This window comes from Kitasatospora sp. NPDC048545, assembly GCF_040651155.1.
Taxonomy (GTDB): domain Bacteria; phylum Actinomycetota; class Actinomycetes; order Streptomycetales; family Streptomycetaceae; genus Kitasatospora.
On the sequence record NZ_JBEZIQ010000008.1, the window covers coordinates 172194 to 214261 of the forward strand.

At 73.4% G+C, this 42068-nt stretch carries 29 protein-coding genes and 2 pseudogenes (1 of these 31 only partly in view); 26 read left to right on the forward strand and 5 right to left on the reverse strand.

What is annotated here, in order from left to right:
* A protein-coding gene (locus AB0D10_RS10890) for an IclR family transcriptional regulator (protein WP_360254147.1) crosses the window boundary here: on the reverse strand, window positions 1–183 show its 5' end (the start). It extends 585 nt beyond the left edge of the window; only the first 183 of its 768 coding nucleotides appear in the window; the start codon lies at window positions 181–183; its stop codon lies beyond the left edge, outside the window.
* Window positions 184–525: 342 nt separating this feature from the next.
* Here AB0D10_RS10890 and AB0D10_RS10895 point away from each other — a divergent pair, with 342 nt between their 5' ends.
* The 4 genes from AB0D10_RS10895 (at window position 526) to AB0D10_RS10910 (ending at window position 5091) form a co-directional block, all read left to right on the forward strand.
* Entirely contained in the window at window positions 526–1707 is a 1182-nt protein-coding gene (locus tag AB0D10_RS10895) for a cysteine desulfurase family protein (RefSeq protein ID WP_360254149.1), read from the forward strand.
* Window positions 1708–1757: 50 nt separating this feature from the next.
* Window positions 1758–2894 (forward strand): tRNA 2-thiouridine(34) synthase MnmA, encoded by a 1137-nt coding sequence (gene mnmA / locus AB0D10_RS10900; RefSeq protein ID WP_360254151.1) that lies wholly within the window; start codon window positions 1758–1760, stop codon window positions 2892–2894.
* Window positions 2895–3015: 121 nt separating this feature from the next.
* Window positions 3016–4188: an alpha/beta hydrolase gene (locus tag AB0D10_RS10905; RefSeq protein WP_360254153.1), complete on the forward strand. Its 1173-nt coding sequence runs from the start codon at window positions 3016–3018 to the stop codon at window positions 4186–4188.
* A gap of 345 nt (window positions 4189–4533) precedes the next feature.
* Window positions 4534–5091 carry a Uma2 family endonuclease gene (locus AB0D10_RS10910; protein ID WP_360254155.1) on the forward strand — a complete coding sequence of 186 codons (558 nt, stop codon included), beginning with the start codon at window positions 4534–4536 and terminating at the stop codon, window positions 5089–5091.
* Window positions 5092–5107: 16 nt separating this feature from the next.
* On the opposite strand, the gene AB0D10_RS10915 is transcribed toward AB0D10_RS10910, so the two are convergent.
* Window positions 5108–5620, reverse strand: a complete 513-nt coding sequence (locus AB0D10_RS10915) for a hypothetical protein (protein ID WP_360254157.1) — start codon at window positions 5618–5620, stop codon at window positions 5108–5110.
* Window positions 5617–6579, reverse strand: a complete 963-nt coding sequence (locus AB0D10_RS10920; protein ID WP_360254159.1) for a class I SAM-dependent methyltransferase — start codon at window positions 6577–6579, stop codon at window positions 5617–5619. Before AB0D10_RS10920 ends, AB0D10_RS10915 begins: the two co-directional genes overlap by 4 nt.
* Before the next feature lie 58 nt (window positions 6580–6637).
* Between AB0D10_RS10920 and AB0D10_RS10925 the strand changes: the two genes are divergently transcribed.
* From AB0D10_RS10925 to AB0D10_RS11010, 18 genes and pseudogenes are all read left to right on the forward strand, one after another.
* Window positions 6638–7162 carry a TIGR00730 family Rossman fold protein gene (locus AB0D10_RS10925; RefSeq protein WP_360254161.1) on the forward strand — a complete coding sequence of 175 codons (525 nt, stop codon included), beginning with the start codon at window positions 6638–6640 and terminating at the stop codon, window positions 7160–7162.
* A gap of 13 nt (window positions 7163–7175) precedes the next feature.
* Window positions 7176–7865, forward strand: a complete 690-nt coding sequence (locus AB0D10_RS10930) for an SDR family oxidoreductase (RefSeq protein ID WP_360254163.1) — start codon at window positions 7176–7178, stop codon at window positions 7863–7865.
* Between the two features lie 61 nt (window positions 7866–7926).
* Window positions 7927–8937, forward strand: a complete 1011-nt coding sequence (locus AB0D10_RS10935) for a methionine synthase (RefSeq protein WP_360254165.1) — start codon at window positions 7927–7929, stop codon at window positions 8935–8937.
* Window positions 8873–11245, forward strand: coding sequence for an NAD-dependent DNA ligase LigA (gene ligA / locus AB0D10_RS10940; protein WP_360254167.1), 2373 nt, complete (start codon window positions 8873–8875; stop codon window positions 11243–11245). Before AB0D10_RS10935 ends, ligA begins: the two co-directional genes overlap by 65 nt.
* Window positions 11246–11630: 385 nt before the next feature.
* Window positions 11631–13118, forward strand: a pseudogene (locus AB0D10_RS10945) (bifunctional diguanylate cyclase/phosphodiesterase); the annotation flags it as partial.
* Between the two features lie 443 nt (window positions 13119–13561).
* Window positions 13562–13858 (forward strand): Asp-tRNA(Asn)/Glu-tRNA(Gln) amidotransferase subunit GatC, encoded by a 297-nt coding sequence (gene gatC, locus AB0D10_RS10950; RefSeq protein WP_360254169.1) that lies wholly within the window; start codon window positions 13562–13564, stop codon window positions 13856–13858.
* A 5-nt stretch (window positions 13859–13863) separates the two neighbouring features.
* Window positions 13864–15372 (forward strand): Asp-tRNA(Asn)/Glu-tRNA(Gln) amidotransferase subunit GatA, encoded by a 1509-nt coding sequence (gatA, locus tag AB0D10_RS10955; RefSeq protein ID WP_360254171.1) that lies wholly within the window; start codon window positions 13864–13866, stop codon window positions 15370–15372.
* A complete protein-coding gene (locus AB0D10_RS10960; RefSeq protein ID WP_360254173.1) occupies window positions 15369–15626 on the forward strand; it encodes a hypothetical protein in 258 nt (85 codons plus the stop codon). Before gatA ends, AB0D10_RS10960 begins: the two co-directional genes overlap by 4 nt.
* 77 nt (window positions 15627–15703) lie before the next feature.
* Window positions 15704–17215: an Asp-tRNA(Asn)/Glu-tRNA(Gln) amidotransferase subunit GatB gene (gatB, locus tag AB0D10_RS10965; RefSeq protein WP_360254175.1), complete on the forward strand. Its 1512-nt coding sequence runs from the start codon at window positions 15704–15706 to the stop codon at window positions 17213–17215.
* Window positions 17216–17476: 261 nt separating this feature from the next.
* Window positions 17477–17635, forward strand: a complete 159-nt coding sequence (locus tag AB0D10_RS10970) for a hypothetical protein (RefSeq protein WP_360254177.1) — start codon at window positions 17477–17479, stop codon at window positions 17633–17635.
* A gap of 134 nt (window positions 17636–17769) precedes the next feature.
* Window positions 17770–20817 carry an AAA family ATPase gene (locus tag AB0D10_RS10975; RefSeq protein ID WP_360254179.1) on the forward strand — a complete coding sequence of 1016 codons (3048 nt, stop codon included), beginning with the start codon at window positions 17770–17772 and terminating at the stop codon, window positions 20815–20817.
* A 451-nt stretch (window positions 20818–21268) separates the two neighbouring features.
* Window positions 21269–24229, forward strand: coding sequence for an EAL domain-containing protein (locus tag AB0D10_RS10980; protein ID WP_360254215.1), 2961 nt, complete (start codon window positions 21269–21271; stop codon window positions 24227–24229).
* A 328-nt stretch (window positions 24230–24557) separates the two neighbouring features.
* Window positions 24558–26411 (forward strand): acetolactate synthase large subunit, encoded by a 1854-nt coding sequence (locus AB0D10_RS10985; protein ID WP_360254181.1) that lies wholly within the window; start codon window positions 24558–24560, stop codon window positions 26409–26411.
* 29 nt (window positions 26412–26440) lie between these two features.
* Entirely contained in the window at window positions 26441–26965 is a 525-nt protein-coding gene (gene ilvN / locus AB0D10_RS10990) for an acetolactate synthase small subunit (RefSeq protein ID WP_030057405.1), read from the forward strand.
* A 119-nt stretch (window positions 26966–27084) separates the two neighbouring features.
* Complete coding sequence (gene ilvC / locus AB0D10_RS10995; protein ID WP_360254183.1) at window positions 27085–28083, forward strand: ketol-acid reductoisomerase; 999 nt, start codon at window positions 27085–27087, stop codon at window positions 28081–28083.
* A 242-nt stretch (window positions 28084–28325) separates the two neighbouring features.
* Window positions 28326–29912: a phosphoglycerate dehydrogenase gene (serA, locus tag AB0D10_RS11000; RefSeq protein WP_360254217.1), complete on the forward strand. Its 1587-nt coding sequence runs from the start codon at window positions 28326–28328 to the stop codon at window positions 29910–29912.
* Window positions 29913–30259: 347 nt separating this feature from the next.
* Entirely contained in the window at window positions 30260–30421 is a 162-nt protein-coding gene (locus AB0D10_RS11005) for a hypothetical protein (RefSeq protein ID WP_360254185.1), read from the forward strand.
* A 261-nt stretch (window positions 30422–30682) separates the two neighbouring features.
* Window positions 30683–34057: a S8 family serine peptidase gene (locus tag AB0D10_RS11010; protein WP_360254187.1), complete on the forward strand. Its 3375-nt coding sequence runs from the start codon at window positions 30683–30685 to the stop codon at window positions 34055–34057.
* A gap of 58 nt (window positions 34058–34115) precedes the next feature.
* On the opposite strand, the gene AB0D10_RS11015 is transcribed toward AB0D10_RS11010, so the two are convergent.
* The gene (locus tag AB0D10_RS11015; RefSeq protein WP_360254189.1) at window positions 34116–36680 is read right to left on the reverse strand and encodes a YfhO family protein; all 2565 of its coding nucleotides are present in this window, start codon (window positions 36678–36680) and stop codon (window positions 34116–34118) included.
* A 170-nt stretch (window positions 36681–36850) separates the two neighbouring features.
* Here AB0D10_RS11015 and AB0D10_RS11020 point away from each other — a divergent pair, with 170 nt between their 5' ends.
* The 4 genes from AB0D10_RS11020 (at window position 36851) to cimA (ending at window position 41902) form a co-directional block, all read left to right on the forward strand.
* The gene (locus AB0D10_RS11020) at window positions 36851–37414 is read left to right on the forward strand and encodes a Uma2 family endonuclease (RefSeq protein ID WP_360254191.1); all 564 of its coding nucleotides are present in this window, start codon (window positions 36851–36853) and stop codon (window positions 37412–37414) included.
* Between the two features lie 67 nt (window positions 37415–37481).
* Window positions 37482–38519 carry a 3-isopropylmalate dehydrogenase gene (locus AB0D10_RS11025; RefSeq protein WP_360254193.1) on the forward strand — a complete coding sequence of 346 codons (1038 nt, stop codon included), beginning with the start codon at window positions 37482–37484 and terminating at the stop codon, window positions 38517–38519.
* Window positions 38520–38795: 276 nt separating this feature from the next.
* A complete protein-coding gene (locus AB0D10_RS11030) occupies window positions 38796–39908 on the forward strand; it encodes a branched-chain amino acid aminotransferase (protein ID WP_360254195.1) in 1113 nt (370 codons plus the stop codon).
* Window positions 39909–40297: 389 nt separating this feature from the next.
* Entirely contained in the window at window positions 40298–41902 is a 1605-nt protein-coding gene (gene cimA, locus AB0D10_RS11035; RefSeq protein ID WP_360254197.1) for a citramalate synthase, read from the forward strand.
* A 67-nt stretch (window positions 41903–41969) separates the two neighbouring features.
* Here the strand turns inward: cimA and AB0D10_RS11040 are convergent.
* Window positions 41970–42068: pseudogene (locus AB0D10_RS11040) on the reverse strand (ATP-binding protein); the annotation flags it as partial.

Genomic DNA, 42068 nt, shown 5'->3' on the forward strand with positions numbered 1-42068 from the left:
GCCGCCGAGGCGGTAGCGCAGGTCGGGCTGGCGGCGGGCGAAGCCGTGCTCCTCCAGGGTGCGCAGCAGCCGCAACGCGGTGGACTTGTGCACCCCGAGGCTGCCGGCGGCCTGCTCCAGCGAGAGCGGCGCGTCACCGAGCGCGCCGAGCAGGGTCAGCGCGCGGTCGACCGACTGCGACATGGCGCCCCCGTTGATCCGGCTGAGAAGTGGCGCCAGGCTAACCGCTGGGGGGCGTAGTGGTACAAACCGGCGACGGACGCGACTGTCCGGAATTGGTGCAGACCAGTGCGCGGGGCGGGCCCGACGCGGCCGGGCGGGAGACGTTCGTCAAGCCCTCGGAAGGCGTTCGGAAGGCTCTCAGAAGGCGTTCGGAGGGCTTTCGGAAGCGCCGTCAGGCCCGGCCCGCGTCCGCGTCCGGGCGCGGCTCGGGCGGGTGGTCGGCGCCGGTCCGACCACGCGATGGCCGGATCGATACGCAGGGCTGGAAGGCCGCGCGGCGCAGCCCTCTACAATCGGATGGTTATGCCATACCTGGACCATGCGGCGACCACGCCGATGCTGCCCGAGGCGATCGCCGCGATGACGGCGCACCTGGGGGTGGTCGGCAACGCCTCGTCCCTGCACGCGGCCGGCCGCCGGGCCCGCCGGGTGGTCGAGGAGTCCCGCGAGTCGCTGGCCGAATCGCTGGGCGCCCGCCCGAGCGAGATCGTGCTCACCGGCGGCGGCACCGAGTCCGACAACCTCGCGGTCAAGGGCCTCTACTGGGCCCGCCGGGACGCCGACCCGGCCCGCACCCGGGTGCTGTGCAGCCCCGTCGAGCACCATGCGGTGCTCGATGCGGTGCACTGGCTCTCCGAACACGAGGGCGCCTCGGTCGAGTACCTGCCGGTGGACGAGCACGGCCGGGTGCACCCGGAGGCGCTGCGCGAGTCGATCGAGCGCGCCCCCGCGTCGGTCGCGCTGGTCACCGTCATGTGGGCCAACAACGAGGTCGGCACCATCCAGCCGGTGCGCGAACTCGCCGCCGTGGCCGCCGAGTACGGCATCCCGATGCACGCCGACGCGGTGCAGGCGCTCGGTCAGGTCCCGGTCTCCTTCGCCGAGTCCGGGCTCACCGCGCTCACCGTCACCGGTCACAAGATCGGCGGCCCGTTCGGCATCGGCGCCCTGCTGCTGTCCCGCGGCGCCGCGCCGGTCCCGCTGCTGCACGGCGGCGGGCAGGAACGCGACGTCCGCTCCGGGACCCTGGACGCCCCCGGCGCCGCCGGCTTCGCGGCCGCCGCGGCCTGGGCCGTGAAGCACCGCGAGGAGCACGCGGTGACCCTCGGCGCGCTGCGCGACGACCTGGTGGCGGCCGTCCTGGCCGCCGTCCCGGACGCCGTGCTCAACGGCGACCCCGCCGCCGAGGGCCGGCTGCCGGCCAACGCGCACTTCTCCTTCCCCGGCTGCGAGGGCGACGCGCTGCTGATGCTGCTCGACGCGGCCGGCATCGAGTGCTCGACGGGTTCGGCGTGCACCGCCGGCGTGCCGCAGCCCAGCCACGTCCTGCTCGCCATGGGCGTCGACCCGCTGCTGGCCCGTGCCTCGCTGCGGTTCTCGCTCGGCCACACCTCGGCGCCGGAGGACGTCACGGCGCTCGCGCAGGCCATCGGCCCGGTGGTCCAGCGGGCGCGCAACGCCGGGCTGGCGTCGGTGCGGCGGTAGGCAGTTCCGGGGACGGGCACGTTCGGCGGCCACGTACTCTTGTAGTCACCATGACTGACTTCCCGGGTGCCCCGACCACTCCGTCCACCGGCCGACTGCGCGTGCTCGCGGCGATGTCCGGCGGAGTCGACTCCGCCGTCGCCGCCGCCCGGGCCGTCGAAGCCGGGCACGAGGTGACCGGCGTCCACCTGGCGCTGTCCGCCAACCCGCAGTCCTTCCGGACCGGCGCCCGCGGCTGCTGCACCATCGAGGACTCCCGGGACGCCTGGCGGGCCGCCGACGTCATCGGCATCCCGTTCTACGTCTGGGACCTCGCCGAGCGCTTCCGCGAGGACGTCATCGACGACTTCGTCGCCGAGTACGCGGCCGGCCGCACCCCCAACCCCTGCCTGCGCTGCAACGAGAAGATCAAGTTCGCCGCGCTGCTGGACAAGGCGGTCGCCCTCGGCTTCGACGCCGTCTGCACCGGCCACTACGCCCGGATCGTCGACCTGCCGGACGGCTCGCGCGAACTGCACCGGGCCGTCGACGGCGCCAAGGACCAGTCCTACGTGCTCGGCGTCCTCGACGCCGACCAGCTCGCCCACTCGCTCTTCCCGCTCGGCGACACCACCAAGGACGTCATCCGTGAGGAGGCCGAGCGCCGCGGCCTGGCCGTGGCGAAGAAGCCTGACAGCCACGACATCTGCTTCATCGCCGACGGCGACACCCAGGGCTTCCTGGCCAAGCACCTCGGCACCGCCACCGGCGACATCCTCGACACCGACGGCACCAAGCTCGGCGAGCACGACGGCGCGTACGGCTTCACCATCGGCCAGCGCAAGGGCCTGCGGATCGGCCGCCCGGCGGCCGACGGCAAGCCGCGGTACGTGCTCGACATCTCCCCGGTGGACAACACCGTGACGGTCGGCCCCGTCGAGGGCCTGGACGTCACCGCGCTCACCGCCATCCGCCCCCGCTGGTGCGGCACCGAGCCCCTGGCCGACGGCCGCTACACCGCCCAGCTGCGCGCCCACGGCGAGGAGGTGCCGGTGAGCGCTTCGGTGGTCGACGGCGAGCTGCACGTCCGCCTCGACACCCCGGTGCGCGGCATCGCCCCCGGCCAGGCGGTCGTGCTGTACGACGGCACCCGCGTCGTCGGCTCCGCGACCATCGCCACGACCGAGCGGTCGGCCGTCAGCGCCTGAAACGAACCCGGCGGCGTCATCCACGAGGATGACGCCGCCGAGTCCTCCGGATGACCACGGCCGGAGAATGCATCAATCGGGCTGATCCGGGGGCCCGGGCCACGAACCTAGTCTCACGGCCATGAACCGATCTCGCCGTATCGCGGCCGTCGCGGCCCTCGTTCTCGCCCTGCCCCTCCCGATCGCCGGGGCCGCGATGGCCTCGCCGTCGCCCGCCGCCGTGGCTGTCGCCGTGACCCCTGCGGCCTTCCACGGCGAGCTGCCCCGCCCGACCGGGCCGTACGCGGTCGGCGAGGAGGTGCTGCACCTGACCGACCAGGACCGCACCGACCCCTGGGTGCCCACAGCCGGGCCGCGGCAGCTGGCGGTGTCGATGTTCTACCCGGCCCGGCACGACACCGGCGTCCCCGCGCCGTACATGACCCTCGGCGAGGCACAGGGCTTCGTGGCGACGCGGGTCCCGCCGGGCACCGGACTCCGGCCGCAGGACGTCGCGGCCACCACGACCTACGCCTACAGCGGGGCCCGGGCCGCCGGCGGGAAGTTCCCGCTGGTCGTCCTCTCGCCCGGCTTCGAGAACCCCCGCGCCACCCTGACCGGCCTGGCCACCGACCTGGCCGGCCACGGCTACGTCGTGGCCCTGGTCGGCCACCCCTACGAGGACTCGGGGGAGACGCTCGCCGACGGCACCACCCCGGGCTGCACGCTGTGCGAGAGCGGCGCCCCGGACGCCCTCCCCGACAGCAGGGCGAAGGACGTGTCGTTCGTCCTGGACCGGCTGACCGGGCACGACCCCGCCTGGCGGCTGTCCCACCTCATCGACCGCGACCGCATCGGCATGGCCGGACACTCCATCGGTGGTGCCTCGACATTGAACGCGATGGCCGGGGACCGGCGGATCCGGGCCGGGGTCAACATGGACGGAACGTTCTTCCCGCCCGTCCCGGCCGACACCCTGCAGGGCCGCTCCTTCCTCCTGCTCGGCAAGCAGAGCAACCACGCGGTCGGCGGCGAAGACCCCACCTGGGGAGAGACCTGGGCCGGATGGAAGGGCTACAAGCCCTGGCTGGCCGTCGCGGGCACCACGCACGCGAGCTTCACCGACGTCCCGATCCTCGCCGCCGAGATCGGCCTGCCCATGCCGCCGGACATGACCACCTCGCCGGAGCGCGGCATGCAGCTCACCCGGGAGTACGTCGGGGCCTTCTTCGACCGCACCCTGAAGGGCGTCCACCAGCCCCTCCTCGACGGCCCGTCGCCGGCGAACCCGGAGGTGCTCTTCCAGCACCCGTGAGCGGTGGCCGTCCCGTTCCTCGGGGCCCGGCCGTCCGGTGCGGACGGCCGGGCCGCTCCGGTGCCACCTCGGGTCGTCGGCGAAGGCGACGACGCCCGACTCCGTACCCGCCGGCGAGGGAGATCGCCCGCTGGGTCGGCTCCGGCAGCGCGGCCGTCCTGCGCGAACAGTTCGTCCGCCGCCGGGGAGTCCCGCCCCGCTTGTGCCGCCGGGCCTTCACCCGCGTACCGAATCCTTCCGGCACAACGGAGTTGGGGGCGGCGTGAAATGCACTCCGCCCCTGAGCACCTACGCTGAGGAGCAGTGGCCGACGATGTCCGATGCGCACCCTCCGGAGAGGACGGCATGACCTTCTACGAGCAGCACCGCGACTTCATCGAGGAACTGGAGCGGATCGCCCCGGAGGGTGTCCGGATCGAATGGTCCGGAGACACGTTGATCATGCAGGCGTCTCCTTCCAACATTCATCAGCTCAACGTGGCCCAGGTGCGCAGGCAGTTCGAGCGGCATGCGCCCGACGGCTACCTCCCCACCGAGCGGAGCGAGATCGTCAGCCCGGACGTTTCGAAGGGGCGCGAGCCCGACCTGACGTACCTGCCGGTGGAGGTCCTCTCCGAGCCCGGCAACAAGGCCCCCGCCGCCGAAGCCCTGATCGCCGTCGAGATCGTCTCACCGTCCAATCCGGGCAACGACTGGATGGACAAGCTGCACGACTACGCCGCGATGCGCATCCCGCTCTACCTGATCGTGGACCCGCGCCAGCAGACGGTGACGCTGTTCTCGGAGCCGAACCGCGACCGCTACCACACCCGCAGTGACCGGAAGTTCGGCGATGCGATCGGCATTCCGGAGCCCTTCGGCTTCACCCTGAGCCTGTCGGAGCTCCTTCCGTACAAGGACTGACCTCCGGTGGCGGGCTCTACTGCACCTCGCCGTACCAGCGGCGGTGCACGACGGGCTCGACGCACAGGACCGCCGCACCCGCGGTCGCGCCGACCAGCAGGGCCGCAACGCCACCACCGTTGAGGACCGCGCCGCAGCACGCCGCGACGACGGCGAGGGGCCGCAGCAGGGTCAGCGGGCCGAGGCCGATGACCATCGCCAGGGTGCCGGCGCGGAACGGCAGGGTGAAGTAGGCGGCCAGCGACAGCAGTACCGCCGCCGCGTAGACGGCCAGGGGGAGCAGGTAGCCGAAGCCTCCGGCGGTCAGGGCCCCGAAGGTCCGTGCCCGGTCGGCGGCCGTCACCAGCACCAGGCCCGCCACCACGGCCGGAGCCGTCAACAAGGCGGCCCCGACGGCGAATCCCCGCCCGGCGGCCCGGAGGTTGCCCCGGTGCTTGCGGATGCGGGCGTCGCGGCCGGCGTAGGCGCGGAAGCCGCTGAAGGCCGCGTCGACCAGGCCCAGCAGCAGGAGCGACACGGCGGGTGTCATCGGGCGGCCCCGACCAGGTGCTCGGGCCCGACCAGCCGTCGGGCGCGGCGTCCGAGCGCCTGCCGCAGTGGTGCCTCCAGCTCCGGCCGCACCCCGATCACCGGCCGCAGGGTGGTGCAGAACGGGTTGGACAGCCCGCGCGGCTCGTACACCAGAGCCCGCATGCCGGGCACCGCCGCCGCCCGCAGCAGCACCTCGTCGGGGTGGGCCCGTTGTGCGGAGACCACGCCGTCGTGGCGGCCGAGCGGGTGGCGCATCCGGGCGCGGTGGAAGACCCAGGCGCCGATGGGCGCCAGGCCGGTGGCGGCGATGTCGAAGTGGCAGAAGGCGAGGGCGGGCGACGCGGCCTGTGCCCGGAAGAACTCTCCGAGGGCGTCCGCGCCGAAGTGGTGGAGCACTCCGGTGGAGACGTAGACCGTGGCGGCTTCCGGCAGTTCGAAGGCGTTGCCGTGGACGAAGCGGCAGTCGAGTCCCTCCGCCCGGGCGAGCCGGTCCGCTTCGCCGACGAGTGCGGCGTTGAGGTCCACGCCGACGAGTTCGACGTCGGGGCCGAGGGCGCCGGTCGCGGCGAGCCAGCGGACCAGGTAGCCGAGGCCGCAGCCGATGTCGACCAGGCGGTACGGCCCGGGCCGCCCGCCGTCCGCCGCCCGGATCGCGGTGAACAGCGGGCCGAGCAGGTGGACGAGGCGGTCGCCGATGCGCAGTTCCTCGCTGAGCCGCTGGAGTTCGGTGTGCACGCTGACGAGCAGCCGGTCGACGGCGACGGGGTCGAGTGCGCCGTCCCGGTCGGCGGGCAGTCCGGCGACGATCCGGGCCGCCCGTTCGTCCCCGCCCTCCCGCAGCTGCCGGACGACGTCCTCGCGCAGGACCGGGAGCCGCCGGCCGTCACGCGGGTCCACGGCCGTGATCAGGTCCGATATTTCGAGTTGGCGCACGCGCAGCACCTTAGGGGTCGCCACCGGCCGGGCGTAATGCCGGTGAGCGGGGGAGAGGCGGCGTGATAGACCAGTGAGCACTATGAACATCACTGTCTTCTGCTCCGCGTACTCGCTCGACGACCGCTACTCCGCCCCGGCCGCGGAGTTCGCCCGGCTCCTCGGGGAGGGCGGGCACACCCTGGTGTGGGGCGGCTCGAACGCCGGGCTGATGGGCCTGCTCGCCGACGAGGTGAAGGCGGCGGGCGGCACGCTGGTCGGGATCATGGTCGAGATGCTGAAGCACAAGGGGTACGTCGGCGCCGACGAGCTGGTCATGACCCGTGACCTCGCGGAGCGCAAGGCCGAGCTGGTGGGCCGGGCGGACGCGATCGTCGTCCTGGTGGGCGGGCTCGGGACGATGGACGAGGTCACCGAGGTGCTGGAGCTCAAGAAGCACGGGATGTTCGAGAAGCCGGTGGTCGTCCTGGACACCGAGGGCTTCTACGCGGGCCTGCGGACCCAGCTGGAGCGGATGGACGCCGAGGGCTTCCTGCCCCGGCCGCTGTCGGAGCTGATGACCTTCGCCGACACGCCCGCCGAGGTGTTTGCGCAGCTCAAGGCCTGAGAGGATCGGACCCATGGCTGCACATCTGATCACCGGTGCCGGTTCGGGCATCGGCGCCGTCCTGGCGGGCAGGCTCGCCGAGCGCGGGGACGACCTCTGGCTGCTGGCCCGCGACGCGCGCCGGGCCGCGGAGCTGCGGGAGCGCTTCCCCGGAGCGAACACCCTGGTCGGCGACCTCGGCGACCCGGCGAAGCTGTCCTGGGCCTTCGGGCACCAGGCGCTGCCCGTCGAGCTGGACTCGCTGCTGCACGTCGCGGGGGTGGTCGAGCTGGGTACGGTGGGCGAGCTGCCGGTGAAGGCGTGGCAGGAGACGCTGAACGTCAACCTGGTCGCCCCCGCCGAGCTGACCCGCCTGCTGCTGCCGTCCCTGCGCCTGGCCAAGGGCCACGTCGTCTTCGTGAACTCCGGTGCCGGCCTGAACGCCCACGCCGAGTGGTCGGCGTACGCGGCGAGCAAGCACGGCCTGAAGGCGCTCGCCGACTCGCTGCGCCAGGAGGAGCACGCGGGCGGCGTCCGGGTCACCTCGGTCTACCCGGGCCGCACCGCCACGGCGATGCAGGCCAAGGTGCACCAGCAGGAGGGCAAGGAGTACGAGGCCGGCCGCTGGATCGAGCCCGAGTCCGTCGCCCGGGCCGTCCTGGCCGCCCTGGACGCCTCCCGGGACGCGGAGATCACCGACATCAGCGTCCGCCCGGGCCGCTGAGACCGGGCGCTGAGACCGGGCGCGGAACCGGGCACCGGCGCCGCGCACTAGGCTCGGACGGGTGAGCACCCCACACCCCTTCCCCGACCTGCGCGGCGCCGCCACCGGTGTCGGATCGCTGCCCGGTACCGACGCCCGGGAGGCCGCCAAGACCTCCACCGGGGCGCTGGAGCACCTGCCGTTCCTGCCGGAGCTGCCCGCGCGCGGGCCGGGCGCCGACATGATCGGGCGCGGCGCCGGCTTCCTCGTCGAGCTGTTCGCGCAGACCGAGCCGAGCGGCTGGCGGTTCACCGACCGCCCCGGCCGGGACACCCGGCGGGCCCACTCGTGGCTCGGCGAGGACCTGGACGCCCTGGAGGAGTTCACCCAGGGCTACCGGGGCGCGCTGAAGGTCCAGGCCGTGGGCCCGTGGACGCTGGCGGCGAGCGTCGAGCTGAAGCACGGCGAGAAGGCGCTCGCCGACCACGGCGCCTGCCGGGACGTCGCCGGCTCGCTCACCGAGGGCCTGCGCCGCCACCTCGCCGACGTCCGCAGGCGGGTCCCGGGTGCGGAGGTCGTGCTGCAGCTGGACGAGCCCTCGCTGCCCGCGGTGCTGGCCGGAGCGGTGAGGACCGCGAGTGGTTTCCAGCGGCTGCGGGCCGTGGACCGACAGGTCGCCGAGGAGGTGCTGCGGGAGGTGATTCGCGGCCTGGACGCGCCCGTGGTGGTGCACAGTTGCGCGCCGGACGTCCCGATCCCGCTGCTGCGACGGGCCGGTGTCGCCGGCGTCTCCCTCGACTTCTCCCTCCTCACCGAGCGCTCGGACGACGACCTGGGCGAGGCCGTGGAGGCGGGCACGATGATCCTCGCGGGTGTCGTCCCCTCCACTGACCTGGGGATGTCCGACCCGGCCGGTAGTGTCCAGGGTGTCAGGACCTTGTGGCGCAGGCTCGGGTTCGCCCCGGAGTTGCTGGGCCGCCGCGTGCTGGTGACGCCGACCTGCGGGCTGGCCGGGGCCTCCCCGGCGTATGCGCGCAGGGCGCTGTCGCAGAGCGTGCGGGCGGCGCAGAGCCTGGTGGACAACCCGGAATGAGAACGTAGGAGGGCTTGCGGTGACGGCTGTCGAGGGCTGGGAGGACGTACCGGCGGAGGTGCGCCGGCGGCACGCCGAGCTGGCGCAGGAGATCACCGACCACCGTGCCCGGTACTACGAGCAGGACGCGCCGGTCGTCAGCGACTCCGAGTTCGACGCCCTGATGCGCGAGCTGGAGGCGCTGGAGGCCGGGCACCCGGGCCTGGTCACTCCCGACTCCCCGACGCAGAAGGTCGGTGGCGCCCCCACCGAGCTGTTCGCCGAGGTCGAGCACCGCGAGCGCCTCCTCAGCCTCGACAACGCGATGGACGACGAGGAGCTCGCCGCCTGGGCGGAGCGCGTCGCCGGCGAGCTGGACGGCATCGACTACCACTACCTGTGCGAGCTCAAGGTGGACGGCCTGGCCGTCAACCTCACCTACGAGAAAGGCCAGTTGGTGCAGGCGGCGACGCGCGGCGACGGCCGGGTGGGCGAGGACATCACCGCCAACGTCCGCACCATCAAGGAGATCCCGCACCGGCTCGACGGCGAGGACGTCCCCGAGCTGGTGGAGATCCGCGGCGAGGTCTACTTCCCGACCGAGGCCTTCGAGGCGCTCAACGCCTCCTTCGTGGAGGAGAACGAGCGCCGCCGCCGGGAGAACGAGGAGCGCGCCGCGGAGGGCAAGCGGCCCCGGGCGATGATCCGGCTGTTCATGAACCCGCGCAACGCCGCCGCCGGTTCGCTGCGCCAGAAGGACCCGCTGGTCACCGCCTCCCGTCCGCTGCACATGGTGGTGCACGGCATCGGCGCCCGGGTCGGCTTCGACATCGACAACCAGTCGCACGCCTACGAGTTGCTGCGCGGCTGGGGCCTGCCGACGGCCCGGCACAACCGGGTGGTGGGCACCCTCGACGAGGTGCGGGCGTTCATCGGGCAGTTCGGCGAGCAGCGGCACTCGGTCGAGCACGAGATCGACGGCGTGGTCGTGAAGGTGGACGAGATCGCCCTGCAGGGCCGGCTCGGGGCCACCTCGAAGTCGCCGCGCTGGGCGATCGCCTGGAAGTACCCGCCGGAGGAGGTCACCGGCAAGCTGGCGCAGATCCGCGTCGGCATCGGCCGCACCGGCCGGGCCACCCCGTTCGCGGTGCTGGCCGAACCGGTGAAGGTGGCGGGCTCGATGGTGCAGTACGCGACGCTGCACAACCAGCAGGTCGTCAAGGCCAAGGGCGTGCTGCTGGGCGACACCATCGTGCTGCGCAAGGCCGGTGACGTCATCCCGGAGATCCTCGGCCCGGTGGAGAGCCTGCGGGACGGCACCGAGCGGGAGTTCGTGATGCCCTCGCACTGCCACGAGTGCGGGGCCGAGCTGCGCCCGATGGCCGAGGGCGACATCGACCTGCGCTGCCCCAACGCTCAGTTCTGCCCGGCCCAGATCCGGGAGCGGATCGCCTTCCTGGGCGGCCGTTCCTCGCTGGACGTCGAGGGACTCGGCTACGTCGCGGCCACCGCGCTGACGCAGCCGCTGGAGCCGACCGAGGCGCCCGTGCAGGACGAGGGCGACGTCTTCGGGCTGACGATGGAGCAGCTGCTGCCGATCCAGGTGCTGGTGCGCGACCAGAAGACCGGCATGCCCAAGCTGGACGACCGCACCGGCAAGGAGAAGAAAGCCACCTTCTTCGCCAACCAGAAGGGCGAGCCCAAGAAGACCGCCGCAATCCTGCTGGAGAACCTGGAGAAGGTGAAGGAGCGTCCGCTGTGGCGGTTCCTCAACGGTCTCTCGATCCGGCACGTGGGGCCGGTCGCGGCGCAGGAGCTGGCCCGGGAGTTCCGTGACCTGGACCGGATCTTCTCGGCCACCGAGGAGGAGCTGGCCGCGGTCGAGGGCGTCGGGCCGATCATCGCCCGGTCGGTGGTCGAGTGGTACCAGGAGCAGTGGCACCGCGACATCCTGGAGAAGTGGCGTGCCGCGGGCGTCCGCTTCACCGAGGAGTTCGCGGACGAGGAGGAGGCGGAGCGCCCGCTGGAGGGGCTGACCGTCGTGGTGACGGGCACGCTGGCCGGCCACACCCGGGACGGTGCCAAGGAGGCGCTGACCTCGCGCGGAGCGAAGGTGACCGGTTCGGTTTCGAAGAAGACCGATTTTGTGGTCGCTGGTGACAACCCAGGATCCAAGTACGACAAGGCCGTTCAGCTTGGACTGCCGGTCCTGGACGACGCGGGCTTCGCCGTCCTGCTGGCCGACGGGCCGGCCGCCGCCCGTGCCCACCTGGGGCTTCCGGAGCCGGAGGAGGCCGCGCAGCCGCAGGAGGCACCCGTCGAGGGCTGATCCGGAACCGACCCGAGCGCCAGGTGGCCGAATCGGTGTTGTTATCGTCCTGATGCAACGTCACCGGGTGTCGTCCGGTGAGAGCGGGCATTGTGTCACTGTGCGACACCCGAGCGCGGTGGCGCGTTTCCGGTTGTCCGAAAGTCTGCCCACCGGGTCGACCCCGGCATACCCTGGAGCGCAACAGAGTGTCAGCAGGGGTGGGGGCACCGGCTGAGCCGGTGCTCCTCGGGGTCGCTCCATGCCCGGCAGCTGTCGGTACCGGCACGGTGCCTCACCGTAAGGCGGCCTGACGGGGCGGGCCCGACGGAGGACAGGGCTTATGGATCGTACGACCGGCGGCGCGCCCACACGCCCGCCGCAGGGGGTGGCGGGTGCGGTCCTGCTGCTCGGCGTGCTGCTGGCCGGAGCCGCGCCGCTCATCCCGCTGGCCGTCCTGGTCTACCGGTACGAACCCGAGCTGCTGCCGCTGTTCGCGGTGCCCCTGGCCGTGCTGGTGGCGGCCTGGCGGATCGCCCGGGACCGCGCCCGCGACCAGTTGACCGACCCCCTGACGGACCTGCCCAACCGTCAGGCCTTACTGCTGGCCGCCCAGGAGGCGATCGCGGAGTGCGACCAGGGCTACAGCGTCGGTCTCATCCTGCTTGACCTCGACCGCTTCCGATCACTCAACGACACACTCGGTCATACGGCCGGTGACCGGTTGCTGGTTCACATCGCCCGCCGACTGCACCGCGCGCTGCGCTCCGGCGGCCCGGCCGGCAGCCCCACCCGGGAGTCCATCGACGACGTCTTCGCCGGCCTGCCCCGGCACTACCGGCGCGGCCGCCCGATGGTGGCCCGGATGGGCGGCGACGAGTTCGCCGTCCTGCTGCCCGGCATCAACTGCCCGGACAGCCTGGAACGGGTCGCCAATGCGCTGATCGCCGAACTCGCCGCCCCGATCCGGCTGGACGGTCTGCTGCTCGTCCTGGAGGCCAGCGCCGGCGTCTGCGTCTACCCCCAGCACGCCCAGGACGCCGAGTCGCTGCTGCGCCGGGCCGACGTCGCGATGGGCCACGCCCAGAGCGGCCGCAGCGGCGTCGCCCAGTACGACGAGACCCAGGACGCCGACACCCCGTACCGCATCGGCCTCCTCGGTGACCTGCGGCGGGCCCTGGAGACCGGCGAGGTCCAGTTGCACTACCAGCCCAAGGTGGCCTTCGACGGCCGGGTGGTCGGCCTGGAGGCGTTGCTGCGCTGGGACCGCCCCGGCCAGGGCCGGGTCTCGCCGGACGAGTTCGTCGGGCTCGCCGAGTCCAGCGGCCTGATGCCCCGGCTCACCGACTACGTGCTGGAGGCGGCGGTCGGCCAGCTCGCGTACTGGCGCGACCAGGGGCTGCAGGTGCAGGTCGCGGTCAACGTCTCGCCCCGCGACGTGCTCAACCCCGGCTTCGCCCAGCGCGTCGCCGGGCACCTCGTGCGCCACCAGGTGCCGGCCCACGCGCTCCAGCTGGAGATCACCGAGCGGCTGCTGCTGGACGACTCCCGGCGGGCCGCCGACACCCTCGCCGAGCTGCGCGGCTACGGCGTCGGGATGTCCCTGGACGACTTCGGCACCGGGCACTCCTCGCTGGTGCGGCTGCGCAGCCTGCCGGTCGGCGAGCTGAAGATCGACCGCTCCTTCGTCTCCCGGATGGTCGCCGACGACCACGACGCGGCGGTGGTCCGCTGCTCCGTGGAACTCGCCCACTCGCTGGGCCTGACCGTGGTCGCCGAGGGCGTCGAGGACGACGAGACCTGGGAGCGGCTGCACTGCATGGGCGTGGACGCCGTCCAGGGCTGGCTGGTGTCGGCCGCGCTGCCCGCCGAGCAGGCCACCGCCTGGCTCCGGGTGCACCGCACCGGCGCCCCGCCGGTGGAGCGGCTGGGCGCGCCGCCCCCGCTGCGGGCCGGCTTCCAGCAGGTCCAGGGCGGCAAGCCGATCGTCCAGCCCGCCATCCCGCCGACGCTCCCGCCCGTCCTGCCGCCCGTACTGCCCCCGGTGCTGCCGCCGGTGGTCCAGGCGGTGCAGGCCGCGCAGATGGAGATCAAGGCGCCGGGCACGCAGAGTTGGGCCCGCTTCCGGCCGCAGTGACGCGCCCGGCGGCGGGGACGTCCGCCCGGCGGTGACGGGCACCTCGGCAAACGCGTTGGCCGGTGGCCGGTCCGGGCCCCATAGGATGGGGTCCAAAGACCATGAGGACGGAGCGCCGGACCCGGCTGCTCCTGCCCGGGCCCGGCACCGCCCGCAAGGCACCGCCGGGCCTCACCAGAACTCACCCTGAGGATCGCTGCATGCCTGGCATCACGCGCGAGGAGGTCGCCCACCTCGCCCGGCTGTCGCGTCTTGAGCTGAAGCCCGAAGAGCTGGACCACTTCGCCGAGCAGCTCGACGTGATCATCGGCGCGGTCGCCCGCGTTTCCGAGGTCGCCGGACAGGACGTCCCGCCGACCTCCCACCCGCTGCCGCTGACCAACGTCATGCGCGCGGACGAGGTGCGGCCCTCGCTCACTGCGGAGCAGGCGCTGTCCGGCGCCCCCGCCGCCGAGGACCAGCGTTTCCGTGTGCCGCAGATCCTCGGGGAGGACTGACCGAGATGACCGAGCCGATTCGTACTCCCATCATCAAGTGGGGCGCCGCCGAGACCGCGGGCGCCATCGCCAAGGGCGAGGTGTCGGCCGTCGAGGTCGCGCAGGCGCACCTGGACCGCATCGACGCCGTCGACAAGAAGGTCAACGCCTTCCTGCACGTCGACACCGAGGGCGCGCTGGCCGCCGCCAGGGCCGTCGACGAGAAGCGCGCCAAGGGCGAGGAGCTGGGCCCGCTGGCCGGCGTCCCGCTCGCGCTGAAGGACGTCTTCACCACCAAGGGCGTCCCGACCACCTGCGGTTCCAAGATGCTCGAAGGCTGGATCCCGCCGTACGACGCCACCCTGACCACGCGTCTCAAGGACGCCGGCGTCGTCATCCTCGGCAAGACCAACATGGACGAGTTCGCGATGGGCTCCTCCACCGAGAACTCCGCCTACGGCCCGACCGGCAACCCGTGGGACCTCACCCGCATCCCCGGCGGCTCCGGCGGCGGTTCGGCCGCCGCGCTGGCCGCCTTCGAGGCCCCGCTGGCGATCGGCACCGACACCGGCGGCTCGATCCGCCAGCCCGGCGCCGTCACCGGCACCGTCGGCGTCAAGCCGACCTACGGCTCGGTGTCCCGCTACGGCCTGGTCGCCTTCTCCAGCAGCCTGGACCAGGGCGGCCCGTGCGCCCGCAGCGTGCTGGACGCGGCGCTGCTGCACGAGGCCATCGCCGGCCACGACCCGCTGGACTCCACCTCGATCGACGCGCCGGTCCCGGCCGTGGTCGAGGCCGCGCGGATGCGAGACGTCCGCGGCATGCGGATCGGCGTCGTCAAGGAGTTCTCCGGCGAGGGCTACCAGGCCGGCGTGATGCAGCGCTTCGACGAGTCGGTGGAGCTGCTGCGCGAGCTGGGCGCCGAGGTCGTCGAGGTCTCCTGCCCGTCGTTCACCCTGGCGCTGCCGGCGTACTACCTGATCGCGCCCAGCGAGTGCTCCTCCAACCTGGCCCGCTTCGACGCGATGCGCTACGGCCTGCGGGTCGGCGACGACGGCAGCCGCTCGGCCGAGGAGGTCACCGCGCTGACCCGCGAGGCCGGCTTCGGCGACGAGGTCAAGCGCCGCATCATCCTGGGCACCTACGCCCTGTCCTCGGGCTACTACGACGCCTACTACGGCTCGGCCCAGAAGGTCCGCACGCTCATCTCGCGCGACTTCGACGCCGCCTTCGCCGGCGTGGACGTGCTGGTCTCGCCGACCACGCCGACCACCGCCTTCCCGATCGGCGAGCGCGCCGACGACCCGATGGCGATGTACCTGGCCGACCTGTGCACGATTCCGTCGAACCTGGCGGGCAACGCGGCCATGTCGCTGCCGGTCGGCCTGGCCCCGGAGGACAATCTCCCGGTCGGCCTGCAGATCATCGCACCCGCGATGGCGGACGACCGCCTGTACCGCGTGGGCGGCGCCGTCGAGGCCGCACTCAACGACAAGTGGGGGCACACCCTGCTGGAGGAGGCACCGGCACTGTGAGCAAGATCGAGAAGGCGAAGTCCCCCGGCTCCCTGAAGGGCTTCAAGCACTCCAAGCCCGGCCTGTGGCTGTCCATCGGCACCAGCGCCTTCGGCGCCATCTCCATCGCCAAGGACGTCCGCAGGGCGCGCGACGAGAGCGACACCCTCAAGCTGGTCAACGCCCTGGTCGGCGCCGCCGCGCTGGTCACCGGCACCGCCCTGCTGGTGCGCGAACTGCGCCGGCTGGGCTCCGACGACGTGCTGCTGGGCTGAGCTGAGCGCCCAGGCCCGGCCCCGCGCCAGCGGCGGCCGGGCCCGTACCTCCGAAGTCTTTTGAGTGAAGGGACGCTGTGAGCGTCATGACCCTGGTCTCCTACGAGGACGCTCTGGCGTCGTACGACCCGGTGATGGGCCTTGAGGTCCACGTCGAGCTCGGTACCAAGACCAAGATGTTCTGCGGCTGCTCGACCGAACTGGGCGCCGAGCCGAACAGCCAGACCTGCCCGACCTGCCTGGGCCTGCCCGGCTCGCTGCCGGTGGTCAACGCGGTCGGCGTCGAGTCGGCCGTCAAGATCGGCCTGGCGCTGAACTGCGAGATCGCCGAGTGGTGCCGGTTCGCGCGGAAGAACTACTTCTACCCGGACATGCCCAAGAACTTCCAGACCTCGCAGTACGACGAGCCGATCGCCTTCAACGGCTACCTCGACGTGCAGCTGGAGGACGGTTCGACCTTCCGCGTGGAGATCGAGCGCGCCCACATGGAGGAGGACACCGGCAAGTCCAGCCACGTCGGTGGCGCGACCGGCCGCATCCACGGCGCCACCCACTCGCTGCTCGACTACAACCGGGCCGGCATCCCGCTGATCGAGATCGTCACCAAGCCGATCGAGGGCGCCGGAGACCGCGCGCCCGAGGTCGCCAAGGCGTACGTCGCCGAGCTGCGCGAGGTCATCCGCTCGCTCGGCGTCTCCGAGGCCCGGATGGACAAGGGCCAGATGCGCTGCGACGTCAACCTGTCGCTGCGCCCGAACGGCACCTCGACGTTCGGCACCCGCTCGGAGACCAAGAACGTCAACTCGCTGCGCAGCGTGGAGCGGGCCGCCCGGTTCGAGATCCAGCGGCACGCGACCGTCCTGACCGACGGCGGCACCATCGTCCAGGAGACCCGCCACTTCCACGAGGACAACGGCACCACCACCTCGGGCCGGATCAAGGACAACGCCGAGGACTACCGCTACTTCCCCGAGCCGGACCTGGTGCCGGTGGCCCCCTCCCGCGAGTGGGTCGAGGAACTGCGCGCCGCCCTGCCCGAGCTGCCGCGGGTGCGCCGCGCCCGGCTGCAGGCCGAGTGGGGCCTGTCCGACAAGGACATGCAGTCGGTGCTGAACGCGGGCGCGGTCGCCCCGATCCAGGAGACCATCGCGGCCGGTGCCCCGGCCGACCAGGCCCGCAAGTGGTGGATGGGCGAGCTGGCCCGTCGCGCCAACGAGACCGGCACCGAGCTGAGCGAGCAGCCGATCACCCCGGTGCAGGTCGCCCGGGTCGCCGCGCTGGTCGCCGAGGGCAAGCTGAACGACAAGCTGGCCCGCCAGGTCATCGAGGGCGTGCTGGCCGGCGAGGGCGAGCCGGACGAGATCGTCGAGAAGCGCGGCCTGGCCGTGGTCTCGGACGACTCCGCGCTGGGCGCCGCCGTCGACCAGGCCATCGCCGAGAACGAGGGCATCGCCGCCAAGATCCGCGACGGCAAGGTCCAGGCCGTGGGCGCGCTGGTCGGCGCGGTCATGAAGGCCACCCGCGGCCAGGCCGACGCCGCCCGCGTGAAGGACCTGATCCTGGAGCGGCTGGGCGTGGAAGGTCAGTAGGCACGGGAAGTCGAGGGCGCCTAGGCCGTCAGGCCTGCCTTCCTAAGGCATCTAAGGCATCTAAGGCCCTCTAAGTAAGGCTTAAGGCCCAGTCTCACCTCTGTATTGGGGTGAGGCCGGGCCTTAAACCTTTTCCTGGCCCAGAACTAAGGCATCCGGGCCCCGGAAGATCGGGCACGCTCCCGATGCCGCACCCCCCACTGGGAGAGGAAGCTCTTACCTGTCAGCGAAACGCAGTGAGAGACCCGCAGGGGGAACCAAGTGATCGAGTACCAGACCTTCCAGCAACAGGCCCACGAGCTCGTGGCCCGCGCCGAGCACGAGCGCCTGGTGCGCGAGGCCAAGGAGGCCGGCCGTCTGCGGCAGCGCCCGGTGGCCGCCCGCTTCTCGCGGCGCCCCGTGCGTCGGCCCGAATGCTGACGGTGCGGCACCAGGACGGTGCCGACGGAGTTCCGGAGGGGGAGACGCTGCGAGTGAGCGTCTCCCCCTCCGGGCGTTCGCCGGGGGAGATATCCCCTCGGCCGGCCCCCACCGGCTATGGCATGCTCGCCTCCATGCAGCAGATATCGGTCAGCCCCGTCTTCGTCGGCCGTGGCAGCGAGATCACCGAACTGACCGACGCGCTGCGCCGGGCGGGCACCGGCAGCCCGCAGGCCGTCCTCATCGGCGGCGAGGCCGGCGTCGGCAAGACCCGGCTGCTGGAGGAGTTCCTGCAGCGCGCCGCCGACCGCGGCGCGGTCACCTCACTCGGCGGCTGTCTGGAAGTCGGCGCCGAAGGCCTGCCCTATGCGCCGCTGGCCGCCGCACTGCGCCGGCTGCACCGCTCGCTGGGCACCGAGTTCGAGGCCGCCGCGGCCGGCAGCGAGGGCCACCTCGCCCGACTGCTCTCCGAATTCGGAGAAGCGGACGGCGAACCCAACGACGAGTACGGCCGGGCCCGGCTGTTCGAGCACACCGCAAGGCTGTTCGAACGGCTCGGCGCGGAGCGTACCCTCGTCCTCGCCGTCGAGGACCTGCACTGGTCCGACCGCTCCACCCGCGAACTGCTCGCCTTCCTGGTGCGCACCCTGCACCGCTCCCGGGTGCTGCTGATCGCCACCTACCGCAGCGACGACCTGCACCGCCGGCACCCGCTGCGCCCCTTCCTCGCCGAGCTCGAACGGCTGCGCACCGTCCAGCGGCTGGAGCTGGCGCGGTTCGACCGCCGCGAGGTGGCCGCCCAGCTGGCCGGCATCCTCGGCACCGCCGCCCCCGACCGCCAGCTGGTGGACCGGATCCACCGCCGCTCGGAGGGCAACCCGTTCTTCGTCGAGGAACTGGCCACCGCCTTCCACGACGGCTGCGGCGCCGGACTGACCGACTCGCTGCGGGACATCCTGCTGGTGCGGGTCGAGGGCCTGGAGGAGGAGACCCAGCGGGTGGTGCGGATCGCCGCCGAGGGCGGCTCGCACGTCGAACACGCCCTGCTGGCGGCCGTCCTGGACGACGACGAGGAGGCGCTGATCGAGGCGCTGCGCTCGGCCGTCGGCGCCAACATCCTGCGCCCGGACAGCGAGGGCGAGGGCTACCGGTTCCGGCACGCGCTGGTCCGCGAGGCGGTCTCGGACGACCTGCTGCCCGGCGAACGCCACCGGATCAACCGCAAGTTCGCGCTCGCCGTGGAGGCCCAGCCGCAACTGCTCTCCTCCGATGCGCTGCCGGCCCGGCTGGCCAACTACTGGTACCACGCGCACGACCCGGCCCGGGCCCTGCCGACCGCCCTGGACGCCGCCCGCGCGGCCCGCCGCCGCAACGCCTTCGCCGAGCAGCTGGGCATGCTGGAACGGGCCCTGGAACTGTGGGACATGGTCTCCGAGGACGTGCTGGCGCACACCCTGCGCCCGTACGACTGGGCCGAGACCTACCCGCCCGGCTCCTGCGACCACAGCACCGCCGACGAGGAGTGCAGCCGGATCCAGCTGGAGGACGTGCTCGCCGAGGCGGTGGTCGCGGCCCGGCGCTGCGGCGACCGCGAGCGCGGCCTGAGCCTGGCCAAGCGCGGGCTGCGGCTGGTCGACGAGACGGTGCACCCGGTGCGCGCGGCCTGGTTCCGGATCAACCGGGCCCGGATGCTGGGCAGCCTGCGCCGCTCCGGCGACGAGGAGGAGATCGGCCACGCGCTGCGACTGGTCGAGCAGTTGCCGCCGTCCGCCGTCCAGGCCGAGGTGCTCGCGCTCGGCGCCGGCTCGGCGATGCTCAAGAAGCCCGGCGTCGAGCACCTCGAACTCGCCGAGCGCGCGATCCGGATCGCCGAGGAGGTCGGCGCGCACTCGGTCGAGGTGCACGCCCGGATGACCCTCGCCGGCCTGCGCTACGACGTGCACGGCGACGCCGAGGGCGGGCTGACCGAACTCGCCGGGGCGGTCGAGCGGGCCCGCCGGCTGGGCGTGCCCGACCTGCTGCTGCGCGGCATCAACAACCTGGCCAGCATGCAGCGCGGGCTGGGCCGGGCCGAGGCCGCCGTACGGCTGGCCCGCGAGGGCCTGGAGTTCGCGGACGGCAACGGCCTGCTGCGCAACATCGGCACCATCCTGACCGGCAACCTGGTCGAGGCGCTGACCGACCTCGGGCGGGTCCGGGAGGCCGCCGAGGTGCTCGCCGCCTGCGAACTGACCAGCCTGAGCGGCACCCACGCCGAGTTCCTGGACCGGATGCGCGGCGAACTCGCCCTGCTGCAGGGCGACCTGCCCACCGCGGCGACCATGCTGGCGCAGGCCCGGTCGGCCAACCGGGTCGGGCAGGTCCAGCACAGCGTGCCGATCAGCCGGCTGGCGGTGCGGCTCGCCGCGCTCGGCGGCCGGCCGCTGGAAGCCCGGGCCGAACTGCTCGCCGCGCTGGCGGAGGGCGGCCGGCTCGGCCACGAGTCCGACGTCTACCCGCTGCTCACCGAGGCCGCCGGGGTGGAGGCCGACACCCGGGGCCTGCCGGAGGCCGAGGCGGGCCGGGCCGGGGCGCTGGCCGCGATCGCCGCGGCGGCCGACGGGCTGCGACCCAGGGCGCCGCTGCACCACGGCTGGGCCCGGCTGCTGGAGGCCGAACTGGCCCGCGCCGCGGGCGCCGACGACCCCGGGCAGTGGACCGCCGCCGTCGAGGCGCTGCGGCCGACCGGCCTGCCCTACCCGCTGGCGCTGGCCCTGCTGCGGGCCGGCGAGGCCGAGGTGCAGGCGGGCCGGCGCGAGGCCGGGGCCGAACTGCTGCGCGAGGCGGCCGAACTGGCGGCCGTACGGGACGACCGCATGCTGGGGGCGCAGGTCGCGGGCCTCGCCGAGCGGGCCGGGCTGAGCCTCGCCCCCGCCGAGCGCGCGGCGGCGGTGCCGGCCCAGGCGGTCTCCGTCGGGGACTCCTTCAACCTCACCCCCCGTGAGCGGGACGTGCTCCGGTTGCTCGCGCGGGGCTGGACCAACCGGCAGATCGCCGAGGAGCTGTACATCTCCCCGAAGACCGCGAGCGTGCACGTCTCCAACATCCTGGGCAAGCTCGCGGTCGGCGGCCGGGGCGAGGCCGCCGCACTGGCGCACCGGTTGCGGCTGTTCCCGGACGACCTGGCGCCGTCCGGCCGCTGAGACCGCGCCCCTGAGCCGGGCCGGACCGCCGCCGGGCGGCCGGTCCCGGCGGGCCGGGCGCCGCCGCGTGCTCCCGTGCGCGCCGCGTGTGCCCCCGCCCGCGCGCCGCCGCCAACCGGGCCGATCCGTCGGAATCCGGAGCGAGCCCCCACTCCCGCACCATTACTCTAAGTTGAGTGTGCGTGTCATTGAGTGACGGAATTGGTGTAGGGTCCATTTCGGGAGCATCGGTACGGTGCGGCGACCGACCGGCCGCCCACCCCCTGGGCCGCCGTCCTGACGGGGCGCCAGGCCGCCGCGTACGGCCGAGAGGTGCGCGGCCGGTGGCCCGTGGTCGGGGCGCGAGGCCCCGGGCCGGAGGGGGAGAGGCCGAGTGAGCTCCACCGATACGGTGCTGCCCGGAGCCGGACGCCCGGGTGCACCACCCGCCGACACGTCCGCCGTCGACACCATGCCCGCGCCCGTCGAGCGCGGCCCGCTGCGCCGGTTCCTGGAGAGCCGCGCCCTGCCGGGACTCGCCCTGGGGGCACTCTGCCTGGCCTACGCCATGGGTGCCGCCGCAGGCTGGGGATCCACCCAACTGTCCATCTTCATGGGGGACTTCGGACTGGCCGCTGCGGCCCTCGCGGCCTCGCTGTCCTGCCTGGTGTACGGCTGCACGGTCGGCGGGCACGCCCGCCCGGCCTGGCTGCTGTTCGGTCTCTCCTCGCTCATGGTCGCCCTCGGCAACGGCACCTGGGGCTGGTACGAGCTGGTCGTGCGCACCCCGCTGCCCCGGGACTCGCTCGCCGACTTCGCCTTCCTGCTGTTCGCGCCGCTCGCCATCACTGGCGTCCTGGTGCTCGCCCAGCGCCCGCGCTCCGCGGCCGGCTGGCTGTGCCTGCTGCTCGACGGCTGGCTGATCGCCGGCTCGCTGTTCACCCTCAGCTGGAGCCTGGCGCTCGGCCGGATCGCGGCGGGCGAGGACGGATCCCCGCTGCGGCTGGCGCTCAACCTGGGCTACCCGGTGCTGGACATCCTGCTGGTCAGCCTGGTGGTCGGACTGCGCTTCGGCGGCCGGGACGGCAACCGGGCGGCGGTGCACACCGCGATGCTGGCGCTCGCCGTCACCGTGCTGTGCGACGCCCTGTTCACCTCCCCGGGGCTGCGCAGCAGCTACCACTCCGGCGAACTGCTGGACGCCGGCTGGTTCTCCGGCAGCCTGCTGCTGGCCTGGGCGCCGTGGTCGACGCGATGGCGCCGTCCGCTGCGCGAACACCCCTCGGCCGGCGGTCTGCCGCGCCGCCGGGTGGCCACCACCTTCAGCGCGCTGACCCCGTACGCGGCCGCCGCTGTCTGCACCGCCGGAATCCTCTACAACGCCCTCGGCGGGCGCGCACTGGACCGCGTGGTGGCCGCGGCCGCGTGCACCGTCGGGCTGGCACTGATCCTCAGGCAAGGCGTGATGCTGCTCGACAACCTGTCGCTGGCCCAGGAACTCGCCCACAAGGAGGCGCACTTCCGCTCCCTGGTACAGGGGTCCAGCGACGTCATCATGATCGCCGGTGCGAACGGCGTGCTCTCCTACGTCTCCCCGGCCGCGCTCGGCGTGTACGGGCGGGACCCGGAGGAACTGGTCGGCGGGAACCTGCTGGACCTGGTCCACGCCGAGGACGTCGACCGGGTGCTCTCCGAGGTCCGCCGCTACCTCGCACGGGTCCGGCTCACCACCCACCGCACCCCGGGCACCGCCGAGCCCTCCGCCCGGGTGGAGTGCCGGATCAGCTCCGGCGGCGGCGAGTGGCTGCACGTCGAGTCCACGGTCAGCCGGCACCGCGACGGGCTGCTGCTCAACAGCCGGGACGTCACCGAACGCGTCATGCTCCAGGCCCAGTTGCAGCACAACGCCTTCCACGACCCGCTCACCGACCTGCCCAACCGGGCGCTGTTCGCCCAGCGGCTGCGGGCCGCCCTCGGCGCCCGCGGCCAGCAGGGCGGGACCGGCGCCGGGATCGCCGTGCTCTTCCTCGACCTGGACGGCTTCAAGGCGGTCAACGACTCCGCCGGACACCAGGTCGGCGACGAGCTGCTGGTGCAGGCCGCCCGCCGGCTGCAGGGCGCCGTCCGCTGCGGCGACACCGTCGCCCGGTTCGGCGGCGACGAGTTCGCGGCGCTGGTCTGCGGGCCGCTCGGCCGCCTCCAGGTCCAGGAGCTGGCCGACCGGCTGCGCGTCGCGCTCTCCGAGCCGTACTGGATCGGCGGCGCCGAACTCGGCGTCGCCGCCAGCATCGGCATCGCCTTCGGCACCCCCGAACGCGGCCCCGCCGCCGACCCCAGAACCGCCGCCGACGAGCTGATGCGCAACGCCGACCTCGCGATGTACCGCGCGAAGTCCGAGGGCAAGGGCCGGGTGGTGCTCTACACCCCCGCGATGCGGGCCGACCTGGAGCGCCGCACCGAGCTGGAGGAACGACTCGGACTGGCCGTCCGCGAAGGCGGCTTCACCCTGCTCCACCAGCCCGTGGTGGACCTCGCCGACGGCGCGGTGACCGGCATCGAGGCGCAGCCCCGCTGGCGCTCCGCGGGCGGCCTGCTGCTCACCCCGGCCGAGTTCCTGCGCTCCGCCGAGCACGGCGACTCGGCCACCCGGTTCTCCCGCTGGCTGGTCCAGGAGGCGGCCGCCGCGGCCGCCGCCCGGCGCGGCCGGCCCGGCCGGGGCCACGGAGCGCCGGAGCCCGTCCCGGTGGCCGTGCGGCTCTGCGCCGAGCGGCTCTGCTCGCCCGGCCTGTACGAGACGGTGGCCGCCGCGCTGCGCGACAGCGGGCTGCCGCCCGGCGAGCTGGTGATCGAGGTGTCCCGGATGGGGCCGGACTCGCTCGCCGACGAGCTCGGCCGGCGGCTGGCCGCGCTGCGCCGGCTCGGCGTCTCCACCTGGCTGGCCGGATACGGCGCCGGCAGCGGCTCGCTCGGCGCCCTCGCCCGGCTGCCCCTGGACGGTCTCAAGCTGGACCGCGCGCTGGTCCAGGACCTCGGCGAGTCCTCGCTCGCCCGCACGCTCGCCGGGCACGCCCTGCGGCTCGGCCGCGACCTCGGGATGGCCACCGCCGCCGAGGGGGTGGACCTGCCCCGCCAGGTCACCGTGCTGCAGGAGCTGGGCTGCGGGCAGGCCCAGGGCTCGGCCTTCGCCCCGCCGCTGGACGAGCCCCGGCTGCGCCGCGCGCTGGCCCGCCGCGGCTACCCGCTGCCGAAGCCCCCCGCCCCACTCCCCACCCGTCGCGGGTACCTGGCCGCCGACACCCGGACGAGTGGCCGGACGGACGCCGGGCCGGGATGTGTCGCACATCACCACGGTGGCTCTGACCTGCCCGAACACCGGGCCGCCGGCGGTCCGGCAGGCGGTCCGCATGGCGAGACGGTCATCCCACCTGCTTGACACGCCACCCCGGACGGGAGGATGGTCGTTGCCATGCGCACCCGAATTCTCGTACTTGGCGGGCGCGTCGGCTGACAGGGCTCGCACGCCCTGCTCGTGACAGACCGACGCGCCACCCCTCGCATGCCCTTGGGCACGAGGGGTTTTTTGTTGCACTGACGCTGTTCCACCCCCGCAAGACCCCTGGCCTCGGCCGCCCGAGAACGTCGCTCCGACGGATCGAGCGGGAGGATTGAGGCAGAGCCGGCGATCGACCCGGACCGGGACCCCACCCTCGCAGCACCGGGGCCCGCAGCCGGGTCGGCAAGAACCGAGAAGAGACAGGCAGATGACCGAGCACGCCGCATCCCCCCGCCGCGGGGACAACCCGGCCGCCAACGCTCCCGCTCCCCAGCACGTCGTCGAGACCATGACCGGCGCCCAGTCGCTCATCCGCTCCCTGGAGGCCGTGGGCGCGGACACCGTCTTCGGCATCCCGGGCGGGGCCATCCTTCCCGCGTACGACCCGCTGATGGATTCGGCCAAGGTGCGCCACATCCTGGTCCGTCACGAGCAGGGCGCCGGCCACGCCGCCACCGGGTACGCCCAGGCCACCGGCAAGGTCGGGGTCTGCATGGCCACCTCCGGGCCGGGCGCGACCAACCTGGTCACCCCGATCGCCGACGCCTACATGGACTCCGTGCCGATGGTCGCGATCACCGGACAGGTCTCCTCCAAGGCGATCGGCACCGACGCCTTCCAGGAGGCGGACATCTGCGGCATCACGATGCCCATCACCAAGCACAACTACCTGGTCACCGACCCCGCCGAGATCCCCCGGGTGATCGCCGAGGCCTTCCACATCGCCGCCACCGGCCGCCCCGGCCCGGTCCTGGTCGACATCGCCAAGGACGCGCTGCAGGCGACCACCACCTTCCGCTGGCCGGTCGAGGCCGCCCTGCCCGGCTACCGGCCGGTCACCAAGCCGCACGCCAAGCAGATCCGCGAGGCCGCGAAGATGCTGGTCGGCGCGAAGCGCCCGGTGCTGTACGTCGGCGGCGGCGTGATCAAGGCGCAGGCCACCGCCGAGCTGCGGATCCTCGCCGAGCTGACCGGCGCGCCCGTGGTCACCACCCTGATGGCGCTCGGCGCCTTCCCGGACAGCCACCCGCAGCACCTGGGCATGCCCGGCATGCACGGCTCCGTCCCGGCCGTCACCGCCCTGCAGAAGTCGGACCTGCTGTTCACCCTCGGCGCCCGCTTCGACGACCGCGTCACCGGCAAGCTGGACAGCTTCGCCCCGTACGCCAAGGTCGTCCACGCCGACATCGACCCGGCCGAGATCGGCAAGAACCGCCCGGCGGACGTGCCGATCGTCGGCGACGCCCGCGAGGTGCTCGCCGACCTGATCGTCGCCGTCCAGGCCGAGTTCGACGCCGGCCACAAGGGCGACTACGCCGAGTGGTGGGAGAAGCTCGACGAGTGGAAGAAGACCTACCCGATCGGCTACGAGCCGGCCCCGAACGGCCAGCTCTCGCCGCAGCAGGTCATCGAGCGGATCGGGAAGCTGGTCGGCCCCGAGGCGATCTACGCCGCGGGCGTGGGCCAGCACCAGATGTGGAGCTCGCAGTTCATCCGGTTCGAGAAGCCCGGCACCTGGCTGAACTCCGGCGGCGCCGGGACCATGGGCTACGCCGTCCCCGCCGCGATGGGCGCCAAGGCCGGCAGCCCGCAGACCCCGGTCTGGGCCATCGACGGCGACGGCTGCTTCCAGATGACCAACCAGGAACTGGTCACCTGCGCCCTGAACGACATCCCGATCAAGGTCGCGGTCATCAACAACGGCTCGCTGGGCATGGTCCGGCAGTGGCAGACGCTGTTCTACAACCAGCGCTACTCCAACACCGTGCTGCACGCCGGCCCGGGCCACGACGGCATCGAGCCGCCGGCCCAGGGCACCCGGATCCCCGACTTCGTCCTGCTGTCCGAGGCGATGGGCTGCGTGGGCCTGCGCTGCGAGCGCCCCGAGGACCTCGACGCGGTCATCAAGCAGGCGATGGAGATCAACGACCGTCCGGTCGTCATCGACTTCATCGTCCACCAGGACGCCATGGTCTGGCCGATGGTCGCGGCCGGGACCAGCAACGACGAGATCCAGTTCGCCAAGGGCGTCCGCCCCGACTTCGGCGACGACTCCGACTGACCCCACCACCAGAGCGACTGAGGAACCACATGTCCAAGCACACCCTCTCCGTCCTGGTCGAGAACAAGCCCGGCGTGCTCGCCCGCATCGCCTCGCTGTTCTCCCGTCGGGGCTTCAACATCGACTCCCTCGCCGTCGGTCCGACCGAGCACCCGGACGTGTCCCGGATGACGATCGTGGTCAACGTCGAGGACCTCCCGCTGGAACAGGTCACCAAGCAGCTCAACAAGCTCGTGAACGTGATAAAGATCGTCGAACTCGACCAGGCCGCTGCGATCCAGCGGGAACTGGTCCTGGTGAAGGTCCGCGCCGACAACGAGACCCGGTCGCAGATCGTCGAGATCGTCCAGCTGTTCCGTGCCAAGACCGTCGACGTGTCGCCCGAAGCGGTGACCATCGAGGCCACCGGCAGTTCGGACAAGCTGGAGGCCATGCTCCGGATGCTGGAGCCTTACGGCATCAAGGAGTTGGTCCAGTCCGGCCTGGTCGCCATCGGCCGCGGCGCCCGTTCCATCACGGACCGGTCGCTGCGCGCGCTCGACCGCAGCGCCTGACCGGCGCGGGACGGCGACCCGCCCGTCTCAAACCCTGAAGCAAAGACCCCACAACCGCCGGGACCGCATACGGTGAATACCGCGTACCCCGGCACCATGATGCAAGGAGATGTGCCCCCGTGGCCGAGCTGTTCTACGAAGACGACGCCGACCTGTCCATCATCCAGGGCCGCAAGGTCGCGGTCATCGGCTACGGCAGCCAGGGCCACGCCCACGCGCTGTCCCTGCGCGACTCCGGCGCCGACGTCCGGGTCGGCCTGAAGCCGGAGTCCAAGTCCCGCGCCAAGGCGGAGGAGGCCGGCCTGCGCGTCGTCACCCCGGCCGAGGCCGCGGCCGAGGCCGACGTCATCATGATCCTGGTCCCGGACCCGATCCAGGCCGACGTCTACGCGGCCGACATCGCCCCGCACCTGAAGTCCGGCGACGCCCTGTTCTTCGGCCACGGCCTGAACATCCGCTTCGGCTTCATCAAGCCCCCGGCGGACGTCGACGTCTGCATGGTCGCCCCGAAGGGCCCGGGCCACCTGGTCCGCCGCCAGTACGAGGAGGGCCGCGGCGTCCCGGCGATCGTCGCCGTCGAGCAGGACGCCACCGGCAAGGCCTTCGACCTGGCGCTGTCGTACGCGAAGGGCCTGGGCGCCACGAAGGCCGGCGTCATCAAGACCACCTTCACCGAGGAGACCGAGACCGACCTGTTCGGTGAGCAGGCCGTCCTCTGCGGTGGCACCGCCGCCCTGGTGAAGGCCGGGTTCGAGACCCTGGTCGAGGCCGGCTACCAGCCGGAGATCGCCTACTTCGAGTGCCTGCACGAGCTGAAGCTCATCGTCGACCTGATGTACGAGGGCGGCCTGGAGAAGATGCGCTGGTCGGTCTCCGAGACCGCCGAGTGGGGCGACTACGTCACCGGCCCGCGCATCATCACCGCCGACACCAAGGCCGAGATGAAGAAGGTCCTCGCCGAGATCCAGGACGGCACCTTCGCCAACACCTGGATCGCCGAGTACAAGGCGGGCCTGCCGAAGTACAACGAGTACAAGAAGGCCGACGAGGACCACCTGCTGGAGACCACCGGCAAGAAGCTGCGTTCGCTGATGAGCTGGGTCAACGAGAAGGCCTGAGCCTCCGCGGGCCGTTCGCGTGGCCCGGTTCCGCAACTGCCTTGTACAAGTAGGCTGCTCCCGTCCGGGTGATTTCGCCGGACGGGAGCAGCCTGGCACCCAGCCCGTCGATACACTCCGAGTGCGCGTCAGGCCCACAGCGTCGTGCGTCTACCTACGCGGCATGCCACCTTCCCCCGCCCTTCCACGCCACCTACGTGCCGGGGGAACCGCAGAGTTAAGGACACACTGTCGTGAGCACTGTGACATCCAAGACCGCCGTCGTTCTGATCGCCGAAGAGCTGTCGCCCGCCACCGTCGACGCCCTCGGACCCGACATCGAGATCCGCCACTGCAACGGCGCCGACCGCACCGAGCTGCTCACCGCGATCGCCGACGTCGACGCGATCCTGATCCGCTCCGCCACCAAGGTCGACGCCGAGGCGCTGGCCGCCGCCCGCAAGCTCAAGGTGGTCGCCCGGGCCGGCGTCGGTCTGGACAACGTGGACGTCGCCGCGGCCACCAAGGCCGGTGTGATGGTCGTCAACGCGCCGACCTCCAACATCGTCACCGCCGCCGAACTCGCCTGCGGCCTCCTGATCTCCGTCGCCCGCAACATCGCGCCGGCCAACGCCGCGCTCAAGCAGGGCGAGTGGAAGCGCAACAAGTACACCGGCGTCGAGCTGAGCGAGAAGACCCTCGGCGTCGTCGGCCTCGGCCGGATCGGCGTCCTGGTCGCCCAGCGGATGTCCGCGTTCGGGATGAAGATCGTCGCGTACGACCCCTACATCCAGGCCGCCCGCGCCGCCCAGATGGGCGTCAAGCTGGTCACCCTGGAGGAGCTGCTGGAGGTCTCGGACTTCATCACCGTCCACCTCCCCAAGACCCCCGAGACGATCGGCCTGATCGGCGACGAGGCGCTGCACAAGGTCAAGCCGACCGTGCGCATCGTGAACGCCGCCCGCGGCGGCATCGTGGACGAGGAGGCGCTCGCGAGCGCGCTGCGCGACGGCCGGGTGGCCGGCGCGGGCCTCGACGTGTACGCCAAGGAGCCGTGCACCGACTCCCCGCTGTTCGCCTTCGACAACGTGGTCGCCACCCCGCACCTGGGCGCCTCCACCGACGAGGCGCAGGAGAAGGCGGGCATCGCGGTCGCCAGGTCGGTGCGCCTCGCGCTCGCCGGCGAGCTCGTACCGGACGCCGTGAACGTCCAGGGCGGCGTGATCGCCGAGGACGTCCGTCCGGGCCTGCCGCTGGCCGAGAAGCTCGGCCGGATCTTCACCGCGCTGGCCGGCGAGGTCGCCGTCCGGCTCGACGTCGAGGTCCGCGGCGAGATCACCCAGCACGACGTGAAGGTGCTCGAACTGTCCGCGCTGAAGGGCGTGTTCGAGGACGTGGTGGCGGAGACGGTGTCCTACGTCAACGCCCCGCTGTTCGCCCAGGAGCGCGGTGTCGAGGTCCGTCTGACGACCTCCAGCGAGAGCCCCGAGCACCGCAACGTGATCACTGTGCGCGGCACCCTCGCCAACGGCGAGGAGATCGCCATCTCCGGCACGCTGGCCGGCCCCAAGCAGACCCAGAAGATCGTCGGCGTGGACGCCTTCGACGTGGACGTGGCGCTCACCGACCACATGGCCTTCTTCAAGTACGAGGACCGCCCCGGCGTGGTCGGCGTGCTCGGCCGCCACCTCGGCGACGCCGGCATCAACATCGCCGGCATGCAGGTCGCCCGCGACGGCGACGGCGCGCTGGCCTCCCTCACCGTGGACAGCGAGATCCCGCAGGACGTGCTGTCGGCGATCGCCGCCGAGATCGGCGCCCGCTTCGCGCGCTCGGTCGACCTGGGCTGATCCTCCGGGCCCCGTGCCCGTCGTCCCGCGCAGGGCCCGGACCGCCGATCGATCGGCGGTCCGGGCCCTGCTGCACGTTCCCGGGTGACTCCCGTCTCAGATACTAGGAAATCCGAGTATTCGTGCAGACACGGCCGGAGCCGGGTCGTACCGTGGAAGAGCCATACGGTGTGCCGCCCCTGTAGCCAGGGCGCGCGGCCCGTGTGTGCGTGCGCCCTCACGGGCAGGCGACCCCTGCTCCCGCGCGTTCCATCCCGTCGCCACCGCCACCCTCCCCGGGACGCGCGGCGCCTCCGTCTCCCACCCCCGCGCTCGCCCTCGGCAGCGCCGCTTCCAAGGAGCCAGGTATGCCCCCCACCGCTGACCGCCACGCCGCCACCGCGACCGCCACGACCCCCGTCCGCGCCCCGCGCCGCCGGCGGGCCGCCGAGCGCACCCCCTTCGCCGCCGCCGCCCTGCAGCGCTCGCTGGACCGCCGGGACAACGGCGGCGTGACCGGCCATCACTGACCGGCCACCACTGGGCAGCCACCACTGGGCAGCCACCACTGGGCGGCACCGCGGGTGGCGTTCATCGGCTGACTGGGCCGAACGGGCTGATGGCATGTCACTCCGTAGGGTGCAACCTCGTTCCATTCGAGGGAAGTTGCTCGCCCGGGCCGGCGCGATCATCCTAATTTGGGGCCCCCGGAAGGGTGATCGACGTCTGCGCGGGCGGGCGTCAGCGGCACCGAGTGCGGATCAGTCCCCCCTGCCGGGGGAGAGGGCCCAGTGCGTCTGCCACCCGTCCGCCGACCCTTCGTCCGGATCGGCCTCACCCTGACCCTGCTGGCCGGGAGCGCCGTCCTCGCCGCCACCCCGGCGGCGGGCGGACCACCGACCGCCGGACCACCGTCCGCGGGACCACCGGGGGCCGGTCGAACGGCCTCCGTCCTGCTCGAACTCGGCACCGAGGCGGCCGGCCCCGCCTGGCGGCGCGCCGCCGACGGGGCCCGGCGGGAGCAGCGCCCCCCGGAGGCCGTCCGTCAGGAGGCCGCGCGGGCCGGCGCCGCCCAGCGGGCCCGCGCGGGCGACGCGCTCGACCGGCTCGCCGGCGCCGTCCACCGGGCCGCGCCCGCCGTCCGCGAGCTCTACCGCACCCGCACCCTGCTCACCGGCCTCGCCGTCGAGGCGCCCGCCGACCGGCTGCCCGCGCTGCGGGCGCTGCCCGGCGTCCGGGCCGTCCACCCGATCGTCGCCAAGCGGCGAGACAACGCCCACTCCGTCCCGCTGACCGGCGCCCCGCAGGTCTGGGCCGGCGGCTCCGCACCCGCCGGCAACACCGGGAAGGGCGTGCGGATCGGGATCATCGACAGCGGTATCGACTACACCCACGCCGACTTCGGCGGTCCCGGCACCGAGGAGGCCTTCCGTTCGGTCGAGCGCGGCAAGCCCGCGCCGCCCGCACTGTTCCCCAACGCCAAGGTGATCGGCGGCAAGGACCTGGTCGGCGACGACTACGACCCGGACCCGGCCTCCCCGCACCACCAGCCGGTCCCGCACCCCGGCGACAACCCGCTCGACTGCGTGCGCAACGGGCACGGCACCCACGTCGCCGGCACCGCGGCCGGGTACGGCGTCACCGCCGACGGCCGGCCGTACACCGGCCCGTACGGGCCCGGACTCGACCCGGCCGCGTTCAGGATCGGCCCCGGCGCCGCCCCCGGCGCCCAGCTGTACGCGATCCGGGTGTTCGGCTGCGACGGCTCCACCGACCGGCTCACCGAGGCCCTCGACCTGGCCGCCGACCCGAACGGCGACGGCGACCTGGCCGACCGGCTCGACGTCGTCAACCTCTCGCTCGGCAGCCGCTTCGGCAGCGCCGACGACACCGACGCCCTGGCCGTCGACCGGCTCGCCGCGCTGGGCACCGTCGTGGTCGCGGCCGCGGGCAACGAGGGCGACGTGTACGGCATCGGCGGCAGCCCCGGCACCGCCGCCCGGGCGATCACCGTCGCCGCCTCCGTCCACGGGCACGCCGACGTGGACGGCATCACCGTGCTCGCCCCCGCCGCCCTGGCCGGCATCGTCCCGGCGCACTGGAGCGAGCGCTACCAGGGCTGGGTCGGCGCCGAGGTGAGCGGTGAACTCGCCCTGCCCGCCGACCAGTCGGACGGCTGCACCGCCTTCGGCGAGGCCGACCGGCAGCGGCTGGCCGGGAAGATCGCCGTGCTCGCCTGGACGACCAGGGACGCCGACCGGGCCTGCAACTCCGGCCCGCGCGCCGACCACGCCGCCGATGCGGGCGCGATCGGCGCGCTGTACGCCGCCGACACCGACCACCTCGCCGAGATCGCCGGCGACGACCGCGTCCCGGTCGCCCTGCTGGCCCGCGCCGACGGCGAACGCCTGCGGCAGGCAGCGGCCGCCGGGCGGGTGCGGGTCCGGCTCGCCGCCCCCGGCAACCCGCTGCACGGCTCCGTCGGACAGGACCAGCCGGCCCGGACCGACACCCTCACCGACTTCACCTCGCGCGGCATCGGCGTGCCCGGCGTGGTCAAACCCGACCTGGCGGCGCCCGGCGAGACCATCTGGTCCGCCCTGGTCGGCAGCGGCACCGGGGGGCAGCGCGAGAACGGCACTTCCATGGCCAGCCCGCACGTCGCCGGGCTCGCCGCGCTGGTCCGCGCCGCACACCCGGACTGGCCGGTCGAGCAGGTCAAGGCCGCGCTGATGAACACCACCACGGACACCTACGTCGGCGACGACCACGGCGGGCCGGTCTACGGGCCCGAGCGCACCGGGGCCGGGCGGGTCCGGGTCGACCAGGCGGTCCGCACGCCCGTCGTCGCCTACGCCGCGGGGGAGGGCGCCGAGGAGGGCGGCGTCGGCGTCTCGTTCGGACCGGTCGAAGTCGGCGGGCCGACGGCGCTCACCCGGGAGATCGAGGTCCGCAACCACTCCGACCGGCCGCTGGGCTACCGCACCGGCTACGCGGCGGCCACCGAACTGCCCGGGGCCTCCTTCCGGGTGACCCCGGACCGGGTCGACGTCCCGGCCGGCGGCACCGCGCGGGTGCGGGTGACGCTCTCCGTCCCCGGGCGGCTGGGCCGCGCGCCCGACCCCACCATCGACACCACGCAGGGCGGCAGGGCGCGCAGCTACCGCGGCGAGCTCTCCGGGCGGGTGCTGCTGACACCGGTCGCGGACGCCCTGCCGCAGCTGCGGGTCCCGGTGCTCGCCGCCCCGCGGCCGACGAGCGACCTCGCGGTGACGGCCACCGCCCGCACCGCGCGGGACGGCACCCTCGTCACGCTCGGCGGCAGCTCGGCGCCCGGCGCGGCACCCGGACTGCTCACCGCACTCGCCCTCGGCGGCGAAGGCGCCCGCTGGGCCGACTGCCCGCCCGGCAGCGCCGCCACCCCCGGGCCGGGCGCGGCCACCCCCGGGCCGGGCGCGGGCATCCGGCCCGACGGTGCGGGGGAGGGCACCGACCCCGCGCAGGACCTCTGCGTCGAGCACCCCGCCGAACGGGCCGCGAACCTGCGCGCGGTCGGCGCCGCCGTCGACGCCGACACGCTCTACGTGGGCGTGCAGTCGTGGGCCGCCTCGGCCACCCCGGTCGGGCTGTACGGCGTGCGGGTCGCGCTGGACACCGACGGGGACGGCAGCACCGACGTCATCCTCAAGGCCGACCGGCTGCGCGGCAGCGACGTCCTGGTCTCCCGCGCCCTCGACGCGCGCACCGGGAACGAACTCGACGTCCAGCCGCTCAACGCCCGCTGGGGCGACACCGACACCGCGCTGCTGGACAGCGACGTGGTCGTGCTGCCCGTCCGGCTGAGCGCCCTGCCCGGCGTCGGCCCCGGCCGCAGCACCGTCCACTACGGCGTCTGGACCGGCGTCGCCACCTCCGGCACACCGGACCCGGCCGAGGCCTACGCCGCCATCGGCCTGCGCGGCACCCGGCCGACCGTCCCGCTGGACGTCCTGCACCCGGCCCTCACCGCCCGGGTCGGCCTCACCGGCCCCCCGGCGGTCATGGCGCCCGTCGGCCCGGGCGGCTTCCTCGCCGTGCACCGCACGGCGGGCGGCGGCTCCGGGCTCCTGCTGCTGCACCACCTCAACCGGGGTGAGCGGCGGGCGCAGGTGCTGACCCTGCCCTGACCGGGCGGGCCGGGACCACCCGGGGGCGGTTCGCCGACAGCGGTCGGCGGGCCGCCCCCTACGCGTCCCGGGCGTCCCCGGTGTCCCGGGCGTCCCGGGCGTCCCGGGCGTCCCCGGTGTCCCCCGTGTCGCCCGTGTCGTCGGTGTCCCCGGTCGCCAGGGCGGTGCGCCGGTCGCGGCGGGGCGTGCGGGTGGGGCGGCGGGAGAGCCGGCTGAAGACGGCGACCAGGCCGAGGGCGCCGGCCGTGGCCGAGCTGACGATGAGCCCCTCGGTGAGGCCCGGTGGGCGGAACGAGCAGGCGATCCTGGAGGCGCCGGGGCCGAGCGGCACACCGATCATGCCCAGGACCGGGGTGGGGACGACGGGCAGGCCGCCGTCGACGGCGCAGGTCCAGCCCTCGGTGGCCGGGACGGAGAGCAGCGCGATGCCGGTGGAGCCCGTCGGGAGGGTCGCCGCCAGGGTGTGCCCGCTCGCCTCGACCCGGGTCGCGCCGGTCGCGGTGAGCCGGGCGACGGCGGCGTCCAGGGCGCCGGTGCGCAGACAGCCGATCGGCCGGGCGGGGACCTGGCTGACGGTGTCGGACCGCAGCGTCACCCGGACCACCCCGTCCGCCGGGACGGTCCCCAGCCGGTGGATCGCCACAGCCGTGGTCGGCTGCTCGCCGTCGCTGCGGTAGCTGGTGCCGAGGCCGCTGACCGTGCCCCGGTACCAGACGCCGTGGAAGAACGCCGTCGAGCCGGGCGTGCAGGCGGCGGCGAGGACGGTGCCTCCGCCGCCGGACGGCACCGACCAGCCGCTGGTGCCGTGCAGGGTGGGCGCCGGACCGCCGTCCGGAACGGGCAGCGGGGCGTCGTACACCTGGCTGCCGAGCAGCGACTCCTGCCGGGACCACACCGAGGAGGTCTCCGGCCGGGCGCCCGGCGGCATGACGGTCACCGGCGGCGGCGCGGCCGCCCGGACGGGGGTGAAGCCGAACGGCGGCGGTCCGTCGTCCAGGTGCCCGCGGACGGCGAACAGGGCCTGCCCGACCGGGTCGGTGACGCTCTCGGTCTGCCGCCCGCCGGCCGTCCAGCCTGCACCGAGGTCGTGCATCAGCAGCGCGGCGGCGGTCGGCAGGTAGCTGCTGAAGTAGCCGCCGCCCTGGCCGCCCAGCAGCAGCGGATCGTTGGGGGTGAAGGCGTGCGGGCCGGGGTCGCTGCGGCCGCGCGGCCAGTCGTCGGCGGCGCGGACCGCCGCGTGCCCGGCCCGCACGGCCGCCGGGGGGACGCTGCCGGAAGGTGCCGCGCCGAGCGCCGCGTACCCGGACCAGACGGCGTTGCCGAGCACCGCGCCGCCGATCACCCAGGTGGCGACGGTGTTCGCCCGCCGGTCGGCGTGCCGGCGGTCCAGGACCCACAGCGCGGCGAGCAGGACGGCACCGCCGGCAGTCAGCAGCACCCAGGTGGCGGGGCGGACCGAGTGCCGGCCCGCCGCCAGCCCGGCGATCACCGCGACCACGGCGGCGCCGCCCAGCAGGGTCGGCGGGTCCGGCCGGTGCGCCAGCGACACCCAGCCGGCCAGCACCAGCAGGCCGCTGAGCACGAAGGCGACCCGGTACGGTCCGCCGGCCGGGATCGCCAGGCCGTGCCAGACCAGGACGGTCGGGGTCCAGACGAAACCGAGCCCCACCACCACCAGCGCCGCGCACCACACCGCCCGCACCCGCGGCCGCACCCGCCGGTTGAACGGCAGCCCGCACACCAGCAGCAACCCCAGCAGGCCGATCGCCACGTCCGGCAGACCCCGCCCGCCGTGGGTGGCGGGCAGCAACTGGGCGAGGTGCCCGCCCAGGCCGGACGGCCCGAGCGGCTCGACCGGGGACTCCGGCTGGGCCTGCCGCGCGGCCCGGACCGCGACGAACAGCACCGGGGAGGCGAGCAGCACTCCGGCGGCGGCCATGGTGACGGCCCGGCCGGTGGCCCGGACTCCCTGGCGGAACGGCCGGGAGGTGGCGAACAGCCGCACGGCGAACAGGAGTCCGGCGGCCAGGGTGGCCAGCGCGGCGGTGTACAGGTTGCCCGCCCAGGCCAGGGCGACGCACAGTGTCCCGGTCACCCAGCGCCGCTCGTGCAGGCACCAGTCGGCGGCGAGGCCGAGCAGCGGCAGCGAGACCAGGCCCCAGAGCCACATCGGCGCGGCCCCGCCGACGTCCAGCACCCAGGCGCACAGCCCGTACCCGACGGCGGCGAGCGCCCGAAGCCGGTGGGGGCCGGGGTGGAGGCGGCCGAGCAGGCGGGCCATCGCCGCGGTGCCGAGGCCGATGGTGGCGAGGGTGACGAGGAGGACGGCGAGCTCGCCCCGGTCGCGGGGGAGGAACGCGGTGAGCCAGGAGAACGGGTTCATCAGGTAGGCAAAGAAGTCCGCCAGGAACGGGACGCCGTAGCCGCTGTTCCAGTTGAACAGCAGGTCCCCGGTGGCCTGCCCGTGCAGCAGGTCCCACAGGTGGGCGTGGTACGGCACCGCGATCGCGTCCGCCCCGGCCGGCCACTTCCCGCGCAGCCCCGCCGCCAGCGCGTACCCGCCCGTCGCCAGGCCGGCCGCGCCCCCGCAGACCAGCAACTCCCGCCGTCGCTCGGCCCTCACCCGCACGCCCCGTTCTGCCAGTGACCCCGGACCAGTGACCCGGACCTGGTCACCCTAAGCGCGCCCCCGGCGCGGGAAACGACGTACGCGCTCCTTCGACGGAGTGGCGTCCGGGATGGCCTTGCCGAGCAGCCCGGGAAGGCCGTCAGGATGCCCGTACGGGCGGAACCATGAGCATCGCGCCGTATCCCGACCGGATTCGGCCTCCTGCTGGTGGCTACACCGCAGAGGATCTTGACCGGCTGCCTGATCTCCCGCCGCACACCGAGTTGATCGACGGGAGCCTGATCTTCGTCAGTCCGCAGACGAAGTTCCATGTCCGCGCGAAGCGCGTGCTGGAGCGAGGGCTGGAGAAGGCGGTTCCGGAGGGTTGGGAGGTCTGGCCGGAGATGACGGTCACGCTGGACCGGCGGAACCGGCCGGAACCTGATCTCCTCGTGGTCCACGAGGACTCGGACACGGGCTATCGCCAGACGGGCTTCTCTGCCGAGCATGTCCTGTTGGCGATCGGGGTCGTCCCGGAGGAGTCCCGTGAGCGTGATCGGGAGATCAAGCCGCGCAAGTACGCGGCGGCCGGCATTCGTCATTTCTGGCGCGTCGAGTGTGACGAGGGCCGCCCAGTCGTCCACACGTACGAGCTTGAGCCGGCGTCCAAGCGGTACTTCCCGACCGGCATCTGTCACAAGCAGCTGAAGGTTGAGCAGCCGTTCCCGGTCGAGATCGACCTCACCTGACGGCACAGCAGGTCCGAATGGTGGACGCCGGGTGTCAGCCCCTGGGACTGCGGAGTAGGGTCCGACCATGTCTCGCACCATTCGTCTCGCAGTTGTCCCGGGTGACGGCATCGGCCAGGAAGTGGTGGCCGAAGGCCTCAAGGTCCTGGGCGCCGTGCTTCCCGCCGATGTGAAGCTGGAGACCACCGAGTACGACCTCGGGGCCCGGCGCTACCACCGGACGGGGGAGACGCTGCCGGACGACGTGCTGGCGGAGCTGAAGTCGCACGACGCGATCCTGCTGGGCGCCATCGGCGACCCGAGCGTTCCGTCGGGGGTGCTGGAGCGCGGGCTGCTGCTCAAGCTGCGCTTCGCCTTCGACCACCACATCAACCTGCGTCCGGGCCGCCTCTTCCCCGGGGTGAAGTCCCCGCTGGCCGGCGAGCCTGACATCGACTTCGTGGTCGTCCGCGAGGGCACCGAGGGCCCGTACGTCGGCAACGGCGGCACGCTGCGCGCCGGGACGCCGCAGGAGGTGGCCACCGAGGTCAGCCTGAACACCGCGTACGGCATCGAGCGCGTGGTGCGCGACGCCTACCGCCGGGCCCAGGCGCGGCCGCGCAAGAAGCTCACCCTGGTGCACAAGAACAACGTGCTGGTGCACGCCGGGCACCTGTGGACGCGGATCTTCGCCGCGGTCGGCGCGGAGTTCCCCGAGGTCACCACCGACTACCTGCACGTCGACGCGGCGACCATCTTCTTCGTCACCCAGCCCGAGCGCTTCGACGTGATCGTCACCGACAACCTGTTCGGCGACATCCTGACCGACCTGGCCGCGGCCGTCACCGGCGGGATCGGCCTGGCCGCGAGCGGCAACATCAACCCGAGCGGCGAGTTCCCGTCGATGTTCGAGCCGGTGCACGGCTCGGCGCCGGACATCGCCGGCCAGGGCAAGGCCGACCCGACCGCCACCGTGCTGTCCGTCGCCATGCTGCTGGAGCACCTCGGCTTCGCCGCCGAGGCCGCCCGGGTCGAGGCCGCCGTCGCGGCGGACCTGGCCGAGCGCTCCGGCACCCGCAGCACTTCCCAGGTCGGCGACGCGCTCGCCGGGCGAGTATCCGGCTAGCGGGCCGGATCCGAAGGCGGAGTTCCGGCTAGCGGGCCGGATCCGAAGGCGGAGTTCCGGCCGGCGGGCCGGACCCACAAGGTGTCCGGCCAGCTGGGCCGGACCGCATAACCGCAGCTTGCAGCTCTCAAAGGAGCCGGCGGCTGTTCGGCACGGCCCTCTGGATGCGAGTATCGACAGTGGGCCGTGTCGCTGTGCGTTCGTTCCGGCGTTCGATCGCCGGAACGTCCTTGCGGCGGTGGGGCCCGGACCAACCCCACGGTGAAGGAAACAGCCATGAGCACGCCCACCCAGGCGCCCATCACGTTCGACCTCAAGCCCTCCGCCCACCCGCTGCCCGCAGCGGAGCGCGAGGCCCGGCTGACCAACCCCGGCTTCGGCCGTGTCTTCACCGACCACATGGTCACCGTCCGCTGGACCGAGGGCGTGGGGTGGCACGACGCCCAGCTGGCGCCGTACGCGCCGCTGGAGATCGACCCGGCGAACATGACCCTGCACTACGGCCAGGCGATCTTCGAGGGCCTGAAGGCCTACCGCCAGGCCGACGGCTCCATCGCCACCTTCCGCCCGGAGGCCAACGCCGCCCGCTTCCAGGCCTCGGCCCGCCGTCTGGCAATGCCGGAGCTGCCGGTCGAGACCTTCGTCGAGGCCGTGGAGCTGCTGGTCCGGCAGGAGCAGGAGTGGGTCCCGAACGAGCCGGAGCAGAGCCTCTACCTGCGTCCGTTCATGTTCGCCACCGAGGTCGGCCTGGGTGTCCGACCGGCCAACTCCTACCTCTTCATGATCATCGCCTCGCCGGCCGGCGCCTACTTCCAGGGCGGCATCAAGCCGGTCTCGGTCTGGCTGTCCAAGGAGTACGTCCGGGCCGCGCCCGGCGGCACCGGCGCCGCCAAGTGCGCGGGCAACTACGCCGCCTCGCTGGTCGCCCAGGCCCAGGCCGCCGAGAAGGGCTGCGACCAGGTCGTCTGGCTCGACGCCGCCGAGCACCGGTGGGTCGAGGAGATGGGCGGCATGAACCTGTACTTCGTCTTCGGCGAGGGCAAGGACGCGAAGATCGTCACCCCGGAGCTGTCCGGCGCCCTGCTGCCCGGCATCACCCGCGACTCGCTGCTCCAGCTCGCCTCCGACCTCGGCTACGCCGTCGAGGAGCGGAAGATCTCCACCGACGAGTGGCAGCAGGCCAACGCCGACGGCACCCTCACCGAGGTCTTCGCCTGCGGCACCGCCGCCGTCATCACCCCGGTCGGCTCGGTGAAGTCCGCCGCCGCCGACTGGACCGTCGGCACCGGCGAGCCGGGCCCGATCACCATGGAGCTGCGCAAGGCGCTGCTGTCGATCCAGGGCGGCCAGAACGCCGACACCCACGGCTGGCTGCACAAGATCGTCTGATTCCGGAACGCCCACACCGGCTCCGGCCTGCCGTGTTTCGCATCGCGAGACGGGCGGGCCGGATCCCGGGAGCTGTGCCAGACTGCCAGCGTGTCCTCGCTTTCGCTGATTATCGGCAGCAGGCGCGCCGGTCCGCAGTGACCGCTCCCGCAGGACCCGATGCGGAGCGACCACGAGCGTCCAGACCCGCGCGCAGACCTCTCGCACCCGCGAGGGGTCTTTTGCTTTGTGGGCACCGCCCCGCCGAGCACCGCCACCCGGACCGGCCGAGGGCCCCCACGAAGGGCCCGGGGACACCGGGGCCGCGCGCGAGATCCTGGACAGTGGAGCCGGGACCAGAAAATCCGGCCAGAGCAGTACGAACCTCCCCGAACGGAGAACCAGGGGTCATGACCGAGGTCAGCCGTACCGACGACAGTTTCCACGTGTTCGACACCACGCTGCGCGACGGCGCCCAGCGCGAGGGCATCAACCTGACGGTGGCGGACAAGCTGGCCATCGCCCGGCACCTGGACGAGTTCGGGGTCGGCTTCATCGAGGGCGGCTGGCCCGGGGCCAACCCCCGCGACACCGAGTTCTTCGCCCGGGCCGCCGCCGAGCTGGAGCTGGAGCACGCACAGCTGGTCGCCTTCGGAGCCACCCGCCGGGCCGGCGGCCGGGCCGCGGACGACCCGCAGCTGGCCGCGCTGGTCGGCTCCGGTGCCCCCGTGATCACGCTGGTCGCCAAGGCGCACGACCGGCACGTGGAGCTGGCGCTGCGCACCACCCTGGACGAGAACCTGGAGATGATCCGGGACAGCGTCGAGTTCCTGCGCTCCCGGGACCGCCGGGTGTTCATCGACTGCGAGCACTTCTTCGACGGCTACCGGGCGAACCGGGAGTACGCCCTCGCCGTGGTCCGCACCGCGCACGAGGCCGGCGCGGACGTGGTGGTGCTCTGCGACACCAACGGCGGGATGCTGCCGGCCGGTGTCCGGGACACCGTCGCCGACGTCCTGGCGGTTACCGGTGCCCGGCTCGGCATCCACGCCCAGGACGACACCGGCTGCGCGGTGGCCAACACCCTGGCCGCGGTGGACGCCGGCGCCACCCACGTCCAGTGCACGGCCAACGGCTACGGCGAGCGGGTCGGCAACGCCAATCTGTTCCCGGTGGTCGGCGCCCTGGAGATCAAGTACGACCGCCGGGTGCTGCCCGCGGGCCGGCTGCCCGAGATGACCCGGATCTCGCACGCGATCGCCGAGCTGGTCAACCTGGCGCCCTCCACCCACCAGCCGTACGTCGGCTACTCGGCCTTCGCCCACAAGGCGGGACTGCACGCCTCCGCGATCAAGGTCGATCCGGACCTGTACCAGCACATCGACCCCGAGCGGGTCGGCAACACCATGCGGATGCTGGTCTCCGACATGGCCGGCCGGGCCTCCGTCGAACTCAAAGGCAAGGAGCTCGGCTACGACCTGTCCACCGACCGGGATCTGGCGGGCCGGGTGGTCGCCAAGGTGAAGGAGCAGGAGAACCTCGGCTACACCTACGAGTCCGCCGACGCCTCCTTCGAGCTGCTGCTGCGCGACGAGGTGCGCGGCAGCCGGGAGCGCTTCTACACCCTGGAGTCCTGGCGGACCATCAGCGAGCAGGGCCCGAACGGGGTTTCCGGCAACGAGGCGACCGTCAAGCTCTGGGCCAAGGGCGAGCGCCGCACCGCCGTCGGCGAGGGCAACGGCCCGGTGGACGCGCTGGACCAGGCCCTGCGCACCGCGCTGGAGGGCATCTACCCGCCGCTGGCCACCTTCGAGCTGGTGGACTACAAGGTCCGCATCCTGGAGGGCCAGCACGGCACCGGGTCCAAGACGCGGGTGCTGGTCGAGTCGACCGACGGCACGTCGACCTGGTCCACCGTCGGCGTCGCGGACAACGTGGTCGCCGCCTCCTGGCTGGCGCTGGAGGACGCGTACACCTACGGCCTGGTCCGCGCCGGGCTGGAGCCCACCGAGTAGCCGGCCGGGGGCAGGGCCGTGGCCCGTCGGACTCCGCGCGGGGTCCGACGGGCCACGTGTGCCTGGGTCACCGCAGTCGGGCGAGCAGGGCGTGTTCGACGAGCGTGATGAGGGCGCTCTTGGCGCTGTCGCGGCGGCGTGCGTCCAAGGTGACGACCGGGGTGTC

What these genes read in the sequence shown, in the direction of transcription:
- AB0D10_RS10895 (WP_360254149.1), top strand. Translation starts at nt 526, where the DNA reads ATGCCATACCTGGACCATGCGGCGACCACGCCGATGCTGCCCGAGGCG.
- mnmA (WP_360254151.1), top strand. Translation starts at nt 1,758, where the DNA reads ATGACTGACTTCCCGGGTGCCCCGACCACTCCGTCCACCGGCCGACTG.
- AB0D10_RS10905 (WP_360254153.1), top strand. Translation starts at nt 3,016, where the DNA reads ATGAACCGATCTCGCCGTATCGCGGCCGTCGCGGCCCTCGTTCTCGCC.
- AB0D10_RS10910 (WP_360254155.1), top strand. Translation starts at nt 4,534, where the DNA reads ATGACCTTCTACGAGCAGCACCGCGACTTCATCGAGGAACTGGAGCGG.
- AB0D10_RS10915 (WP_360254157.1), bottom strand. Translation starts at nt 5,620, where the DNA reads ATGACACCCGCCGTGTCGCTCCTGCTGCTGGGCCTGGTCGACGCGGCC.
- AB0D10_RS10925 (WP_360254161.1), top strand. Translation starts at nt 6,638, where the DNA reads ATGAACATCACTGTCTTCTGCTCCGCGTACTCGCTCGACGACCGCTAC.
- AB0D10_RS10930 (WP_360254163.1), top strand. Translation starts at nt 7,176, where the DNA reads ATGGCTGCACATCTGATCACCGGTGCCGGTTCGGGCATCGGCGCCGTC.
- ligA (WP_360254167.1), top strand. Translation starts at nt 8,873, where the DNA reads ATGCGCGCAGGGCGCTGTCGCAGAGCGTGCGGGCGGCGCAGAGCCTGG.
- gatC (WP_360254169.1), top strand. Translation starts at nt 13,562, where the DNA reads ATGCCTGGCATCACGCGCGAGGAGGTCGCCCACCTCGCCCGGCTGTCG.
- gatA (WP_360254171.1), top strand. Translation starts at nt 13,864, where the DNA reads ATGACCGAGCCGATTCGTACTCCCATCATCAAGTGGGGCGCCGCCGAG.
- AB0D10_RS10975 (WP_360254179.1), top strand. Translation starts at nt 17,770, where the DNA reads ATGCAGCAGATATCGGTCAGCCCCGTCTTCGTCGGCCGTGGCAGCGAG.
- AB0D10_RS10980 (WP_360254215.1), top strand. Translation starts at nt 21,269, where the DNA reads ATGCCCGCGCCCGTCGAGCGCGGCCCGCTGCGCCGGTTCCTGGAGAGC.
- AB0D10_RS10985 (WP_360254181.1), top strand. Translation starts at nt 24,558, where the DNA reads ATGACCGAGCACGCCGCATCCCCCCGCCGCGGGGACAACCCGGCCGCC.
- ilvN (WP_030057405.1), top strand. Translation starts at nt 26,441, where the DNA reads ATGTCCAAGCACACCCTCTCCGTCCTGGTCGAGAACAAGCCCGGCGTG.
- AB0D10_RS11005 (WP_360254185.1), top strand. Translation starts at nt 30,260, where the DNA reads ATGCCCCCCACCGCTGACCGCCACGCCGCCACCGCGACCGCCACGACC.
- AB0D10_RS11020 (WP_360254191.1), top strand. Translation starts at nt 36,851, where the DNA reads ATGAGCATCGCGCCGTATCCCGACCGGATTCGGCCTCCTGCTGGTGGC.
- AB0D10_RS11025 (WP_360254193.1), top strand. Translation starts at nt 37,482, where the DNA reads ATGTCTCGCACCATTCGTCTCGCAGTTGTCCCGGGTGACGGCATCGGC.
- AB0D10_RS11030 (WP_360254195.1), top strand. Translation starts at nt 38,796, where the DNA reads ATGAGCACGCCCACCCAGGCGCCCATCACGTTCGACCTCAAGCCCTCC.
- cimA (WP_360254197.1), top strand. Translation starts at nt 40,298, where the DNA reads ATGACCGAGGTCAGCCGTACCGACGACAGTTTCCACGTGTTCGACACC.